Source organism: Nocardioides sp. NPDC054178, from assembly GCF_055585005.1.
In genome coordinates, this window is sequence record NZ_JBVJKY010000001.1 from 720,732 (window position 1) to 778,170 (window position 57,439).

The following is a 57,439-nucleotide window of genomic DNA, read 5'->3' on the forward strand; positions in this document are numbered from 1 at the left end:
TACCCCCGCCCCCCCCCCCCCCCCCCCCCGCGCCCCCCCCCCCCCCCCCGCGCCCCCCCCGCCCCCCCCCCGCCCCCCCCCCCCCCCCCCGCCCCCCCCCCCCCCCCCCCACGGGGGTGACGCCTCGGCTGGGGATTGTCACCAGCGGGAGTGGACGGCCTCGCGGAAGTGCGTGTCGTAGATCCGGCGTACGCCGGAGAGCAGCTCGTCCGAGAGCGGCGGGAGCGAGCCGGCGGCGGAGTTGGCGTGGGCCTGGGACGGGTTGCGGGCGCCGGGGATGACGGTGGTGACGCCGGGCTGCTGGGCCACCCAGGCGAGGGCGACCTGCGCCGGCGTCGCGCCCTCGGGGCCGTGCTCGGAGACCAGGGCGGCGAACTCCTGTGCGGCCGCGACCCCGGTGGCGAAGTCGACGCCTGAGAACGTCTCGCCGACGTCGAAGGCCTCGCCGTGACGGTTGTAGGAGCGGTGGTCGTCGGCGGCGAAGGTCGTCGACTCCGAGTAGCGGCCCGACAGCAGCCCGGAGGCCAGCGGCACCCGCGCGATGATCCCGACGCCGGCCTCCGCGGCAGCCGGAAGCACGAGATCCAGCGGCTTCAGCCGGAACGCGTTCAGGATGATCTGGACGGAGGCCACGTGGGGGCGGGCGATGGCGGCCAGCGCCTGGTCGCACGTCTCCACGCTGACGCCGTACGCAGCGATCACCCCTTCCGAGACCAGGGTGTCCAGGGCGTCATAGGTGGCCGAGGACTCGATCGTCTCCGACGGCGGGCAGTGCAGCTGCACCAGGTCGATCGTGTCGACCCCGAGATTGGTGCGCGAGCGGTCCAGCCACTCGCGGAAGGCCGCAAGCGTGTAGTTCGAGGGCACCTGCTCCACTCGGCGCCCCATCTTCGTCGCGACGAAGATGCCGTCCTGCGACCGCAGGAACCGCCCGATCACCTGCTCGCTCCGGCCGTCCCCGTAGACGTCGGCGGTGTCGAGGAAGGTCACCCCGTCGCCCACCGCGGCCTCGAGCACCGCCAGGGCATCCGACTCGCTGACCTCGCCCCAGTCGGCGCCGAGCTGCCAGGTGCCGAGGCCGATGACCGACGCCGAGCGTCCGATCCTTCCGAAGGTGTGGCTCTCCATGCCGCCCAACGTACTGGAGCCCGCCGATTTGGCGGCGCCCCGCGGCGTACGCATAATTGTTCTTCGAAACCAGAGACCGCCGGTTGTCAGGTGCGCATGCACCCGATCGAAGGAACCGCTGAGATGCGGACGGCCAGCGTAGGTAAGAGCAAGACGAGAACGTACGTCACGCCCTGAGCCTGCGCTCGGGGCGTTTGTCATTCAGGGCCCTCGTCGGTGGGATCGATTCCCGGAAGAAGGAGACCCATGGCGCGGGCTGACAAGCAGACTGCCGTTGCCGAGATCGCTGACGAGTTCAGCGCCTCGAGCGGTGTCGTGCTGACCGAGTACCGTGGTCTCACCGTCGGCGAGCTGAAGACTCTTCGTCGCTCGCTTGGTGAGAGCGCTAACTACGCCGTGGTCAAGAACACGCTGGCCAAGATCGCTGCCTCCCAGAGCGGCATCGAAGGCTTCGATGACCTGCTGACCGGCCCGACCGCGATCGCCTTCATCAAGGGTGACGTCGTCGAGGCGGCCAAGGGTCTGCGTGACTTTGCCAAGGCCAACCCCAACCTTGTCATCAAGGGCGGGTACCTCGACGGCAAGGCCATCGACGCTGCTGAGGTTGGCAAGCTTGCCGACCTCGAGTCGCGCGAGGTCCTGCTCGCCAAGCTTGCGGGCGCGTTCACCGCGTCGCTGTCGCAGGCTCTGTACGCCTTCAACGCTCTGCCCTCGAAGACCGCGCAGCTCGCTGCCGCTCTCGAGGCCAAGGCCGCGGAGGACCCCTCGATCCTCGCAGGTGGTGCCGCTGAGCCGGCTGCCGCCGAGGAGGCTCCGGCCGAGGCCTGATGGCCCCGGTCGTAACTAACCACCACCTGTAACCCGGTTCGCTGCGTACTCAACCAACAACGCAACGGGCCACCACGAAAGGAAATGCCATCATGGCGAAGCTCTCCACCGACGAGCTGCTCGACGCTTTCAAGGAGCTCACCCTCATCGAGCTCTCCGAGTTCGTCAAGGCCTTCGAGGACACCTTCGGTGTCACCGCTGCCGCTCCGGTCGCCGTTGCCGCCGCCGGCGCCCCGGGTGCCCCGGCCGCCGCCGCCGAGGAGGCCAAGGACGAGTTCGACGTCATCCTCGAGTCCGCTGGTGACAAGAAGATCAACGTCATCAAGGAGGTGCGCGCTCTGACCTCCCTCGGTCTGAAGGAGGCCAAGGAGCTCGTCGAGGGCGCCCCCAAGGCTGTCCTCGAGGCCGCCAACAAGGAGACCGCTGACAAGGCGAAGGAGGCCCTCGAGGCCGCCGGCGCCACGGTCACCGTCAAGTGATCTGAGGGCTTCGGCCCTTGAAACCGGGCTCGGCGGTCTCCGCCGGGCCCGGTTTCTGTCTACATCGCGGATACAGTTCCGCAACAGATCGGTCAGGCTGCAGCGCAGCACCGCGATCGTGCGAACCGCAGGTGGCTACTCCTGAGTAGCCACCTGCGGTTTGTTTCGTTATCTTGAACACACACCGGGCGTGAAAGGTCGCAATCCGACCGTCGACGTGTGGGCTGGGGGAGTTCGTCTCGGGTGGTGATCACCGTCATCGTTCGCAGGCCGCCATGGTTTACAAAAGTGTGACGCGTGTCGCGGGAAGTGCGTAACCTCCGTCACACTCTGCCGTTAGTCGGGCAGTGGGGGACTTGAGGGAGACCCTCGCGAACAGGAAGGGAGCCGGCCCGGATGGGTGTAGACGTAAAGATCGAAGGGCTGACCAAGAGCTTTGGTAAGCAGCTCATCTGGAAGGATGTCACGCTGACGCTGCCTGCGGGCGAGATCAGCGTGATGCTGGGGCCGTCCGGCACGGGTAAGTCGGTGCTCCTCAAGACCCTGATCGGTCTGATCAAGCCCGACACGGGCTCGGTGGTCATCGAGGGCGTCGACATCGCCAGCTGCTCGGAGCGGGATCTCTACGAGGTCCGCAAGCTGTTCGGTGTGCTGTTCCAGGACGGCGCCATGTTCGGGTCGATGGATCTGTTCGACAATGTCGCGTTCCCGCTTCGTGAGCACACGAAGAAGAGCGAGTCCGAGATCCGCAACATCGTCATGGAGAAGATGGACCTGGTCGGTCTGATCGGTGCGGAGAACAAGCTTCCCGGTGAGATCTCGGGTGGTATGCGCAAGCGTGCCGGACTGGCGCGTGCCCTGGTCCTGGACCCGGAGATCCTGCTGATCGACGAGCCCGACTCAGGTCTGGACCCGGTGCGCACCGCGTTCATCAACCAGCTCTTCATCGACCTGAACGCGCAGATCGACGCGACGTTCCTGATCGTGACCCACGACATCAACTCCACGCGTACGGTGCCGGACAACATCGGCCTGCTCTACCACAAGCACCTGGCGATGTACGGGCCCCGCGAGATGCTGCTCAGCTCCGAGGAGCCGGTGGTGCGGCAGTTCCTCAATGCCCAGACGATCGGCCCGATCGGTATGTCGGAGGAGAAGGACGCCGACGAGCTGGCTGCGGAGAAGGACATGGGTCTGCCGCCGCTGCCGCCGATCCCGATGCAGCTGGAGCCGTCCAACGGCATCCCGCGCAAGTACCAGCGCCCCCCGGGTGCCTGGTGCCGCGAGAACGGTGTCACCCCGCCGCCGGGATCGTTCCGGCCTGATGCCGCCATGGCTCCCGGCGGCGTGAAAGCAGACCCCACAGAGGCTCCTCACTGATGTCATCTCTGACCGCCGCCAGGGTCCTGAAGCCGATCGGGACCGCTGGCTCGCTCTTCGCGTTCGGACTGGACGTGGGGCGAGCCGTCTTCCGGCGCCCCTTCCAGTTCCGAGAGTTCATCCAGCAGGCGTGGTTCATCGCGTCGGTGACGATCGTCCCGACCGCGCTGGTCGCGATCCCCTTCGGTGCGGTCATCGCGCTGCAGGTCGGTGGGCTCGTCGTCCAGTTCGGCGCGCAGTCCTTCGTCGGGTCGGCCGCGGTCCTCGCGGTCGTCCAGCAGGCTGCCCCGATCGCGACCGCGCTGCTGGTCGCGGGTGCCGGTGGTTCGGCGATCGCCGCCGACCTCGGTGCCCGGAAGATCCGTGAAGAGCTCGACGCGATGATGGTTCTGGGCATCGACCCGATCCAGCGTCTGGTGGTCCCCCGCGTACTCGCCGCGATGATGATCGCGGTCTTCCTCAACGGCCTGGTCTCGATCGTCGGGGTCATGGGTGGGTACGTCTTCAACGTCATCATCCAGGGCGGCACCCCGGGTGCCTACCTGGCCAGCTTCACCGCACTGGCCCAGATGGCCGACCTGTGGCAGGGCCTGGCGAAGGCGCTCATCTTCGGTCTCATCGCGGCGATCGTGGCTTCGTACAAGGGCATGAACGCGGGTGGCGGTCCGAAGGGCGTCGGTGACGCCGTGAACGAGTCGGTCGTCATCACCTTCCTGCTGCTGTTCATCGTCAACTTCGTGATGTCTGCGATCTTCTTGCAGATCGTCCCGAGCAAGACCTGAGGAGGCGAGACGGATGGCGAACATCAAGGCGATCTACCAGAAGCCTGCCAAGAGCCTCGACCACCTCGGTGACGAGCTCGGCTTCTACCTGCGCGCGATCGCGTGGTCCCCACGCACCCTGACGCGCTACAAGAAGGAGATCCTCCGGATCCTCGCCGAGGTCACCCTCGGCTCCGGCGCGCTGGCCGTCATCGGCGGCACCGTCGGCGTGATCCTGGCGATGACCTTCTTCACCGGGGCCCAGGTCGGGCTCTCCGGCTACACCGCCCTCGACCAGCTCGGCACCTCGGCGTTCTCGGGCTTCGTCTCGGCCTACTTCAACACCCGTGAGATCGCGCCGCTGGTCGCCGGCATCGCGCTCGCCGCGACGGTCGGCTGCGGATTCACCGCCCAGCTCGGCGCGATGCGGATCTCGGAGGAGGTCGACGCGCTCGAGGTCATGGCGATCCCGTCGCTGCCGTTCCTGGTGACCACCCGGATCATCGGCGGCCTGATCGCGATCGTGCCGCTCTACGTGGTCGGTCTGCTCTCCTCCTACGTCGCCACCCGGTTCACGGTGACGCTCTTCTACGGGCAGAGCGCCGGCACGTACGACCACTACTTCAACACCTTCCTGCCGCCCGGCGACGTGCTGTGGTCCTTCGGCAAGGTGCTGATCTTCTCGGTCGTGGTGATCCTGATCCACTGCTACCACGGCTACAACGCCTCCGGCGGTCCCGCAGGGGTCGGCGTCGCGGTCGGTAAGGCGGTGCGTACGAGCATCGTCGCCGTGTCCGTGCTCGACCTGATGCTCTCGATGGCGATCTGGGGCAGCACGACGACGGTGAGGTTGGCGGGATGACTCAGACACTCACGCGCGACGAGATCCAGCACAACCTGCCCACGCCCCACAAGAGGAGCGCGGTGGCGCTCGCCTGGGGCCGGCAGAAGGGCAAGATCCTCGGGATCGTCTTCCTCGCGCTGGTGCTGGCTGCGCTCGTCCTGACCTGGGCGCAGTTCACCAACAGGTTCGCCCGCTACGAGGAGATCACCCTCAAGGCCGACCGCATCGGTCTGCAGCTCCCCGAGCGCGCCGACGTCAAGGTCCGTGGCCTGATCGTGGGCGAGGTCCTCGACATGAAGCCGACCGACGAGGGCGCCGAGCTGACCCTGGGGCTGTTCCCCGACGAGATCAGCAAGGTCCACCCGGACGTGACCGGCGCGATCCTCCCCAAGACCCTCTTCGGCCAGAAGTACGTCTCGCTGGTCCCGCCCGACACCGACTTCACCGAGCCGATCAAGGCCGGTGCCGTCATCGAGAAGACCAAGATGGCCACCGAGGTCCAGGCCGTGCTGCGTGACCTCTACCCGCTGCTGCGGACGATCCAGCCGGCCGACCTCAACAACACGCTCAACGCGCTGGCCACCGCGCTCGAGGGCCGCGGCGACAAGCTCGGGGAATCGCTGGACACCCTCGACTCCTACCTGAAGCGGCTGAACCCCGAGATCCCGGCGCTGATCGAGGACCTCGAGCTCGCCACCGAGGTCTCGGGCACCTACCAGGCCGTGCTCCCCGAGATCGGTCAGATCCTGCGCAACACCATCGTCACCGCGACCACGCTCGAGGACCGCGAGGTCGAGCTCAACAAGATGCTGACCGACGTCACCGCCTTCTCCAACACGGCCGACGACTTCCTCGACGACAACGGCGACACGCTGATCCAGGTCGGCGAGGTCGGCCGGCCGGTCACCCAGACGCTGGCCCGCTACTCCCCGATGTTCCCGTGCCTCATCGGCGGCATGGACATCCTGACCGACGAGTTCACCGAAGTGTTCCGCAACTACACCGTGCACATCACCCTGGAGACGCTGCCGCACCAGTCGCGTCCCTACTCGACCAAGGACAAGCCGCGCTTCGGCGAGGACAGCGGGCCCTACTGCGGTGAGATGCCGAACGCGTCCTGGAGCCAGAAGAAGCCGTTCGCGCCGTTCCCGAACAAGGACGACGGTGTCGACGAGCCCACCGGAAAGGGCGTCATGCGCTCCGCCACCGGGACGACCGGTTACTCGGCCCTGTCCTATGTCGGTACGTCGGCCGAGGCCGATGTCATCAACGAGCTGTTCGCCCCGGGGATGGGCATGAGCGCCGACGAGGTCCCCGACCTCGGCGCGCTGATGCTCGGTCCGGCCGCGCGTGGAGCGGAGGTGAGCTACGAATGAGCGCCGTGAAGCTCTTCGACGCCAAGACCTTCCAGGACTTCTGGAAGCTGGTGATCTTCGTGATCGTCACGACCCTGGCCACCGGCCTGCTCGCGATCACCATCGGCAATGTCACCTTCGGGCAGAGCGATGAGTACAAGGCGGTCTTCACCGACGTCACCGGTGTGAACAAGGGCGACGACGTACGCATCTCCGGGGTCAAGGTGGGCTCGGTCAAGGGCATCGAGATCTCCGACGACGCCCGCAGCGCGGTGGTCACCTTCACGGTCGACAGCGCGCAGCAGATCGCGACCACGACCGAGGCGACGATCAAGTACCGCAACCTGATCGGCCAGCGCTACCTCGCGCTGACCAACCAGCTGGTGGGCGACGCCTCCGCGATGCAGGAGGGCCAGACCATCCCGGTCGGGCAGACCCACCCGGCGCTCGACCTGACGGTGCTCTTCAACGGCTTCAAGCCGCTCTTCCAGGCGCTGTCGCCCAACGACGTCAACACTCTGTCCTACGAGATCGTCCAGGTCTTCCAGGGCGAGGGCGGCACGCTGGAGAGCCTGCTCTCCCACACGGCCTCGCTGACCTCGACGCTGGCCGAGAAGGACCAGGTCATCAACGCCCTGATCGACAACCTCACCGAGGTGCTCGAGCACGTGGGCGACCGCGAGAAGGAGCTCTCCAGCCTGATCGTGACGTTCCGTGACTTCGTCGGCGGTCTCAACAAGGACCGCGAGGCGATCCTCGGCTCCCTGGACCAGATCTCGGCGCTCTCCGTGGAGACGGCCGACCTGGTGCACGAGGCGAAGGACCCGCTGCTGGAGGACCTGCGGCAGGCCCGGAGGTTCTCCGACGAGGTGGCCAAGGACAAGCGCCAGCTCGACGACGCCCTCGAGCTCCAGCCGATCAAGCTGGACAAGATCGGTGCGACGGCCAGCTACGGCGGATGGTTCAACTTCTACCTGTGCGGCCTGCGGGGCACGATCCGCGACCCTGAGGGCAAGGACCTCGACATTCCGCTTTATCAGCCCGGTCAAGCGAGGTGCAACCTCGGATGATTCCCTTCCGCGAACGTAACCCGGTCAAGATCGGTGCCGTCTCGATCGCCGTCCTCATCATGATGTTGGTGATGGCGTTCAAGGCCGACAGCCTGCCGCTGATCGGTGGGGGCACCACCTACTACGCCAACTTCTCCGAGGCCGGTGGCCTCAAGACCGGCGACGAGGTCCGGGTGGCCGGTGTCCGGGTCGGCAAGGTCAACACGATCGAGCTGGACGGCAACCAGGTCAAGGTCGGCTTCAAGATCCGGGAGAAGGTCAACTTCGGTGAGAACTCCGGAGCCGGCGTACGCGTGAAGACGCTGCTCGGCGACATGTTCCTGGAGCTGCAGCCGGCCGGCGAGGGCCAGATGAAGGCGGGAGCCACCATCCCGGTGGACCGCACGGAGTCTCCCTACGACGTGGTCGAGGCCTTCGAGGGCCTGGCCGACACCTCCGCCAACATCGACAAGGACCAGCTCGCCGCAGCGCTCACCACGCTCGCCGACCTGACCCGGACGACGCCGGAGGAGTTCCAGGCCGCCCTCACCGGCGTCTCCGACCTCTCCCGCAACCTGGCCGCCAAGGACGAGCGCATCGACTCGCTGCTCACCCAGCTCGACCGGGTGACGAAGGTGCTCGACGAGCGCGACGAGGACCTGATCACGCTGATGAACGACGCCAACCAGCTCTTCGCGGCGCTGGTCGAGCGGCGCGAGGCGGTCCACAATCTGCTCATCTCCACCCAGCAGCTCTCCAAGGAGCTCTCCCAGCTGGTCGACGACAGCCGTGCCGACCTCAAGCCGGCGCTGGAGAGCCTCGACGTGATCCTCGACGTCTTCACGAAGAACGAGGAGAACCTCGAGAAGTCCCTGCGGCTGATGGCGCCGTTCTACAAGGTCTTCAACAACACCCTGGGCAACGGACCCTGGTGGGACACCTACATCCAGAACATGCCTCCCGTTCCTGCGCTTACCGGGAGGACCCCATGAGCGAGCGCCAGCGAGTGAACATGAAGATCAACACGGTGCCGCGCCCGTATTCTGGCGCTTGCGCTACGGGGGTGGCGGCGTGAACAAGTTCATCGTTCCCGTCATCATCGGTGCTCTCGTTCTCGGGGTCGGCGCCTGGGCGCTGGTCCGCGACACCGGCGAGAAGACGCTCGTGGCGCACTTCCCGCGCACCGTCTCGGTCTACGAGGGCAGCGACCTGCGCGTGCTCGGCGTCGCCGTGGGCAAGGTGACCGCGGTCGAGCCCAACGGCACCGACGTGAAGGTCACGCTGGAGTACAAGGGCGACGTCGACCTGCCCGCGGACGCCAAGGCCGTGATCATCTCGCCGTCGATCGTCGGCGACCGCTACGTCCAGGTCACCCCCGCCTACGACGGCGGCAAGAAGCTGGCCGACGGTGCGGTGCTGAGCACCGACAAGACCTCGGTCCCGGTCGAGCTCGACCAGATCTACTCCAGCGTCGACGACCTCGTGGTCGCGATCGGTCCCGACGGTGCCAACAAGAACGGCGCCCTCACCGACCTGCTGCAGCAGACCGCGAAGAACCTCGGCGGCCAGGGCGAGAAGATCAACTCGACGATCGGTGACCTCGGCAAGCTGACCAAGACGCTCGACAACCGCGACGAGCAGTTCTTCGACTCCGCCGAGCAGCTCGAAGGCTTCATCGGCACGCTCGCCGAGAACGACAAGACCGTACGCGACTTCGCCCAGGCGCTCGCCGAGGTCTCCTCGATGCTGGAGGGTGAGCGCGAAGAGCTCGCCGCGTCGATGAAGAACCTTTCCGTGGCGCTGAACAAGGTGACCCAGTTCGTCCGGGACAACAAGGCGATCCTGCGCGAGGACATCCAGAGCCTCAACCGGATCGGCAAGGTCCTCGTGCGGCAGCGCAAGGCCCTCGACGAGAGCCTGCGGACCGCTCCGCTGGCGCTGAACAACCTGGGCCTGGCGTACAACCCGGAGACCGCCACGCTCGACACCAACGCCAACATCACCATGGTGCTCGACGAGATCATCCAGAACCCGGCCTCGTTCCTGTGCAGCCTCGTGGACCAGGCGACCAACGGCAGCAGCGCCGAGATCTGCTCGCAGATCCGGCAGATGCCGGGCCTGAACCGCTCCGCGGCGATCGGCCTCGGCACGGGTTCGTCCTACGGAGTGCCCTATGACATGTCGCTCGGCGGCCTGGTGGAGGTGAAACGATGACCACGATGAAGCGCGCCGTCCAGGCGTTCGTCGGTGTGATCGCCGGCGCCCTGATGCTGACCGGCTGCGGCACCTTCTCCGTCTACGACCTGCCCCTCCCGGGCGGCGTGGACGCCGGTGACGACGCGATCTCGGTCACCGCCCAGTTCCAGGACACCCTCGACCTGGTGCCCCAGTCGACCGTGAAGCTCGAGGACATCGACGTCGGCAAGATCAACAAGATCTGGCTCGACGACGGCGTCGCCACGGTCGAGATGCTGCTGAAGAAGGACGTCAGCCTGCCGAGCAACGCCCGGGCGTCGATCCAGCAGACCTCCCTGCTGGGCGAGAAGTTCGTCTCGCTGGAGCGGCCCGCCGAGCCCGAGTCGACCAAGCTCACCGACGGCTCGACGATCCCGCTGTCGCAGACCGGCCGCAACCCGGAGATCGAAGAGGTCTTCAGCGCGCTGAGCCTGCTGCTCAACGGTGGTGGGGTCGCCCAGCTGAAGACGATCTCGACCGAGCTCAACAAGGCGCTCGCCGGCCGCGAGGACTCCGCCCGCTCCGTGCTCCACCAGGTGGAGAAGCTGGCGCGCGACCTCGACAACAACAAGGAGAAGATCGTCGCGGCCATCGAAGCGCTCGATGCGCTGGCGAAGGCCACCAACGCGCAGATGGGTTCCATCGACGCCGCCCTCGACGAGCTGCCTTCGGCGATCTCCAGCATCGACAAGCAGCGCGCCGACCTGGTCAAGATGCTCAAGGCCCTGGAGCGGCTCGGCGACACCGGCGTACGCGTCATCCGGGCGTCCAAGGACAACACCCTCGGCATCGTCAAGGACCTCAAGCCGCTCCTGACGAACCTCGCCGACTCCGGCGACGACTTCGTCCGGGCGATGAACACGATCCTGACCTACCCGTTCGTCGACCAGGCGGTCGGTGGCTCGCCGCAGGCCGCGCGCAACCTGCACATGGGTGACTTCGTCAACCTCGATGTCACCGTCGACCTCAACCTCGACACCCTGCTCCAGAACGCGCCCCGGGTGGGCGACACCGTCTGCTGGGGTCTCGAGGAGATCAACCGGAAGCTGAAGACCTATCCCGACGAGGAGACGGCCCTCGACTGGCTCAACAACCTCACCAACGTCTGCAAGGACGGCGGGCTGGCCAGCGCCATCGACACCTGCCAGGAGGCCCTGACCGGACAGTCCACGGCGCCTCAGGCCTGCGTGACGGGTGTGCTGGGTTCGATCGGGAAGACCCTCGACGGCCTGCTCGGGCTCGGGGCGCCCTCCACCAGCGGCGGGAGCACCACCGACGACGGCTCCGGGTGCGTGCTGCTCCTCTTCTGTCGTGCCGGGGCGACTCCGGGAACGCATGCGGTGACCTACGACGAGCTGAGCAAGGAGCTCGACCCCGGTCTGACCTCGCTGATGATCCCCGCGCTGAGCACCTCGGGCAACACCCACCAGGAGGGCGTCTCATGATCACCCGCCGTACGAAGATGCAGCTGATGATCTTCTTGCTGATCACCCTCGTCGGGGTCAGCTTCGTCGGTGCGCGCTACGCCCGCCTGGGGTCCCTGTTCGTCAAGGACCACTACGTCGTGATGGCCCACTTCGCGCAGTCCGGTGGCATCTACGAGGACGCCGAGGTCGACTACCGCGGCGTCAAGATCGGCCAGGTCGGTGAGCTGATCCTCAACCGCAGCGGCGTCGACGTGACCCTGAAGATCGACAAGGACTGGAAGGACAAGATCCCGGCCGACAGCCTCGCCGTGGTCGGCAACCGCTCCGCCGTCGGTGAGCAGTACGTCGAGCTGCAGCCGCAGTCGAAGGGCGGGCCCTACCTCCAGGAGGGCTCCGAGATCGCCCGCGCCGCGACGACCACGCCACTGCCGACCGAGAAGCTCCTCGAGGACGTCACCACGACGGTGAACTCGGTCGACCAGAAGGCGCTGACGACGACCATCGACGAGCTCGGCAAGGGTTTCGCCGGCACCGGTCAGGACCTGCAGACCATCATCGACACCGGCACCGCCTTCGTCGAGACGGCCGACCAGAACTTCGCCCTGACCACCCAGCTGATCCGGGACAGCAACACGGTCCTCCAGGGCCAGTTGGACAGCAGTTCGGCGATCAAGTCGTTCGCGAGCGACCTGGAGCTGTTCACCGGCACTCTGGCCGGCTCCAACAAGGACCTGATCCGGCTGATCGAGAGCGGCTCGGCCAGCTCGATCGAGCTGCGCCAGTTCCTCGAGCAGAACGGCGTGGACATCGGCGAGCTCCTCAACGAGGTGCTGGTGACCGGGAAGGTCGTCCGGAAGAACCTGCCCGGCGTCCGGCACCTGCTCTCGATCTTCCCGGTCGTCGTCGAGGGCAGCTTCGCGGTCGTCGACGTCGGCCACCCCGGCCTGGCGCAGGCCCACTTCGGGTTGGCGCTGACCAGCCAGGCGCCGTGCAAGCAGGGCTACGAGAGCACCAAGAAGCGCAGCCCGCTGGACCTGGAGAGCCGTCCGTTCAACACGCAGGTCTCCTGCACCGAGGACCCGAGCAAGTCGAACCCGCGTGGCTCCAGCCAGGTGCCGCGTGCCGCCGTCGGTGACACCGGCTCGATCGCCAGCTTCGACCCGGACACCGGCGAGCTGACCTGGGGCGAGGCCGAGGACACCACGGTGTCGACCGCCGCTCCCTCCTCCTACGGCGAGGACGCCTGGAAGTGGCTCTACCTCCAGCCGATGGAGACCGAGTAGCCCACTGACCACCACGCAGCCGACCCGGGGTCGGGGCCCCGGAAGTGCTGCCGCATCGACCGATCCGCCCGCGGCGTACGGTGTTGATGCTTGGAAATGGCTCCTGGAGCCGCTGACCACAGAGAGTGATCCGTCTTGAGCACCACGACCGACCCCGGACCCGACACGGAGACCGGCTCAGAGACCGACCAGACGACCGCGAAGCGGGGCGCACTGCTCCGCTGGGGTGTCCTGGCCCTGCTGATCGCCGTCATCCTGGCTGCGGTCGGCTACGTCGGCTGGCAGCTGACCCGCGGCGCCGACGAGTCGGTGGTGAGCCAGCGCGAGCAGGTGATGTCCGCGGCCGACAAGTTCGTCGGGCGGGTCAACACCTACGGTCCCGACGACGTCGGCAGCGACAAGAAGACGATGCCGAAGTATCGCGAGCGGGTGGGTGAGCTGCTGACCCCGAAGTTCGAGAAGAGCTTCCTGGGCAACGTCGCCTTCGCCGAGGCCACCGTCGTCCAGCAGGGCGTCGGTCGCACCACGAGCGTGCACAGCACGGGCGTCGCCGGCCTCGACGAGGACAGCGCCACCGTGCTCGTCGTCGCCGAGCTCGCGATCAGCTACCCCAAGGCCGAAGGCTCCGAGGAGCGCGTCGAGGCGGCGCGTCAGCTCGCCCGGACGGAGGTGGAGCTGGTGAAGCAGAACGGGAAGTGGCTGGTCGACGACTGGTACCCCGCCGAGGAGGCTCCTACATCGGAAAGCAGCGAGGGGGTGACACCATGAGTTCCACGATGACTAGTCCGACCTGGTACGACCTGCTCGACGTCGAGCCCGACGCCGCCACCGACGACATCCGTGCGGCGTGGAAGGCCGCGATCGCCGACCTGGACCCGACCGACCGCCGCTTCCGCACCCTCAACGAGGCCGCCGCGGTCCTGCTGGACGAGGAGAAGCGGGCTGCGTACGACGCGGAGCTGGCCGCTCTCGAGGAGGCCGCGGTCGAGGAGGACCTCGAGGACGAGGCCGACGTGGCCGATGAGGCCGAGGCGGCCGACGAGGCCTCTGACGACGACGAGCCGGCCGAGACGGAGCCAGCTGCCGAGGCGGCACCCGCCGCCGGGCGTACGCTGCCGCTGCTCCCGACGTGGGGGCTGGTCGCCGCCGGCGCGCTGGCCCTGGCCGCGGTCGTCGCGGCCGGCGTGGTCTTCTTCGGGCAGGAGAAGGTCACCACCGTCGCCAACAACAACGTCACGACCAGCACCGTCGAGGGTGCGGTGGGCAAGCAGATCACCCGCAACCACAAGCTCCTCGTCGAGGAGCAGGGCGCCGACGCGCTCGAGGCGGCCAAGAAGGCCGTCGTCCCGCTGCTCTCCTACGACTACAGCAAGATGGACGAGTCGAAGAGCAAGGCTCACGACGTGATGACGAAGGACTACCGCGAGGACTACGACCGGCTCTTCGCGGTGCTCGTCGACAACGTCCCCGAGACGAAGACCGTGGTGAAGACGCTCGCCCCGGTCGACGCCGGCGTCATCCGGGTCTCCGAGGACACCGTCCAGATCCTCGTGCTGGTCGACCGTCAGGTCACCAACGCCCAGCGCAGCACGCCGATCGGCTACCAGGAGTACGCGATGCTCACGATGACCAAGGTCGGCGACGAGTGGCTGGTGGACAAGGTCGAGACCCAGCCCAGCCAGGACTAAGCCCCGGTCGGGCCCGGGCTCCCAGGCCTCCGGGCTACCTGTCAAGTGATTGGAATAACTTTTCCGTGGGTCGGACCGATTGGCGCGGATGCTTGACCCGGGGTGCCGATGGGGCGCATGATCATCCGCGATGCTCGACGATGGCACAGCACGAACAACGCCGACGGTCGAGTGCCGCAGGTGTGAATGAAGGTACGCCGGACTTGTAAAGAGGCCCGGTGTTGTGAAGTGCGCTTTTGTGCCGTACTATGGCGCTTTGCGCATGCCTTCATATGCCCCTCAGCCTGCCCGGTGGCTGTTCGGTGGTCGGCAGCGCGAATCCACCTGCGAACCTTGTCGAAGGATTCCTCTTGGCCGCGCGCACCTCGTCGGGTGACTCCACCCCTCGCCGCATCTCTTTCGCTAAGATCTCAGAGCCTCTCGAGCTTCCCAAGCTCCTCGCCCTCCAGACCGACAGCTTCGACTGGCTGATCGGTAACGAGCGCTGGCAGGAGCAGGTCGCCGCCCGCGAAGCAGCGGGCGAGGACGTGTCTCACAAGTCCGGTCTACAGGAGATCTTCGAGGAGATCTCCCCGATCGAGGACTTCTCGGAGACGATGTCCCTCTCGTTCGAGAGTCCTGTCTTCTACGACCCCAAGTACACCGTCGAGGAGTGCAAGGAGAAGGACTTCACCTACTCCGCGCCTCTCTATGTCTCGGCGGAGTTCACCAACAACGACACCGGTGAGATCAAGGGCCAGACGGTCTTCATGGGCGACTTCCCGCTCATGACCGACCAGGGCACCTTCGTGATCAACGGCACCGAGCGTGTGGTCGTCTCGCAGCTCGTCCGGTCCCCGGGCGTCTACTTCGAGCGCACCGCCGACAAGACGTCCGACAAGGACATCTACACCGCCAAGCTGATCCCGAGCCGCGGCGCCTGGCTCGAGTTCGAGATCGACAAGCGCGACCTGGTCGGCGTCCGCCTCGACCGCAAGCGCAAGCAGAACGTCACGGTGCTGCTCAAGGCCCTCGGCTGGACCAACGAGCAGATCCGCGAGGAGTTCGGCGAGTACGAGTCGATGATGCTGACCCTCGAGAAGGACAGCACCACCGCTCAGGACGACGCGCTCCTCGACATCTACCGCAAGCTGCGCCCGGGCGAGCCCCCGACGCGTGAGGCCGCGCAGACGCTGCTGAACAACTACTACTTCAACCCGAAGCGCTACGACACCGCCAAGGTCGGTCGCTACAAGGTCAACAAGAAGCTCGGTCTGACCGAGGCCTTCGACCAGCAGACCCTGACCGTCGACGACATCGTCGCGACGATCAAGTACGTCGTGGCCCTCCACGACGGGCGTACGCAGCTCGACATGCCGCAGGGCACGATCGACATCGCCGCCGACGACATCGACCACTTCGGCAACCGCCGGATGCGGACGGTCGGCGAGCTGATCCAGAACCAGCTGCGTACGGGCCTGGCTCGTATGGAGCGCGTGGTGCGCGAGCGGATGACGACCCAGGACGTCGAGGCGATCACGCCGCAGTCCCTGATCAACATCCGTCCCGTGGTCGCTGCGCTGAAGGAGTTCTTCGGCACCTCGCAGCTGTCGCAGTTCATGGACCAGAACAACCCGCTCGCGGGCCTGACGCACAAGCGGCGTCTGTCGGCTCTCGGCCCGGGTGGTCTCTCCCGTGACCGCGCCGGCATGGAGGTCCGAGACGTCCACCCGTCGCACTACGGCCGGATGTGTCCGATCGAGACCCCTGAAGGTCCCAACATCGGTCTGATCGGTTCGCTGGCCTCCTTCGGCCGGATCAACCCGTTCGGCTTCGTCGAGACGCCCTACCGCAAGGTCGAGAACGGTGTCGTCACCGACAAGATCGACTACCTGACCGCCGACGACGAGGACCGCTTCGTCATCGCGCAGGCCAACGCGGCCGTCGACGAGAACATGAAGTTCGCGACCGAGCGCGTGCTGGTCCGCCAGCGCGACGGTGAGGTCTCCGAGCTCCTGGCCGACGAGGTCGACTACATCGACGTCTCGCCGCGCCAGATGGTGTCGGTCGCGACCGCGCTGATCCCGTTCCTCGAGCACGACGACGCCAACCGTGCGCTCATGGGCGCCAACATGCAGCGTCAGGCGGTGCCGCTGGTCCGCAGCGACTCGCCGCTGGTCGGCACGGGTATCGAGTACCGCGCGGCTGTCGACGCCGGTGACGTGCTCGTCGCGAAGAAGGCCGGTGTGGTCAAGGAGGTCTCCTCCGACCTGATCGAGACCCTCAACGACGACGGCACCTACACGTCGTACAAGCTCGCGAAGTTCGAGCGCTCCAACCAGGGCAACTGCGTCAACCAGCAGCCGCTGGTCGACGAGGGCGCCCGGGTCGAGGTCGGCTCCCCGCTGGCCGACGGTCCGGCGACCCAGGGTGCCGAGATGGCGCTGGGTGCCAACCTCCTGGTCGCCTTCCAGTCGTGGCAGGGCCACAACTACGAGGACGCGATCATCCTCTCCCAGCGTCTGGTGCAGCAGGACTACCTCACCTCGATCCACATCGAGGAGCACGAGGTCGACGCCCGCGACACCAAGCTGGGTCCGGAGGAGATCACCCGGGACATCCCGAACGTCTCCGAGGAGATGCTGGCCGACCTCGACGAGCGCGGCATCATCCGCATCGGCGCCGAGGTCACCACCGGTGACATCCTGGTCGGCAAGGTCACCCCGAAGGGCGAGACCGAGCTGACCCCGGAGGAGCGCCTGCTCCGCGCGATCTTCGGTGAGAAGGCGCGCGAGGTCCGCGACACCTCGATGAAGGTTCCGCACGGCGAGGAGGGCACCGTCATCGGTGTCCGCGTCTTCGACCGTGAGGAGGGCGACGAGCTGCCCCCGGGCGTGAACCAGCTGGTTCGGGTCTACGTGGCGCAGAAGCGCAAGATCTCCGTGGGTGACAAGCTCGCCGGCCGTCACGGCAACAAGGGCGTCATCGCGAAGATCCTGCCGGTCGAGGACATGCCGTTCATGGAGGACGGCACCCCGGTCGACGTGCTGCTCAACCCGCTCGGTGTTCCGCGTCGTATGAACATCGGACAGGTCCTGGAGCTCCACCTCGGTTGGCTCGCCAAGCAGGGCTGGGACCTCAACCTCTCCGAGGACCCCGAGGACAGCGCCTGGAAGCAGCGCCTCATCAAGATCCACGCCGACAAGGCCGAGCCGGGCACCAAGGTGGCCACCCCGGTCTTCGACGGTGCGCGTGAGGACGAGATCACCGGTCTGCTCAGCGCGACCCTCCCCAACCGGGACGGTCGGCGTGTGGTCGGCACCGACGGCAAGGCCCGCCTCTTCGACGGTCGCTCCGGCGAGCCGTTCCCGGAGCCGGTGGCCGTGGGCTACATGTACATCCTCAAGCTGCACCACCTGGTCGACGACAAGATCCACGCCCGTTCGACCGGTCCGTACTCGATGATCACCCAGCAGCCGCTCGGCGGTAAGGCCCAGTTCGGTGGCCAGCGCTTCGGTGAGATGGAGGTCTGGGCGATGGAGGCGTACGGCGCCGCCTACGCCCTGCAGGAGCTCCTGACCATCAAGTCGGACGACGTGCCCGGCCGCGTGAAGGTGTACGAGGCGATCGTCAAGGGCGAGAACATCCCCGACTCGGGTATCCCGGAGTCGTTCAAGGTTCTCGTCAAGGAGATGCAGTCGCTGTGCCTGAACGTCGAGGTGCTGAGCCAGGACGGTTCGGCGATCGAGCTCCGTGACGCGGAGGAAGACGTCTTCCGCGCCGCCGAGGAGCTCGGCATCGACCTCTCCCGTCGCGAGCCCTCTTCCGTAGAGGAAGTCTGACGAGCGGGAGGTGCGCCCCCGGGCGTACCTCCCTCCCTCAGTCCCCTTTAACTTTCCAAGAACTAACGAAGGAACTGGAAGCCACCGTGCTCGACGTCAACTTCTTCGATCAGCTCAAGATCGGCCTGGCCACCGCGGACGAGATCCGCGCGTGGAGCCACGGCGAGGTCAAGAAGCCTGAGACCATCAACTACCGCACGCTCAAGCCCGAGCGTGACGGCCTCTTCTGCGAGAAGATCTTCGGTCCCACCCGGGACTGGGAGTGCTACTGCGGCAAGTACAAGCGCGTGCGCTTCAAGGGCATCATCTGTGAGCGCTGTGGCGTCGAGGTCACCCGCTCGAAGGTACGCCGCGAGCGCATGGGCCACATCGAGCTCGCCGCTCCGGTGACCCACATCTGGTACTTCAAGGGCGTTCCGTCGCGGCTGGGCTACCTGCTCGACCTCGCCCCGAAGGACCTGGAGAAGGTCATCTACTTCGCTGCGTACATGATCACCTCGGTCGACGAGGACGCGCGTCACCGCGACCTGTCCTCGCTCGAGGCCAAGGTCGACCAGCAGCGCAAGATGCTGACCGGCCGGCTCGACGTGGCGATCAACGACCGCGCCAAGAAGCTCGAGACCGACCTGGCCGCGCTCGAGGCCGAGGGCGCCAAGTCCGACGCCAAGCGCAAGGTCAAGGACGGCGCCGAGCGCGAGATGAAGCAGCTGCGCGACCGCACCGAGCGTGAGGTCAACCGTCTCGACGAGGTCTGGGACACCTTCAAGAACCTGAAGGTCCAGGACCTCATGGGCGACGAGCTGCTCTACCGCGAGATGAAGACCTGGTTCGGCAAGTACTTCGAGGGCCACATGGGCGCCACGGCGATCCAGAAGCGCCTCGAGAACTTCGACATCGAGGCCGAGGTCGAGAACCTGCGCGAGACCATCGCCACCGGCAAGGGTCAGCGCAAGGTCCGCGCGCTCAAGCGCCTCAAGGTCGTCGACGCCTTCCGCAAGACCGGCAACCAGCCGACCGGCATGGTGCTCGACGCCGTCCCGGTCATCCCGCCGGACCTGCGCCCGATGGTGCAGCTCGACGGTGGCCGCTTCGCGACCTCCGACCTCAACGACCTCTACCGTCGTGTGATCAACCGCAACAACCGCCTCAAGCGTCTCCTCGACCTCGGTGCCCCCGAGATCATCGTGAACAACGAGAAGCGGATGCTGCAGGAGGCCGTCGACTCGCTCTTCGACAACGGTCGTCGTGGCCGCCCGGTCACCGGGCCGGGCAACCGTCCGCTGAAGTCGCTCTCCGACATGCTCAAGGGCAAGCAGGGTCGCTTCCGTCAGAACCTGCTCGGTAAGCGCGTCGACTACTCCGGCCGTTCGGTCATCGTGTCGGGTCCGCAGCTCAAGCTGCACCAGTGCGGTCTGCCCAAGCAGATGGCCCTGGAGCTGTTCAAGCCGTTCGTGATGAAGCGCCTGGTGGACCTGAGCCACGCTCAGAACATCAAGTCCGCCAAGCGGATGGTCGAGCGTGCTCGCCCGGTCGTGTGGGACGTCCTCGAAGAGGTCATCACCGAGCACCCGGTTCTGCTGAACCGTGCGCCCACCCTGCACCGCCTCGGCATCCAGGCCTTCGAGCCCCAGCTGATCGAGGGTAAGGCCATCCAGCTGCACCCGCTCGTCTGCACCGCGTTCAACGCGGACTTCGACGGTGACCAGATGGCTGTCCACCTGCCGCTGTCGGCAGAGGCCCAGGCCGAGGCTCGCATCCTGATGCTCTCGACCAACAACATCCTCAAGCCGTCCGACGGTCGTCCGGTCACCATGCCGACCCAGGACATGATCATCGGTCTCTACTTCATCACCTCCGACCGCGAGGGTGAGGTCGGCGAGGGCCGTGCCTTCTCGTCCCCGGCCGAGGCCATCATGGCCTTCGACCACCTCGAGATCACGCTGCAGTCGAAGATCAAGATCCGTCTCGACGACATCGTCCCGCCGATCGGCTACGACGTGCCGGAGGGCTGGACCGCGGGCGACCCGATCGTCCTGGAGACCACGCTGGGCCGGGTGATCTTCAACGACACCCTCCCCGCCGACTACCCCTTCGTGAACTACGAGGTCGGTAAGAAGCAGCTCGGCGCGATCATCAACGACCTCGCCGAGCGTTACACCAAGGTCGAGGTCGCGGCGTCGCTGGACGCGCTCAAGGACAACGGCTTCCACTGGGCCACCCGTTCGGGTGTCACGGTCTCCATCGACGACGTCACCACGCCGCCGAACAAGGCCGAGATCCTGGAGACGTTCGAGACGCAGGCTGCCAAGGTGCAGAAGCAGTTCGAGCGTGGTCTGGTCACCGACGAGGAGCGCCGTCAGGAGCTCGTCGAGATCTGGACCGAGGCCGCCAAGGTCGTCGGTGCCGCGATGGAGCAGGCGTTCGACCGCAAGAACCCGATCTTCATGCAGGTCACCTCGGGTGCTTCGGGTAACTTCAACCAGATCCGCCAGGTCGGCGCCATGCGAGGTCTGGTGGCGAACCCGAAGGGCGAGATCATCCCGCGGCCGATCAAGTCGAACTTCCGCGAGGGTCTCTCCGTCCTGGAGTACTTCATCTCCACCCACGGTGCTCGTAAGGGTCTGGCCGACACCGCGCTGCGTACCGCCGACTCGGGTTACCTGACCCGTCGTCTGGTGGACGTCTCGCAGGACGTCATCATCCGTGAGGACGACTGCGGCACCGAGCGCGGTCTGCCGAAGGTCATCGGCGTCGACCAGGGCGGCGTCGTCGTCAAGGACGACAACGCCGAGACCGCTGCGTACGCTCGCACGGCTGCCGTCGACATCGAGCACCCGTCGACCGGCGAGGTTCTCGCGGTCGCCGGTGAGGACCTGGGCGACGTCAAGATCGAGGAGCTGGTTCGCGCCGGCATCACCGAGGTCAAGGTCCGTTCGGTCCTCACCTGTGAGGCCCGCACGGGTACGTGTGCCAAGTGCTACGGCCGTTCGCTGGCCACCGGCAAGCTCGTCGACATCGGTGAGGCGGTCGGCATCATCGCCGCCCAGTCCATCGGTGAGCCCGGCACCCAGCTGACCATGCGTACGTTCCACACCGGTGGTGTGGCCTCGGCCGACGACATCACTCAGGGTCTGCCGCGTGTCGTCGAGCTCTTCGAGGCGCGTACGCCGAAGGGTGTCACGCCGATCTCCGAGGTCGCCGGACGCGTCGAGATCGAGGAGACCGACAAGGCCCGCAAGGTCCTGGTCACCCCGGACGACGGCTCCGAGGTCAAGGAGTACGTCGTGTCGCGCCGCTCGCGTCTGCGGGTTGCCGACGGCGACCACATCGAGGTCGGCCAGGCGCTGACCATCGGTACGCCGGACCCCAAGGAGGTCCTCCGTATCCTCGGTGTCCGCAAGACGCAGCAGCACCTCGTCGACGAGGTCCAGCAGGTCTACCGGAGCCAGGGTGTGTCGATCCACGACAAGCACATCGAGATCATCGTGCGGCAGATGCTGCGCCGGATCACGGTGCTCGAGTCCGGTGACACCAACCTGCTGCCGTCCGACCTGGCCGACCGCATCGACTTCGAGTCGGAGAACCGGCGCGTGGTCTCCGAGGGCGGCAAGCCGGCCTCGGGTCGTCCGGAGCTGATGGGCATCACCAAGGCCTCGCTGGCTACCGAGTCCTGGCTGTCGGCGGCCTCCTTCCAGGAGACCACCCGCGTCCTCACCGACGCTGCCATCAACGGCCGCTCCGACTCGCTGCGCGGTCTGAAGGAGAACGTCATCATCGGTAAGCTCATCCCGGCCGGCACCGGCCTGGAGCGCTACCGCAACATCAAGGTCGAGCCGACCGATGAGGCTCGCGCCGCGGCGTACTCCGTGACCGGTTACGACAACTACGACTACGAGTTCGGCAACACCGGCGGCCAGGCCGTCGCGCTGGACGACTTCGACTTCGGTTCGTACCAGAGCTGAAGCGTGTGGTCTCGAAGGCCCCGTCTCCTCAGGGAGGCGGGGCCTTCGCCCTTTCCGGGCACTGCTCAGGGGATCAGCAGCCAGCGGCCGTCCGACCCCGGCGCCGCATCCGCCTCCTGATAGGCCTCGGCGGCCTTGCTGAGCGGGCGGGTCGCGGCGATCCGGGTCGGCACGGTGCCGTCGGCCGCGAGCCTGAGGAGGTCGGCGAGGGTCGCCCCGTCGGGGTGGCTCATCACGGTCGCGACCTCGATGCCGCGCTCGGGCGCCGGCGCGCGGCCGGGCTTGACGCTGACGTAGCGGCCGCCGTCGCGTACGCCTGCCAAGGCCGGTTCGTTGAGCGCGGCCAGGTCGAGGACGGCGTCGTGCGCGTGCGGCGCGATCTCGGTGACGGCCCGGTCGGCGCCGGTGGCGAGATGCTCGGAGCCGGGGCGTACCAGGGCGTCGACCTTCCAACCGTCGGCTTTCGCGAGCGCCAGTGCCCACAGGCCGACCCCGCCGGCGGCACCGGTGATGAGGAGGCTGCCGCGTTCGGGGCCGAGCAGGTCGAGGGCCTGACGTGCCGTGAGCGCGTTGAGCGGAGCCGCCGCGGCCGCCTCGATGGAGAGTCCGTCGGGGAGCAGCGCTGCATCGGCCGCGGGGAGCACGACCTCGCTCGCGTGCGCCCGGGCACCTGCGGCCGGGTTGCCGTGGAAGCCGGCGACCCGGTCACCGACGGCGAACTCGGAGACCGCCTGGCCGACCTCGGTGACCACGCCGCTGAAGTCGAAGCCGAGGCCGATCACGTCGGGGAGCCCGATGGGTGCGTGGTCGGCGGCGACGAAGGCGTCGAAGAGGGTGAAGCCGGCGGCGGCGACCTCGACCCGGATCTCGTCGGCGCCGAGCGGCTGCGCCGGGAGCTCCTCGAGGTGCGGGGTCGGGTCGCCGGCGCGGGAGATGAGTGCGTACATGGTGTTCGTCCTTTGTGGTGGTCGACTGGTTGCACGTACTACTTTCGGTGCCCTACTCTCCTTTGGGAAGAAGGCACTTTGAAGTGGCGTACGCACCTGGAGGTCTGTCATGGCGACGACGACGGCCGAGCGGCCCGGCGGAATCGAGAACAGCGGATTCGACGCGTTCTCGGCGCTGTGTCCGAGTCGGCGACTGCTGGACACGATCGGCGACAAGTGGGTGAGCCTGGCGATCGTGGCGCTGGGGCTCCGCGGCCCGCTGCGGTATTCGGAGCTGGCCTCGCAGATCGAAGGGGTGAGCCAGAAGATGCTGACCCAGTCGCTGCGGAAGATGGAGCGCGACGGCCTGCTGATCCGGACGGTGACCCCGTCGGTGCCGGTGCGGACCGACTACGAGCTCACCCCGCTCGGGCAGACCCTGCTGCCGGTCATCGGCCACCTCAAGGCCTGGGCCGAGGAGCACATGCCCGAGGTGGACGCGGCGCGGACGGCGTACGACGGCAGGGCTTGAGATTTTCTCGAGGTCCGACGCAACGAAGCGTGCGGTCCGCGCGTCTCAGGGTTGGGACGATGAAACTGGCTGGATGTATCTGGCTGGCATCTGCTACTCGAGGAGCGAAGATGCGGCACCTACGACTGATGGTGGTCGGAATCGGGGTCCTCGGCGTGCTCGCGGTGGGAGGTTGTGGGTCGACGAAGGACGGGGCGGTCGACTCGTCACCATCTGCCTCCGGGACCGCGGATCCCGCCCAAGCGAGCAGCACACCATCGTCCCCGACTCAGTCCTCACCGGCGGCCACGGGGGGTTCGCCGGTGAGGACTGAGTCCTCTTCTCCTTCGGATCCTGCGTCGGCGGATCCGAAGACGCCGAAGTGCGCCGACGCCGACCTGAAGGCCGGCTATCGCGCGACCGATGCGGGCGCGGGCTCGCGGTTCGGCGAGATCACGCTGACCAACGTCTCCGACCGTGCCTGTGCCCTGGGTGGGTTCGGCGGGCTGTCGTACGTCGGCGGTGGCGACGGCACCCAGATCGGCGCGCCTGCGGCGCGTGAGGGCAAGTGGCGCACGGTGATCATGAAGCCGGGGCAGGTGGCGGTGAGCGAGGTCTCCGAGTCGACGGCGGAGAACTACCCGGCCTCGGACTGCAAGCCGACCGAGGTCGACGGCTTCCGGGTCTTCGTCCCGGACTCCTACGAGTCCCAGTTCGTCCGTCACGAGACCACCGGGTGTGCGGACAAGAACGTGTCGCTCCTGACCCACCACGCGTTCCACTAGAAGGCCGACGGCTGCTGGGCATATAGGCAGGTCGCCAGCGATAAATTCGTTTACCCTCTGGGGCATGGCAGCTGATCTGGACAGACACGTCCGCGGGATCGTCGACGGTGTCGCCTACCTGGTGCTGGCGACCACGGATCCTGACGGGCGGCCGCGCACCTCGCCGGTCTACTTCTCCCACGACGGCTACCGGGACCTCTACTGGGTCTCGGCACCCGACGCGCAGCACTCGCGCAACATCGTGCGTGACCCGCGCGTGGCCGGGGTCATCTTCGACTCCTCGGTGCCGCCGGGCTCGGGAGCGAGCGCTGCCTACGTCACCGGGATGGCGCGCCAGGTGCCCGACTTCGAGCTCGAGAAGCGCTGCGAGGTGGCGTTCCACCGGCTGGTCGGGACGGCCCGGGCGTTCAAGCCCGCCGAGCTGCGCGGCGAGGCGCCGCTGCGGCTCTATGTGATGGACGTCGAGCTCTGGGAGGCACACCTGCCCGGTGTCGACCCGGACGACGAGGCGGCACCGGAGACCCGGGTCGAGGCGGCACCGGAGCTCTGAGGGCTGCCTCAGGTCGCCGGGCGGAAGAGGAGATGGATCTCCTCGCGCAGCTCGAGCCGCTCGATGCCGATGTCGTAGACCGGCTCCAGGACCTCGGGGCGGAGCACCTCGTCGACGGTGCCGCGCGCCGCGACGCGGTGGCGGTCGAGCAGCACCAGGTCGTCGCAGTAGCGCGCCGCCAGGTTGAGGTCGTGGAGCACGATGATCGCCGTCGTCCCCAGCTTGCGCACCAGGGAGAGGATCTCGTGCTGGTAGCGGATGTCGAGGTGGTTGGTCGGCTCGTCGAGGAGCAGGTGGGTCGCCTCCTGCGCCAGCGCCCGGGCGATGAGCACCCGTTGCCGCTCGCCGCCGGAGAGCGCGGCGAAGGAGCGGGGACCGAGATGGGTGCCGCCGACGCGCTCGAGGCAGTCCGCGGCGATCTCCAGGTCGCGCTCACCGGCCCTGGCGAAGGCGGACAGGTGCGGCGTACGTCCCAGCAGCACCATCTCGCCGGCGGTGAGGGCAGTGTCGGTGCCGGACTCCTGGACGACGACGGCCAAGCGGCGGGCGACATGCTTGGCCGGGAGCCCGGTGAGGTCGTCGCCGTCGATCTCGACGGTGCCACCGCCGCGCAGGGCGCCGTAGAGGAGCCGGAGCAGGGTCGTCTTGCCGCTTCCGTTCGGGCCGATCAGGCCCAGCACCCGGCCCTCGTGGGAGGCGACGTCGACGTCCTCGAGGACGGTCGTGGTGCCGTACGTCCAGGACAGGCCGGCGGCCTCGATCACTGCGCGAACCTGTCGATGATCCGCTCCAGGCCGTCGACGGAGAGGGCCGAGGGCGGCTCGGTGAAGTTGAACAGCTGGGCCATCACGTCGCCGTTCCTGACCGCGGTGAGGTCCTCGGCGCCGGCGAGCCGGGTGATCGACTCCTCGACCTTCTTCGGGTCGCCGGCGTTGTGGAGCAGGATGATCACGTCGGGGTCGCGCTCGAGGAGATCCTCGGTCGAGACCTCGAAGACGCGCTCGTCGACGTCGGCGAAGACGTCCTCGAACCCGGCCGCCTCCAGCTGCGGATGGGCCATCGACCTGGTGCCGTAGGCGTAGGTCACGCCGCCGCCGACGGTCGGGTAGAGCACCGCCGCCGTACGTCCCTCGCCGACCTTCTTCTTCTCCAGCTCGGTCACACGTCTGCGCAGGTCAGCGACAGCCTGGGTGGCTTCGTCCTCGCGGTCGAAGACCTGGCCGTAGGTCTCCAGCTGGCTGTAGACGTCGTCGAAGCCGGGGTCGTCGACACCCTCGGGGCACATCGCCGGCTCCTCGAGGAGGTCGATGTCGACCGCGTCGAGGGTGTCCCGGGAGAGGTTGTCGACCTCGCCGAGGACCAGGTCGGGCTCCTCGGCGATCACGATCTCCTTGGAGATCTGCAGGTGGCCGCTGGTGTCCATCTCGTCGGTGAGCAGCGGGATGTCGTCGAGCTCGGCCTGCGTCTCGGCGTCGTAGTAGTCGGCGGGGTATTCGCCGGCCCTGGCCACGACCTGGTCCATCACGCCGAGGGCGTGCAGGTAGGGCACCGCAGAGCTCTTCAGCATCACGACACGCTCGGGTGAGGCATCGAAGGTGACCTCGGCGCCGCAGTTCTCGACGGTGACCGGGAAGCCGTCCGCGGACGCCCCGGTGACGGTGGCGTCGGCACCGCAGGCGGTGGTCGCGGCGAGCACGAGGGCGGCGGTGGCGATCGTGGGGCGGATCATTCGTGGCTCCTGAGGGGTCAGACGTCGCGCGCGGAGAAGCGCCGGATGAGGACGATGAGGAACGGGGCGCCCAGGAGCGCGGTGACGATCCCGATCGGGATCTCCTGGGGCTGGAGGAGCACGCGGGCGAGCACGTCGGCCCAGACCAGCAGGATGGCGCCCATGAGCGCGGCGGCCGGGACCGCGACGGAGTGGGCGGAGCCGACGGCACGCCGGGCCAGGTGTGGCACGACCAGGCCGACGAAGCCGATGCTGCCGGCGGCCGAGACGACCACGCCGACGGTCAGGGCCACGACGATCAGCAGCAGGGTGCGGAAGCGGTCGGGGGAGATGCCGAGGGTGTGGGCGGTCTCGTCGCCGATCGCGAGCGCGTCGAGCCCGCGACCGGACAGGGTCAGCAGGGCGATGGTGGCGAGCACGGCGACGGCGACGACGGCCAGCAGGCCGTCCCACTGGGCCAGGCCGAGCGAGCCGAGCAGCCAGAACATCACCGACCGGGCACCCTCGGCCGAGCCCGAGGCGAAGATCAGGAAGCTGGTCAGGCCGTAGAGCAGGTAGCCCACGGCGACGCCGGAGAGCAGCAGCCGCAGCGAGGTGACCCGGCCCCCGCTGCGGGCGAGGGCGAAGACCAGGAAGGACGCCGCGAGGGCGCCGAGGAATGCGGAGCCCGGCAGGGCGTACGCCCCCAGGCCCGTGCCCGCGCCGAAGAGGATCGCCGCCGCCGCGCCGCTGGAGGCGCCGGAGTTGATGCCGAGCAGGTAGGGGTCGGCGAGCATGTTGCGGACCATCGCCTGCAGCGCCATGCCGGTCACGGCCAGGCCCGCGCCGACCAGGGCGTCGAGGAGCACGCGGGGGAGGCGTACCTTCCACACGATCGCCTCCTCGGTGGCCTTCCAGCCGGCCTCGGGCAGGCCGAGGAGGTGGTGGCCGAGGATCTGGGCGACCGTCCCCGGTGAGACGTACGCAGCGCCCAGGCCGACCGCGACGACGGTCGTCGCGACGGCGGCCGCGAGGAGGCCCAGGAGCCAGCCGACGGCACGCCGCCGGCGGCGGCGTACGCCGAGAGGATCGTGCACGTGGGGGCCTTCCGAGACTGCTCCGAGGGTTAATGCGAAGAACTTGCAATAACCTAGCAGAGGGCCGTTTCGGCCGGAGGTGAGGGTTCTTTCGCGGGCCGCTGGCCGGTTCTGGGAAGATGTGCGCATGACCTCGTCCCTTCCGCAGTCAGCTGACGTGCTCGTCGTGGGGGCAGGGCCTGCGGGCTCGGCCGCGGCGGCCTGGCTGGCGCGTGCCGGGGTCGATGTGCTGCTGACCGACGCGGCCGTCTTCCCGCGTGACAAGACCTGCGGTGACGGGCTGACCCCGCGTGCGACCCACGAGCTGATCCGGCTCGGGCTGGAGGACTGGCTGCGCGCGCACCCGGTCTCGAAGGGTCTGCGGGCGCACGGTTTCGGGCAGACGCTGCATCTGCCGTGGCCCGGTGGGTCGCTGCCGTCCTGGGGATCCGCCGTGCCGCGCACGGAGCTCGACGACCATCTGCGCACCGTGGCGATCAAGTCCGGCGCGACGGCGGTCGACGGGGTGCGCGCGGTCGACGTGCGCCGGGACGGCGATCGGATCGCCGCGGTTGTCTTCGAAGGCGGCCACGAGGTCGCGTGCCGGTCGGTCGTGGTCGCCGACGGTGTGCGCTCGCCGCTGGGCAAGGTGCTCGGCCGCGAGTGGCACCGCGACACCGTCTACGGCGTCGCCGGGCGGGCCTACATCGCCTCCGACCAGGCCGACGACGAGTGGATCTCCTCCCACCTCGAGCTGCGCGACGAGTCCGGCGAGGCGCTGCCGGGATACGGCTGGATCTTCCCGCTGGGATCGGGCGAGGTGAACATCGGCGCCGGTGCGCTGGCCACCTCCAAGCGGCCCGCCGACGTCGCGATCAAGCCGCTGATGCGGCACTACACCGAGCAGTGCCGCGAGGAGTTCGGCCTCCGGGGCGAGCTGCGGGCCGAGAAGTCCGCGCTGCTGCCGATGGGCGGTGCGGTCTCCGGTGTCGCCGGCGCCAACTGGGCGCTGATCGGCGATGCCGCCGGGTGCGTGAACCCGCTCAACGGCGAGGGGATCGACTACGGCCTGGAGACCGGGCGGATGGTCGCCGATGCCCTGGTCGCGGGCGAGGACCTGGCCACCGCGTGGCCGGCGACCCTGCGTGAGCACTACGGGGAGGCCTTCTCCGTGGCCCGTCGTCTGGCCGGCATCGCGACCCGCCCGAAGCTCGTGTCCACCCTCGGACCTGCGGGGATGCGCTCCGACTGGCTGATGACGCTGGCCCTGCGGTGGATGGGCAACCTGGTCACCGAAGAGGACCGCGACCGGGCCGCCACGGTGTGGCGCTGGGCCGGTCGCCGCTCGTTGGCTCTCGACTCCCGACCCCCGTTCAGCTGATGGCGACGCGGAATCGGGGCCGCGGCGGGCGGCGACGCAAGCTTCCGAAGGTGCAGCGGGTGGGGGCGTACGCCGTCATCATCCGGGCCGGTGCGGCCGCCGAGCCGGAGATCCTGCTCAGCCGGCTCTCGGAGAAGGTCACCCCGGAGGAGCGGTGGACGCTGCCCGGCGGCGGGATCGACCACGGCGAGGACCCGCGCGACGCGGTCGTGCGCGAGGTATACGAGGAGGCCGGGGTGCCGGTCGAGGTCGGCGTCGAGGCACGGGTCTACTCCGTCCATCAGGCCAAGGCCTGGCGGCTGGGGCGGCGGGTCAACTCCCACGCGATCCGGATCGTCTACGACGGCTGGGTGCCCCACGACGCTCCCGAACCGCAGACGATGGAGGTCGACGGGTCCACCGCGGAGGCGGCCTGGCTGCCCCTGGCGGCGGTGACGAGCGGCGAGATCCCGACGTCTCCGCTGGTCACCGATGCCCTCGAGGTGCACAAGCCGGCGCGGATGCAGCGGTTGGCTGCGTACGCCTTCATCACCCGCCCCGCCGACGACGCGGTCCTGCTCACCCGGATCTCGCCGCTCGGCTACCACTCGGGCTCGTGGACGCTGCCCGGTGGCGGGGTCGACTTCGGTGAGCAGCCGCGCGAGGCGCTGGTGCGGGAGGTGGCCGAGGAGTGCGGCCTCACCTGCGAGGTCGGCGCCGTGCTCGATGTGCACGACGTGAACATCACCGGCACGGCCCCCAGCGGTCGGCACGAGGAGTTCCACGGCGTCCACCTGATCTTCGCCGCGACGGTCGCAGACGGCGAGGATCCGCGGGTGGTCGAGCAGAACGGCACCACCGACGCCGTCCGCTGGGTGACCCGCGCCGAGCTGGAGACGCTCCCCCTCCTGGACGTCGTGCAAGCAGCCCTAGCCGCCGAAACGTCGAAATCTGAAGCCGAGTAGTCGAAATCTGACGCTGAGGCGTCGATCTCTGACCGTGAGAGGTCAGTTCTTGTCGCTGATGTGACGTACGGAAAATCGACATATCGACGGCATAAATCGACATCTCGGTGCCGAGAACTGACTCTTCGGCGTCAGAATCCGACTTCTCGCGCGGGGGTCAGTCCAGGGTGGTTCGGGTGCCTACATCTTGGTCTTCGGCTGCAGCCAGGATGACCTCGGCTGCTGCTGCGTCCTGGACTCCTACGCCTACGGAGAGGTAGGTGGTGACGCTGTCGGCCGGGGTGCGGGTCGGTGAGGACACGCCGGCGAGCAGGGAGCCCAGGTCGGTGATCGTCTCCGGGGCGAGCGAGCCTGCAGAGAGCGCCTCGACGACGGGGCCGGAGTCGGTCAGTGCCGAGGGGCGGTGGTCGACCACGACCGTGGAGCGGGCTAGCAGCGACGGCGGCAGCTCGACGCGGTCGGGGGCGAAGGAGCCGACGCTGGCCACGGTGGTGCCGTCGGTGACCCAGGCGTCCTCGATCACCGGGGTGAGGGACGAGGTGCAGGTGACGACGATGTCGGCGCCGCGTACGGCCTGCTCCAGGTCTGCCTTCGCGGTGGCTCCGTGCTCGGCGGCGAGGTCGGTGGCGGCGGCCGGGTTCCGGCCGAAGACCTGGAGCTCGGCGTCGGGATGGGTCACCGCGAAGGCGTCGAGGTGGGCGCGGGCCTGGGCGCCGGAGCCGACGACGAGCACTGTCTCGGCGGACGGCGCGAGCTGCTGCATGGCGAGGGTGGTCGCCGCCGAGGTGCGTAGGCCGGTGACGCTGTCGCCGTTGATGATCGCGCGCGGTGCGCCGGTCTCGGGGTCGAGGACCGTGATGACCGAGTGCACGGCGCCGAGACCGCGGGCGGCGTTCGAAGGGTTCACGCTGCCGAACTTGCTCACCGCGGGAGCGTCGGGGGCGATCCGGGAGGAGTAGCAGAAGGAGACCGAGGAGTCCGGTCCCGGGACGAGCAGCCGGGGAGGCTGGACGGCCTCCCCGGTTCCCAGCCGGGTGAACGCCTCGCGCTGGGACTCCAGCGCGAGGCGGGGCGTGAAGATGCTGCGTACGTCGGTGGCGGAGAGGATCCTGACGGTCACCCCGCCCACCGTAGACCCGTCAGACGGTGGTCTTCTCCGGGGTCTCCTCGAGCGCCACGTCCTTGGTCTCCTTGCCGATCAGCAGCGCGATCAGGGTGATCACGGCCATCACGGAGAGGTAGACGCCGACCAGGACCGGCGACCCGTCGGCCTCCTTCCACAGCGCGACCGCGATGAACGGCGCCACCGCGGCACCGAGGATCGAGGCGACGTTGTAGGAGATGCCGGAGCCGGTGTAGCGCACGCTGGTCGGGAACAGCTCCGGCAGCAGCGCACCCATCGGGCCGAAGGTGAGGCCCATCAGGGAGAAGCCGAGAACCAGCCAGAGGATCACGCCGACGGTGCCGGCGTTGACCAGCGGCACCCAGGCCAGGCCGAAGACGATGATCCCGAGGGTGACCGCGATCAGCAGCCGCCGGCGGCCGAAGCGCTCGGCCAGCGGCCCGGAGACCATGGTGAAGATGCCGAAGAAGATCACGCCGAAGATCAGCATCAGCACGAAGCTCGTGTAGCCGTAGCCCAGGCCGGGCACGGGCAGGTCCTTGGAGGCGGTGCCGAACGACAGCGAGAACGCGGTCATCAGGTAGAAGAGGACGTACGTCGCCAGCATGAAGAAGGTGCCGAGGACCAGCTGCTTGCCCTGGTTGCGCACGACCGAGGCCAGCGGGACCTTGCGGACCAGGCCGGCGTCCTGGCTCTTGGTGAACACGTCGCTCTCCACCAGGCGCAGCCGGACCCACAGACCGACGATGACCATGACCGCGGAGAAGAGGAACGGCACCCGCCAGCCCCACGCCAGGAAGGCGTCGGAGGGCTTGGTCGGGTCGGCGCCCTCGGCGGAGAGCAGGGCCGCGATGGTCAGGAACAGGCCGTTGGAGAGGATGAAGCCCAGCGGCGCGCCGAGCTGCGGGAACGTACCGAAGATCGCGCGCTTGCCCTCGGGGGCGTTCTCGGTCGCGACCAGCGCGGCACCGCTCCACTCGCCGCCGAGCGCGAACCCCTGGGCCAGGCGCATCAGCACGAGCAGCGCGGTGGCGACCCAGCCGACGGTCTCGTACGTCGGGAGCGCGCCGATCAGGAAGGTCGCGATGCCCATGGTGAGCAGCGAGATCACCAGGGTCGTCTTGCGGCCGAGCCGGTCGCCGAGGTGTCCGAAGAAGATCGCGCCGACCGGGCGGGCGACCATCGCGGCGCCGAAGACCGCGAAGCTCGCCAGGAGCGCCGTGGTCGGGTCACCGGCCGGGAAGAAGAGGGCAGGGAAGACGAGGACGGCTGCGGTCGCGTACGCGTAGAAGTCGTAGAACTCGATCGTCGTCCCGATGAGACTGGCGACGAGCACGCGCGAGCGCGGGTTGGCCGGTGCGGGGGTGGCGGACATGGGTCTCTCTCCGAGGTGTGGAAGGGCCCGCCTCTGGCGGGTCGTCCCATTATATGAGAGTCGCATATCGCTCACTGAGACGGGTTCGGGTTGTGGTCGCCGACGGTGGGCGCTGGCCGGCGGCGCCGCCGGGGTCTGTGACAATGAGCGGGTGAATGCGACTGCCTCGGATCTGGTGAATGAGCTGCGCAACCAGGGGATCAGCCGGGTCGACGACTCGCCGCTGGCCCGGGCGCTCTACTCCAGCGACGCCAGCCTCTACCGAGTGGTGCCGTCGGTGGTCGTTCGGGTGCAGTCGCGCGACGAGCTGCTCGCCGTGCACGAGGTCGCCCGTTCGACCGGCGCGCCGGTGACGATGCGAGGCGCGGGCACCTCGATCGCCGGCAACGCCGTCGGTTCCGGGATCGTCGTGGACACCCGGGACCTGCGGACCATCTACGAGATCGACCCCGAGGCCCGCACGGCGCGGATCGACCCGGGCGTCGTGCACGCCGACCTGCAGCGCGCGGCCGCTCCCCATGGTCTGCGGTTCGGGCCCGACCCGTCCACCCACACCCGCTGCACCATCGGCGGGATGATCGGCAACAACGCCTGCGGCAACCGTGCGCTGGGCTACGGCCGCACCGTCGACAACATCGAGGCGCTGACCGTGCTCTTCGGCAACGGCGAGCAGGCGGTCTACGCCGACGGTGTCTCCTCCGGGGAGACGGCCGAGCGGCTCCAGGCGCTGGTGGGTTCACACCTGGCGCACGTGCGCACCGAGTTCGGCCGCTTCGGTCGTCAGGTCTCCGGCTACTCGCTCGAGCACCTGCTGCCCGAGAAGGGCGGTCGCGTCGACCGGTTCCTTGCCGGCACCGAGGGCACCCTGGCGACCATCCTGGAGACGACCGTCCGGCTCGTCGAGGACTCGCCCGGGCGGCTGCTGCTGGTGCTCGGCTACCCGACGATGGCCGACGCCGCCGACGCGGTGCCGTCGCTCCTGCAGGTGGCGCCGGGGCGGCTGATCGCGTGCGAGGGGATGGACGCCCGGATCGCCGATCTCGTGCGCGCCAAGGGCCGGGCGGTGCCCGACCTGCCCAAGGGAGCCGGCTGGCTGATGGTCGAGGTCGCCGGTCAGGACGCGCCTGACCTGGTGAAACGCCTTGCCGCCGAGTCGGGGGCGCTCGAGTCGCGGGTGGTCGTCGATCCCCTCGAGGCGGCCGCACTGTGGCGGATCCGCGAGGACGGTGCCGGGCTGGCCGGGGTCTCGCTGCCCACGCCGGCCCACTCCGGCTGGGAGGATGCCGCGGTCCCACCGGAGCACCTCGGCGCATGGCTCCGCGACTTCGAGGGGATCCTGTCGGACTTCGGCCTGCACGGCTATCCCTACGGCCACTTCGGCGACGGCTGCATCCACTGCCGCATCGACTTCCCGTTCGCCCCGGACTCGCCGGAGTCGGCGCAGGTCTTCCGGGAGTTCATGACCGCGTGCGCCACGAAGCTGGTCACCTACGGCGGCTCGCTGTCGGGCGAGCACGGCGACGGGCGGGTGCGCTCGGAGCTGCTGCCGCTCATGTACGACGCCACCTCCATCGATCTGTTCGAGCAGGTCAAGGGCATCTGCGACCCCTCGGACCTGCTCAACCCGGGCAACATCGTGCGGCCCGCCTCGATCACCGACGACCTGCGTCCGGTGCGGCCACGCGCGCTTCCGCGGACCGGGCTGCGGCTGATCCACGACTCCGGTGACCTGGGTGCCGCCGTGCACCGCTGCACCGGCGTCGGCAAGTGCGTGGCGCCGAAGACCGCGGGGGTGATGTGTCCCTCCTACCTCGCGACGCGCGAGGAGAAGGACGCCACTCGTGGCCGTGCGCGGGTGCTGCAGGAGGCGCTGGACGGCTCGCTCGTCGGTGGGCTCGGCGATCCCGCGGTGAGCGAGGCGCTCGACCTGTGCCTGGCCTGCAAGGGGTGTGCCTCCGACTGCCCCACGGGCATCGACATGGCGACGTACAAGTCCGAGGCGCTCTACCAGAAGCACGACGTCCTCGGGGAGCGACGGCCGCGCTCGCACGCGCTGCTCGGACAGCTGCCGAAGTGGGCACGGCTCGCGGGGCCGTTCACCCAGCTGGCCAACGCGTCCCTGAAGATCTCGCCGCTCGCCAAGATCGCCAAGAAGACCGCCGGCATCGACCAGCGGCGCTCGATCCCCTCGTTCGCGCCGAAGACGCTGAAGCGGTCGGCGCCGACCGCGAAGCTCCCCGAGACCCCGGACGTCTGGATCTGGGCCGACTCCTTCACCGACCACTTCTTCGCCCAGTCCGGTCACGGCGCGATCGCGTGGCTCGAGTCGCAGGGCCTGACCGTCCGCGTGATCGGCGAGAAGGCCTGCTGCGGGCTCACCTGGATCACCACCGGCCAGCTCGACGACGCTCGCAAGATCATGGAGAAGACGGTTCGTACGCTGGCGCCCTATGTCGCCTCCGGTGTCCCCGTCATCGGCCTGGAGCCGTCGTGCACCGCGACGCTGCGGTCGGACTCGGTGGAGCTCTCGGCGCTGCCCGAGGCCGAGGTCGTACGTGACGGGGTGCTCACCTTCGCCGAGCTGGTGAAGCGGCTGGTGGGCGAGGGGCGGGCGTCGCTGCCCGACCTGACCGGCGTCGAGGTCGTCGCGCAGCCGCACTGCCACCAGCACGCCGTCCTGGGCTGGGTCGACGACGAGGCGCTGCTGACCCAGGCCGGCGCGACGGTCACCCGGGTCTCGGGCTGCTGCGGCCTGGCCGGCAACTTCGGGGTCGAGGAGGGGCACTACGAGGTGTCGGTCGCGGTCGCCGAGACCCACCTGCTCCCGGCCGTCCGGTCCCACCCCGACGCCGTCGTCCTGGCCGACGGGATGTCGTGCCGCGTCCAGCTCGACGACCTCGCCTCGGTGCCCACCATGCACCTCGCCGAGCTCTTCGCCTCCCGCGTCTGATCCGCGGCCGGGGTCGGGGATGGCGTCGGGGATGGGTGTTGGTGCCCGGCCCGCGCCTAGACTGAAGCGGTGAACCCGCGTTACCGCCGAATGATCATTCCCGGCGCGCTGGTCGCCCTTCTGCTGGTGGTCGTCATTGCCGGGGTGCTGAATTGAGCAGGGAGTCCGAGCCGCTGCTGCGGGCGCTGAACCGGATGCGATCGGTGATCCTCGATCCCGAGCAGCTGGTCAAGGCGGTCGCCTCTGGCAAGCAGCGCGGCAGCGCACCGAAGTGGCGTCGCGCCGAGATCCGCTACGTCGACCTGAAGGCCGGGCGACACCTGCAGATCACGACGTACGACGCGACCCAGGCGTTCACCGCGAACCATCCCGTAGGAGATAGTTCGGCACTGGACGATCTTCTCGACGAACCGTTCGCCAACTGGATCGTCACGACCGCGACCGAGCAGACCCAGATCCAGGCGAAGACGCCGACGACGGCGCTCGTCTCGACCACGGAGCTGACCGCGCCGGTCGAGGTCGAACGCGGCCATGACCAGGCCAAGGAGCGGCTGCTGCCGGAATCCGACCCGGTCTTCCGGGTGCTCGGCCTCTCGGACAAGGACGGAAAGCTCAAGCCGTCGCGCCAGGCGAAGTACCGCCAGGTCGAGGAGTTCCTGCGCCAGCTCGACGCCGCCCTGACCGACGCGATGAAGTCCGGCAAGGTGCGCCGGCCGACCGCCGACGAGCCCCTGCGGATCATCGACCTGGGGGCCGGCAACGGCTACCTGACCTTCGCCGCCCAGCGCTACCTCACCGAGGTCCGCGAGCTGCCCGTCGTCGTCACCGGTGTCGACGTCAAGGAGCAGTCGCGGGAGCACAACGCGAAGATCGCCGCCGAGCTCGGAGTGAAGGCCGAGTTCGTGGCCGGGACGATCGACGGGGTCCAGCTCGACGAGAAGCCCGACGTGGTCCTCGCCCTGCACGCCTGCGACACCGCCACCGACGACGCCCTCGCCCGCGCGATCGAGTGGGAGGCACCGCTGGTGCTGGCCGCGCCGTGCTGCCACCACGACATCGCCGCCCAGCTTCGCAAGGCCCCGACGCCGGCGCCGTACGCGATGCTCACCCGCCACGGCATCCTCCGCGAGCGCTTCGCCGACACGTTGACCGACGCCCTGCGTGCGTCGCTGCTGCGCCTCGCGGGCTACCGCGTCGAGGTGGTGCAGTTCGTGGAGAGCCAGCACACCCCGCGCAACACCATGCTCCGCGCGATCCGCACCGGCTCGCCGGTCAAGGGCGGCTCGGTGAAGAAGGAGTACGACGAGCTCGTGGCCGAGTGGGGCGTACGTCCGAAGCTCGGCGAGCTGCTCTCGGGGCGATGAAGGCGATCGTCGCCGCCGCGGGCGCACTCGGGCTGCTGCTCATCTCGGCCGTGCCCGCGAACGCGGCCGGCGACGAGGTGCTCTTCGCCTTCACCGACCCGACGATCAGCGAGGCCAGCGCGCTGACGCCGTTCGGCAACGGTCTCTACGCCACCACCAACGACTCCGGGGACAGCGGACGCGTCTTCACCGTCGACTCGCGCGGTGACACGGTCGGAGTGACCCACTGGGCCGCGGACCCGGTCGACGTCGAGGGCCTCGCGCCCGCCGGTCGAAACCACGTCTGGGTCGGCGACATCGGCGACAACAACGGCGTCTGGGACTCGATCAGGATCGCGAAGGTGCGGGTCGGGCGGGGCGAGCGCACGGTCTCGCCGACCGTCTACGAGCTCGTCTATCCCGACGGACCGCACAACGCCGAGTCCCTGCTGGCCCACCCCGACGGCCGCGTCTTCGTCGCCACGAAGGACTGGGGAGGCGGACGGCTCTACGCCGTGCCGGAACGCCTCGACCCCGACGGCCCCAACCGGCTGAAGGAGGTCGCCCCGGTCATCCCGATGGCCACCGACGGCGCCTTTTTCCCCGACGGCAGGCATGTGGTCGTACGCGGCTACTACTCCGCCACGATCTACGACTGGCCGTCCATGGACCGGGTGGGCTCGTTCCGGACCCCCGACCAGGAGCAGGGCGAGGCCATCGGCGTCACCGCGAAGGGCGAGATCGTCGTGACCAGCGAAGGCATCCGCGCCGAGGTGATCCGCGTCGACCCCGAGCTGGTGGCCGAGGTGCTCGGCGAGGAGCCGTCCCCGACGGCTGATCCGACCCCGACCGACGAGGCCGAGAACAAGGACAGCGGCAAAGACAGCGGCAAGGACAGCGACCCCGACTCCGGCGGTTCGCTGGGACCAGCCGCGCTCGTGGCGCTCGCCGTCGCTGCGTACTTCATCTTCCGCAAACGCCCCTGACGCCGAGTCGGCTCGTCTTCACCGCAATCCTCGCCGAGTCGGCTCGTCATAACGAGCCGACTCGGCGTCGGATCGCGTCAAGATGAGCCGACTCGGCGGGTCAGAGGCGGTCGACTACCCAGTCGATGCAGGTTGTCAGGGCCTCGATGTCGGCGGCGTCGACGGAGGGGTACATCGCGATCCGGAGCTGGTTGGTGCCGATCCCGCGGTAGGCGTCGAGGTCGACGATGCCGTTCTCCGCCAGGACCGACCGGAGGAGATCCTTGTCGATGCCGGCGTCGAGCTCGACGGTGCCGACGACGAGGGAGCGGTGGGTGGGGTCCTCGACGAACGGGCGGACGTACGGCGCCTTCTCGGCCCACGCGTAGAGCGCGTCGGAGGAGGCGGTGGTGCGGGCGACCATCGCGTCCAGCCCGCCCGAGGAGTTCATCCAGTCGAGCTGCTCGGCCATCAGGAAGAGCGTCGCCACGGACGGGGTGTTGACGGTCTGCGCGCTGCGGGACTGCTTGATCGCCTCGGTCAGCGAGAAGAACGAGGGGATGTGCCGGCCGCTCGCCGCGATCTCCTTGGCGCGTGCGACCGCGGCGGGGGAGAGCAGAGCGAGCCACAGGCCGCCGTCGGAGGCGAAGGACTTCTGCGGCGCGAAGTAGTAGACGTCGCTCTGGGTCACCTCGAGCGGGAGCCCACCGGCGGCCGAGGTCGCGTCGACGATGGTGAGCTGGTCCGGCCCCGCGCCGACCGGACGGACGACCGGAGCCATCACACCGGTCGAGGTCTCGTTATGTGTCCAGGCGTAAACATCGACACCGTCCTCGTGCGCCGGCACCGCCAGCGATCCCGGCTCGGCCGAGATCACCGACGGGTCGGCCAGCCAGGGCGCCGCCTTGGCAGCGGAGAGGAACTTCTTGCCGAACGCCCCGAAGACGGCGTGCTGGCTGCGCTCGCGCACCAGGGCGTACGTCACCAGGTCGAAGAACGCCACCGAACCGCCGTTGCCGATGACGACCTCGTAGCCCTCCGGGAGGGAGAAGAGGTCGGCCAGCCCGGTCTGGACGCGGCGGACGAGATCCTTGACCGGCTGCTGCCGGTGAGAGGTCCCCATCACCGAGACCCCGGTCGCGGCGAGCGCCTCCAGGCGGCCGGTGGGCACCTTGGACGGCCCGGACCCGAAACGTCCGTCGGCGGGCAGGAGGTCGGCGGGGATCTGCAGCGTCATAAACCCATTCTCGCAAGTCGCGGGCATCGGCCAGAATACCGACGTGTCTGTTGAGATTCGCCGGGTCGCGTACGACCACCCGGATGCCCAGAAACTGGTCGGCCGGGTCCAGGAGTTCTACGTCGAGCGCTACGGCGAGCCCGACCACGACCCGACCGTGCCGGAGATGTTCGAGCCGCCCGCGGGCGCCTACTTCCTGGGCTACCTCGACGACGTCCCGGTCGCCTCCGGCGCCTGGCGACGCTCCGGCGAGCCCGCCCTCGACACCGTGGTGACCGCCGAGATCAAGCGGATGTACGTCGTGCCCGAGGCCCAGGGCCAAGGCCTCGCCAAACGCATGCTCGCCCACGTCGAGGCCTCGGCCCGCAGCGCCGGCTTCGAGGCCATGGTCCTCACCACCGGCGGCCTCCAGCACGAGGCCATCGGGCTCTACGCAGCCAACGGCTACGTCGACGTCGAGCCGTTCGGCTACTACAAGGACGACGACCTCGTGGTCTGCATGGCCAAGCGCCTCGTCTGAAGACGTACGCTCCTTGCCATGGCAGATGCTGAGCAGATCGTGATCACACTGTCGGCGCCTGAGGTCGAGACCATCCGTGAGCTCGTCGCCGATGGCACCGTCCACAGCGTGGCCGACTTCGTCCAGCGTGCCGTGGGGGCGTTGAGCCGAGGCTGAGCCGAGCCGTTCGGCCAGCCGCCACAGACGCAGGAACCGACCGGCACGAGCCGGTCGGTTCCTCGGGTCAGCGGGCGGTTACTTCGCCCAGTCGGCGTTCCAGCCCTCGACCGCGTCGGCGGGGCGGGGAGAGGGGCCGGTGTAGATGGCGCTCGGGCGGATCAGCCGCCCAGTCTTCTTCTGCTCCAGGATGTGGGCGGACCAGCCACCGGTGCGGGCGCAGGTGAACATCGAGGTGAACATGTTGGCCGGGATCTGGGCGAAGTCGAGGACGATCGCGGCCCAGAACTCGACGTTGGTCTCCAGGACGCGGTCGGGACGGCGGGCGCGAAGCTCCGCGAGCGCTGCCTTCTCCAGGGCCTCGGCGACCTCGTAGCGGGGCGCGTTGAGCTCACGGGCGGTGCGGCGCAGGACGCGCGCACGGGGGTCCTCGGCGCGGTAGACGCGGTGGCCGAAGCCCATCAGCCGCTCGCCGGAGTCGAGCAGCCCCTTCACATAGGCGTCGGCGTCGCCGGACTTCTCGACGTCCTCGATCATGCCGAGCACGCGCGAGGGGGCACCGCCGTGCAGCGGGCCGCTCATCGCGCCGATCGCGCCGGAGAAGGCCGCGGCCACGTCGGCGCCGGTGGAGGTGATCACCCGGGCGGTGAAGGTGGAGGCGTTCATGCCGTGCTCGGCGGCCGAGGACCAGTAGGCGTCGATGGCGTGCGCGTGGGCGGGGTCGGCCTCGCCCCGCCAGCGGATCAGGAACTTCTCGGCCAGGGTGCGGCCCTTGTCCACCTCGCGCTGCGGCACCACCGGGAGGTGGATGGAGCGCGCCGACTGACCGGCGTACGAGAGGACCATGACGGCCACGCGGGCGAGGTCCTCGCGGGCCTGCTCGTCGGAGATGTCGTAGGTCTGCCCGAACCCGAAGGCGGGGGCGAGCATGGGGATGGCGGCCTGGACGTCGACACGTACGTCACCGGTGTGCACCGGCAGGTTGTAGGCCTCGGCGGGCGGCAGCCCGGGGCCGTAGGAGCCGTCGATCAGCAGACCCCAGACGTTCTCGAACGGCACCCGCCCGACGATGTCCTCGATGTCGACCCCGCGGTAGCGGAGGGCCGAACCCTCTTTGTCGGGCTCTGCGATCTCGGTCTCGAAGGCCACGACGCCCTCGAGGCCGTGCTGTACCTGGCTCACTACCTTCTCCGTTCCTCTGTTGTCATGGGCATTGTGCCGCATCCTGGCTTCGACCCGGGCGTGGGGCGCGGTCGTGGTACGGCTCGCGACGCTAGTGTCATCGACCATGGACCTGGGGAAACTCGTCGGCGGCCTCAACGCGAAGGACATCGACAAGGTGATCACGCTGATCACCGAGAACAAGGACGTGCTGGCATCGGTCGAGCGGCTGCCCAAGCTGTTCGACTCCTTCGGCGAGGGTCTCGAGGCCGCCGGTGGGCGGGCCCGTGAGGCCGGCGCCGTGCTGATCGGGGACGGCACCGCCGGGATCAAGGGAACGCTGGGCGACGTCTCCACCTCGCTGGGTGGTATCTCCGCGGCGATCTCCAAGAGCGTCGACCGGCTCGCCGATGTCGCCGAGGGGCTCGGCCGGGTGCCGATGGCCGACGGTCCGGCCAAGTCGATCGCAAGCGCTGCGAAGGAGATCGGCGGCGCCGGCTCGGCGCTCGATGACCTCTCCGGCTCCCTCGAGACGATCGCAGAGCTCCTGGCGAAGGTCGGCTCGGCGCTGGAGCAGCTGGGCGACAAGCTCGACGAGTCGGGCGCGCAGGTCAAGGGCTTCATGGGCTGAGTCCGCGCGGGCTGAGTCCGGTGGCGCCGGGGGCGCCCTCGAGTCGTAGGTTGAGACCATGGATCTCTCAGCTGAGCTGGCGGCCGCGCGCGAGTCGTACACCCGCAGCGGTCTGACCGAGGGCGACCTCGCGGCAGACCCGTTCGAGCAGTTCGAGAAGTGGTACGCCGAGGCCCGGGACGCGGGCATCGTCGAGCCCAACGCGATGGTGGTCTCGACCGCCTCGGCCGACGGCGCGCCCTCCTCGCGGCTGGTGCTGCTGAAGGGGTTCTCGACCGAGGGCTTCACCTTCTTCACCAACACCGCCTCCCGCAAGGGCTCCGACCTCGAGGGCAACCCCCGTTGCGCGGTGCTCTTCCCATGGCACCCGCTGGAGCGGCAGGTACGCATCGACGGCGTCGCCCACCAGCTTCCCGCAGAAGACGTCGAGGCCTACTTCTCCCAGCGTCCGCGCGGGTCCCAGCTCGGCGCCCACGCCTCCCACCAGAGCCGGGTCGTCGCCGGGCGCGAGGAGCTGGAGGCGGCGTACGCCAGGGTCGAGGAGCAGTTCGAGGGGCAGCCGGTCCCGGTGCCCGAGGAGTGGGGCGGCTACCGGGTCGAGCCGGAGACGGTGGAATTCTGGCAGGGGCGGCCGGGGCGGATGCACGACCGGCTCGTCTACCGGCGTGAGGGCGAGCGGTGGTGCACGGAGAGGCTGGCCCCGTGACGGGGATGGAGCAGGTCACCAGGGCCCTGGGCGGGCGGATCGCCTACGGCGCCGACTACAACCCGGAGCAGTGGCCGGAGGAGGTCTGGGACGAGGACGTACGCCTCATGCAGGAGGCCGGGGTCAACCTGGTCAGCGTGGGGATCTTCTCCTGGGCGCTGCTGGAGCCCGAGCCGGGGACGTACGACTTCGGCTGGCTCGACCGGGTGCTCGACACGCTGCACGAGGGTGGGATCGCCGTGGACCTGGCGACCGCGACCGCCAGCCCGCCGCCGTGGTTCCTCGAGCGCCACCCGGAGGCGACGCTCGTCGACCAGATCGGCAACCCGCGCGCGTTCGGTGCGCGGCAGGCGTACTGTCCCTCGTCCGTCGCCTACCGCGACGCCGCCACGACCCTCATCACCGAGCTGGTCAAGCGCTACGACCACCACCCGGCGGTGGTGATGTGGCACGTCAACAACGAGTACGGCTGCCACAACGACCACTGCTTCTGCGATGCCAGCGCGGTGGCCTTCCGGCGCTGGCTGCAGGAGCGTCATGGCTCGGTCGAGAGGCTCAACGAGGCGTGGGCGACGGCCTTCTGGAGCCAGCGCTACACCAGCTGGGACCAGATCGGGCCGCCGCGGCAGGTCTCCTACGGCAACTTCGCCAACCCCGGTCAGCAGCTGGACTGGTGGCGGTTCTGCTCCGACGAGATCCGCGACATCTACCGGGTCGAGGCGGCGGCGGTGCGGGCGCACTCCGACAAGCCGCTGACCACCAACTTCATGGGGTTTCGCAAGTCGCTCGACTACCGGAGCTGGGTCGACGTCGGGGACCTCGTCTCCAACGACCACTACCTCACCGCCGCCGACGAGGACCGCACCCCGCAGCTCGCGATGACCGCCGACCTGACCCGGTCCTGGGCCCACGGTGAGCCGTGGCTGCTGATGGAGCATTCCACCTCCGCGGTCAACTGGCAGCCGCGCAACCTCGCCAAGACCGCCGGCGAGATGCGCCGCAACTCCTTCCAGCACGTCGCGCGCGGCGCGGACGGCGCCCTGTTCTTCCAGTGGCGGGCCTCGCGCGCCGGCGCGGAGAAGTTCCATTCGGCGATGGTCCCGCACGCCGGCACCGAGAGCCGGGTGTGGCGAGACGTCGTACGCCTCGGGGCAGATCTCTCCGCGATCGCGGAGGTCGCCGGCACCCGGGTGGAGCAGGCCGGCGTCGCGATCTGCTTCGACTGGGACGCGTGGTGGGCGGCGACGTTCGACTCGCACCCGTCGGTCGACGTCGACCCGATGGCGACCGCCCGGGCCTGGCACAAGGCCTGCTGGGCCCGCAACCTCGGCGTCGACATCGTCGGGGTCACCGACCCGCTCGACGGCTACGACGTCGTCGTGCTGCCCGTGCAGTACCTGCTCTCGGATGCGACCGTCGACCGGCTCACCGCCTTCGTCGAGGCCGGCGGCACCCTGGTCGCCACCTACTTCACCGGGATCGTCGACGAGCGCGACCACATCCGGCTGGGCGGCTACCCGGGCGCGCTGTCCGATCTTCTCGGGGTGCGGATCGAGGAGTTCTGCCCGCTCCCCGAGGGCGAGGAGATACCGCTGACCGCCTACGGCTCCGGCACGATCTGGAGCGAGCGCGGCCGCGCCGTCGGGGCCGATGTCGTGGCTGCGTACGCCACCGGCGACTGCGCCGGCGACCCGGCCGTGACGCGACGGCGCGTCGGCAAGGGCACCGCCTGGTACGTCGGCACCGAGCTCACCCCCGACGCCCTCGACACCCTGGCCACCCAGGTCTTCACCGCGACCAAGCCGGTCGTCGGCGGCCTCCCCGAGGGCGTCGAGGCGATCCGCCGGGTCGGTGAGCAGGGGACGTACGTCTTCGTCATCAACCACACCCACGAGGCGGTCATCGTCCCCGTCCACGGCACCGACCTGCTCTCGGACAGCGAGGGCGGCCCTCACCTGGTCCGCGCGGGGCAGGTCGCGGTCATCCGGGAGGGGTGATCCTTCGGCAGGCTCAGGACGCCGCCTTGACGAAGGGACCGATAGCGGCGGGGCTTGCCCTCGCCCAGGTCGGCGAGGGTCTCGACGCGGCGGACGGTGACGTCGCGGGCGAGCATGGTGCCCAGACGCGCGGCGACCACGTCGGCGTCGCCGCCGGCGATGGTCGCGACGACGGTGCCGTCGGTGGCCTGCTCGACCGACCAGCCGCGCGCGCCCGCGTCCTGGAGGTGCTGGGTGAGGTCGACGCAGGGGACCGGGGCGCCGGTCGGGGTGGTGAAGACCGTGGCCTCGCGCCCTTCGAGAGCGTCGATCGCGATCCTGCCGTCGACGCGGACCAGGCGGCCGGTGTCGCCGGTGCGGTAGCGGACGAGCGGCAGAAAGGCGTTCTCACCTGCGGTGACGACGATCTCGCCGATCTCGCCCTCAGGGAGCGCGGAGCCGTCGGGTCCGAGGATCTCGACGTGCACCCGGCGGTCGGCGACGACGAACGGGCCACCGTCGGTGCTGACCGCCACCGGACGGGTCTCGTGCAGCCCGTAGACGTCGATCACCGGGCACTCGAAGGTCCGCTCCAGCTCCGCGCGCAGCGTCGCGCTCAACGCCATCGCGGAGGAGATGATCGCGACCGGGCGGACGACGTCGCGGAGGTCGAGGAGATGCTCGAGCGACGTGGGATGACCGGAGATCACCTGCGGGTCGGCGTACCGCAGGAACGCCCGCTGGTCGGCCCTCGCCCACTCGCCGGGGTGCAGGTTCACCCGGGCGACGAGGCTCTCGCCGAAGCCGGGGGCGACCGAGACGTACGTGAACGCCTGGCGCTGCCACACGACCTGCACCACGGCGAAGCGAGCCGGATCGGGCGTCCAGCCGCCGGTCAGGCCGGCGACCAGGTCGCGGAGCCAGTGGAACCCGCGGGCCAGCTCGTCGGGGTCGTCGGGCATGACCAGCGCCGCCCCGGTGCTCCCCGAGGAGGTGCCGTGCAGCATCCGCCCGTAGTCGGCGCCCAGCGGCACGAACCCGCCGATGTCGTCGACCAGGTTCTGCCGGGTGATCAGCGGAAAGTCGCCGAGCGTCTCGAGCGGCCCACGATGACGACGGTACGCAGGCAGTGACCGCGCCACGGCCAGGTGCTGCTCCAGCCAGCCGGTGAGCGGAAGCTGGGCCCGGGCCGCCTCCTGCTCGGCGAGCGTGAGCCGGTGGCCGACCCGGTGTCGCCATCGTGGCGCTGCGGAGTGACTGTCCGCTGCGGCCAGCCGAGCTCGTCCGGCAGTCGAGAGACCGGGCCAGCGCTCGGCGTCGGTGAGGGCGGCCGAGGCCATCGGGGTGTATTCGGCCAGGTCGAGCGGGTCCTTCGGAGAGTCGCTCAACGTCTCACTCCGGGCTGTAACGGCTCGCGGCCTCACGCGCTCGCGCGTCCTCCAGTCGTCGCCGGATCTCGGCGCGGTGCTCCCGGTCGCGCCGGGCCCGCTCGAGCGCCTCGGCGCGGGCCGCGGAGTCGAGGCGGGACAGCAGGGCCCGGGCGTTGCGCTCGTCCTCGCGGGCGGGCAGCTGCCCGTTCCACAGCAGGAAGGTCCGCGCCGCCTCCTCGCGCCGCTCGGCCTCCTCGACCCACCGTGACGGGTCGACGACCGCGGCCAGGCGCATCGACAGGGTCACCAGCGCCCGGTCGAAGCGGTCCTCGCGCAGCGCGGTCGAGAACGGTCCGGCCAGCTCCTGCGAGGCGACCAGCCACAGGACGACCCCGGCTCCCTGACGCGCCACCGTCTTCCCGGTCGCGGCCACCCGACGGGTGGCCGCGAGGAACCGTCCCTCGGAGGTGTCGAGCACGTCCCCGGCCAGCGCGACGATGTCGACGGCGTCGTCGAGGAACCACGACGGGGTCGTCGAGATCCGGGCCATCACCTCGTCGACCGACGGCCCGGGGGCCAACCCGCTCCAGGCGTCGTCGAGCTCCTCGTCGAGCCAGGCCTCGAACAGCTCCTCGTCAGCCACGGGTCGCTCCTTGGGGGTTGTAGGTGGCGATCCGGGCGGCGAGCGCCGCGCACGCCGCGGGCGCCTGAGCCACGTCCGGGATCTCGGCGACGTCGTAGCCGAGCCGCTCGGCCTGCTCGCGCGACTGCCCGCGCCAGTGTCCGATGATCATCAGCGACCCGGTGTCGATCACGCGCCGCACCGCGGGGGCGACGTCGGCGTACTCCTCCTGGCCGCGGCCCAGGAACGTGTCGAGCCCGGCGTCGGAGAGGACGACGAGGTGCCGCTGCCCGTCCTTCGGCCGTGGGACATCGGGGTAGCGGGCACGCAGGAGGTCCAGGGGAAAGGTCGTGCCGCCGCCGAAGAAGGTGGTCAGCTGGCGCATGATCTCGACCCGGTCGCGGGTGTAGGTGCTGTCGCCGGCGACCTGGCCGGCCGAGCTCCACGAGGTGACCCGCACGCGTCCGCCGCCGCGCAGCACCGAGAGGGACAGGATCGTCCCGGCGACGATCGCGGCCGAACCGCGCTGCGGGTGCGTCATGGAACCCGAGGAGTCGAGGTAGAGGTCGAGCAGCACCGGCTCGACCGCGGTCTCGGGCTCGTCCGCGATGAACGTACGCCGCCGGGTGGTCACTCCCGGCACGAACACCGCACCCGTGGTGAGCGTCGCCGGCCAGTCCAGCTCGGCCAGGTCGTCGCCGAGCTCCCACTCCTCGAGCGGACCGGGGATCGCCGGGCCGGCGGGAGCGAGCCCGCGCTGCACCAGGGGAGCGACGTGCGGACGGGCCTCGGCCTCGTACCAGGCCGCCATCACCGCGTTCGGGTCGGCGCCGGCCATCAGCTCCAGCGTCCGGGCCAGCCCGAGGGCCTGCCCGCTGCCGTCGGAACCGCCGCTGGCGTCGCCTTCGGCGACGACCACCTCGGCGTCATCCGGGTGGACCAGCGGCTTCTGCAGCCGCGGGTCGCCGATCGCCCCGGCGAGCTCGGCCGCGCTGGGCGCGCCCGGTGAGTCCTCGTGACATCCGGTCCCCTGGAAGCCGAGCAGCAGGTAGGGCACCATCACCATCGCCCACGGCACCGCGCCACTGACCGGGTCGGCGGCGAGCGTACGCACCACGTCGGCCACCGTCGTCGCGTCATGAGCCGGGTCGAGCCCTGCTCGCGGGTCGTACTCGAGGTCGGCGAGATCACGCGCCCGCTGCTCCACCTCGCGCTGAGCTCGCCACCGGTCCGCGCGCTCCTTGGGCAAGCGCTTGCGACGTTGGTTCTGGACCTGCTGCCGGAGGCGGTGGATCTCCTGCTCGTAGGCCGCTCTCCATCCCATCGGCGGCTCGGGCCACGCGAGCGAGCCCTCGGGGAGCCGCCAGAGCAGCTCGTAGGCCCGCTGCACCACCCACCACAGCACGTTGTCGTCGGCGCCGCGCAGCCCCTTGGCCAGCGCGGGTGCGGCGAGGGCCCGAGTGAGCAGCACCATGTCGGGGGTGTCGTCCGGAGCGAGCCGGGCGCGCTGCAGCTGCACCACCCGGTCGTTGATCAGCATGTCGGACCACAGGTTGGCGCAGAACCCGCTCGCGGCGGCCAGGTCGAGGCGGTGCTGCCGGTCGTAGAGATCGATCACCCGCGCCATCTGCTGACGGATCTTCAGGGAGTCGACCCGGGTGCTCGGGGAGAGCACGTGGTGGCCGATCTCGTGGGCGAAGACGCTGGTCAGATGGCCTTCTCCGCCGTGGCGGGCGAGCTCGCCGGGATCGACGTTGACCTCCGGCGGAAACCCGAACCAGGCGAAGCTGCCCTCGTCGGAGCGGGTGTGCACGACCGGGTCGTGAAGGTCCACGCCCCACAGGTCCAGGGCCTCGTCCCAGGCCTCGCGCTCGGCCGCGGTCGGCGCTCTCATGCGGCCTCCCGCACGACCTCGAGCAGGTAGGACGTGGACACGCTGACCACCCGGACCCCGGCGGTGCCGGTGCCGGAATCCGCAGGCTCCTCGCCGGCCAGGGAGACCGAGTGGCCGAACAGGTCGGCGTCGACCTGCCACAGCTCCTCGCCGACCTCGACCAGCCACCGCCCCTCACCCGCCGTGATCACGTCACCCGGGTGCGCCAGCCACGGCCCGCCGAGCCCCGCGAACCCACCGATCCTGGCCAGGAGATAGGCCCTCCCGAGGTTCTGCCAGGCGGGCCAGAAGAACCGGTCCGTACGCTGCCCCTCGACGAACCCGGCCACCTCGGTGCCCGGCATCCCGAGCGTCGCGCCGACCGCGTCGGTCAGCCCGGCGTCCGCGAGGTCGGCGACCGCGCGGAGCGCGTCCGTACGCAGCCCGATCACGCCTGCTCGCCACGCCGCGACTGCGGCGAGATCCTGGAGGGTCGCCGGATCGTTCACCGAGGTAGCTCGGTGAGCATTCGCAGATGGAGCCGCCAGCCCGGCGGCCAGGAAGGCGGCGTACAGGCCCTGATCTCCGCCCCAGCGAGCGACGTTCGCGGCAGCGAGATCGAGATCGAGACCTGGCACGGCCGGCAACGACGCCGCACCGAGCCGGACCGAGGCGTTCACCGAGTGTCCAGGACGTCGGATCATGAGCCCTCCAGCCAGTGGAGGTAGTTGGAGTAGCGCTGGTGGAGATACTTCAGCGCGACCAGGTCGTCGTAGTCGCGACCGTAGATCTTGCCGACCTTGGAGATCCGGCCGACCTCCGACTCGATCCGGGTCAGCCGCTGCGAGACGGTCAGCCGGTCGAGCCCGTCCAGGCCGCCGCCGAGCTCGGCGAGCAGGTCGCCGACCGGGTCGGAGCCGTCGAGGCCGAGCGCGACGAACTGCTTCATCGCGGTGTCGAAGAGGTCGAGGAGCCAGGATGCCGGGTCGTGGGCGAGCTCCTTGTCGCCGGCCTCGAAGCGCGGGTGCTGCGGGTTGGGCAGCAGCTTCCCGCGGAGCACGAACGGCACCATCGCGCGCACGTCGTCGAGCCCGACGGTCGAGGCGCCGCGGAACCACGCCGACGCCTTGGCGTACAGGATCAGGGTCTGCAGGGCCCGCACGGAGAGGCCGTTGAGCGTCTGGGCGCCCAGGTCGACGACCAGGTCGGCGCCGGAGTTGGCGTCGATGACCGCGCTCACGTCGCCGCCGGCGGTGGCCACGACGTCCTTGGTGCGGTACTCGAAGCGGCGCCCGCCGTGCTGGACGAACTCGAACTGCCCCGTGAAGTACTCCAGCCTCCGGCGTACGTCCGCGGGCAGCGGCACCGCCCGGATCGCGGCCAGCATCGTGGTCTGCTCGTCGGCGGAGAAGACCAGCGAGGACGGCACGTGCTCCTCCGGCCGCTCACCGGCCTCGACCCGGGTGACCAGCTCGTCGAAGAAGCGGCCGTTGAAGCCGAAGGCCTGCACGGTGATGTCGAGCCGGTCCTTGAGGGCCTGGATGACCTGGAAGGTGCCACCGCCGGCGTCGTCGTTGGCGGTGAAGAACCAGCTCTCCACGCCCGCCTCCGGCGCGGTCCGGCGCAGCTGGTCGTGGCTCTCCACATAGCCCTCGGCGACCATCGTGAGCAGCGCGGACTGGGTCTTGGTGGGGATGCGGTTGTACTCGTCGACGATCTTGACGCACCTGGTCAGCCACGACTTCCAGGCGATCGTGATCTCCGCCAGCGAGCCCGCGGCGACGAGGTCGCGCGGCAGCGGCAGCCCGACCAGGTCCGAGACGGTCAGCTGCGGCTGCCCCTGCTGCAGGTGGCGGCGTACGTCCTGCGGGGTCTCCCCGGACAGCACCCCCATCAGCACCGCGAGCGTCGTCTTCCCGCGCCCCGGCCCACCGACCATCAGACACTTCCCGCCGACCGCGAAGGTGAGCAGCGGCAGCAGCACGTTGGAGGAGTAGGCCGGCTGGGTCGGCAGCGTGATCTCCGCGCCGGCGTCGCCGAGCGGGAACCGGTTGGCCTTCGCGGCATCGAACTCGACGTCGTAGAACGGCGAGATCACCGCCTTGTTGACCAGCCAGAAGTACGTCCGCCGCAGCTTCTCGTCCAGCGCCACGGTCTCGTCCGGGGACCGGAAGAGGTCGGCGGCGGTGAGCCCGTCGCGCGGCCCGCCGTGCTGGACGTGAGGCACGGTCGGCGAGGCCGACGTCTTCTGCCATCGATCGCTGTGACGCTCGCTCATCTACCCAGCTCCTCCAGTGACGGGCCGATCCGGTTGCCTCGCCCCAGGAGCGGCTCGAGGAAGTCCTTGGTCGTGGCGAGCCGCTCGGCCACGCTGCCGCGGACCTCGACCCACGGCACCGGCTGCTCGACCAGCACCTCGCGGAACCGCTCCTGCATCCGGTGCCGGACGTGCTCACCGTCGCGCATCCCATCCTGCACGAACGGGATCTCGTCGCCGGTCAGGACATAGGCGACCGGCCGGTGCTGCGCGGCGCGGTCGACCAGGTGGGCAGGGGTCGGGCCGACGTAGCGCTCGTGCCACAGCGTCGTCGCCAGCACGTCGGTGTCGCAGACCAGGACCGGCCTCGGCACTCGGCGCCGGGCGGCGTCCTCCCAGCCGATCTGCCGGTCCACGATCAGGTCGAACTCGTCGCTGCGCCACGGGGTGAACAGGCCGCCGGGGCGGAGCTCCGACCAGAGCCTTCCGTATTCCGGGACGCAGTGAGTGCCCAGCTCGACCGCCAGTTTCGAAGCCAGCGTCGTGGTGCCGGTCGACTCCGCGCCGAGCACCACGACCCGCTCGGTGAGCCAGGCGCGGACCGGCGCCGGCAGCTCGGCCCAGTGGGCGGTCGGGTCGCGACGGATCGCCGTCCCGGACACGGAGTTGAACGCTCGCCCAGGGTCGACCTGGACCCAGGTCGCGTCCAGCCGCCGGGCGAGCTCCTCGCCGTAGGCGTCGGCGGAAAAGACCGCGTCGACCGGCGCCGGGAGCAGGTCCGAGATCACGACCATGTGCTCGTCCCAGGCGGCCGGGTCGTCGAAGTCGACCCGGGCCTCGTCCATCGCGGCCACCACGTGCGCGGTCGGGTGCTCCTCGCGCAGCCACTCCGCGCGCACCTCGAGCGGGATGGTCTCCACCTGCGAGCCGAGGAGCTCGACGGTGACCCGGTCGCACGCCCGCAGGGCCGCGCGGATGAGCGCCTGGTGGCCGGCGTGGAACGGGTAGAACTTCCCGAGCACCAGACCGTGCCGGTAGATCTTGTCAGACACCGACGACCTCCGGCTCACGCGGCGCGACCAGCACCCGGCGCCAGTCCCGCAGCGCGACCAGGACGATCCCGCAGAAGCCGAGATAGAGCACCGCGGTCGGCCACAGCCCCTTGGAGGCGTACAGGCCGACGGAGACGACATCGACGGCCAGCCAGACCAGCCAGCTCTGCCACCAGCGCCGGTTGAGCATGATCTGCGCGATCACGCTGCCCGCGGTCACCGAGGCGTCGGGCAGCTCGGTCGTGGAGTCGGTGAAGGCGTGCAGGACGTACGCGATCGCCGCCAGCGCCACCACGAACCCCAGCGCCAGGAGCAGCAGCGTACGGGCCGAGGCGGTCCCGACGAACGCCTCGTCGCGGCGCAGCAGCGCCTCCGACTCGCGTCGCCGGGCCAGCGACCAGTCGACCCAGCCGGTCACCGAGAGCACCATGAACATGATCTGCAGCGCCGCGTCGGCGTAGAGCGCGCTCTCGGCGAAGACGACCAGGTAGAGCGCGGTGTTCGCGATCCCGACCGGATAGGTCCACATGCTCCGCCGCGCCGCCAGGATCACGCACGCCGCCCCGGTGACGACCCCCGCGATCTCGACCCAGTGCGCCACCCACCAACTCTGCATGGCCGAACCTTAAAGGACGGGAAGGGCCCGGATGCTCGGGTTGAGCATCCGGGCCCCTCGCAGGTGGGACGAGGTCAGCGACCGACCGCCGCCTTGGCGTTCACGATGCCGCTGCCGTAGAAGCCGTTCGGCGCGTCGCCACCCTCACAGGTGTGGGTGGAGGTGGCCGTCGTGCCGTTGGGCAGGTGGCGTACGTAGGTGAAGTCGGCCGGCACCGGGCAGGCCTTGTCGGTGGCCGACTTGCGCAGGATCTTCTCGACCGTACGCGGCGAGAGGGTCTTGCCGGAGCGGTCGTGGTGTCCGTACTTGCCGACGATCAGCGCGGCCACACCAGCGGCGTGCGGGGAGGCCATCGAGGTGCCCTGCAGGTACTGGTAGTAGGAGCACTCGCCGCTGGAGCAGTCCGCGACCGCCCACGGCACCAGGACCTCGCCGGTCGCCGGGTCGATCGCACCCTCGGCCACGCCCAGGTCGTAGGGGTAGGCGGCCAGGATGGTGGCGGCGTAGTCGCGCGTGCCGTCGGCCGTGTCGTACGCATCCCCACCAGGCGCCGCGACGTCGACGAAGCCGTTGCCGTAGCTGGAGTAGTAGGACTTGCGCTCGGACGGACCGGTGGCGCTGACCGCGATGACCCCGTTGCCCTCGGTGGGCATCGAGACGCACGACTCCGGGTCGAGCAGGTCACGGACGTAGGCGGCCTCGCCGGGCTCGCTGGCGTAGTCGGGGCTGCTCGCGTCGGTCTGCGGCTTGGTGTAGTCGATCGCCTGGTTGCCGGCGGCGGCGACCAGGGTCACGCCGTGGCCGCGGGCGTAGTCGAGGGCACGCTGCATCGCGGTGATGATCGTGACCTGCTCGGCCTGGTCCGCGGGGGAGTCGGCCGGGTGGTTGGTGCAGTTGAACAGCCACGGGTCGACGTAGTAGCTCATGTTGACCACGTCGATGCCGTTGCGGCCGGCGTAGGTCAGCGCGTCGACGGACGGCTGCAGGAAGAAGTAGCCGGAGTCCTGGCCGGCGCGCAGGTTGACGATGTCGGCCTGCGGGGCGACACCGGAGATGCCGATGCCGTTGACCGGCGAGGCGATGGTCGAGGCGACGTGGGTGCCGTGGCCGTTCTCGTCGACGTCGGCCGCGTCCTCACAGGAGGCGTCGGGCTCGTCCTCGCACGGACCGTCGACCGTGGCGCCGTTGGCGTCGACCGGGATGTCGGTGGTGAAGTTGCGGCTCAGCCTCGCGTCGAAGTTGGGCGCGATGTCGGGGTGCGACCCGTCGACACCGGTGTCCAGGATGCCGACGCGGACACCCTTGCCGCGCTCGGTCTTGTTGGCCGCCGCGGCGTCGATCTGGTCCATGTCCCACTGCAGACCGGAGAGCGGCTCGGTCTTGCCCTTGGGCTTCGGCGCCTTGGGCGCGGTGCCCTTGCTGCCGCGGAACTCGGTCTCGACCTTCGACACGTCCTGCTTGCGGGCCTTGCTCGCCGCGTCAGGGGTCGTGGCGCCCACGATCCTGTCCTGGGCCGCGCCGACGAGGGCACTCGAGGCGTTGGCCGCCTCGGCGAAGTCCTCACCTGCGGTGACCGTCGCGACTCCGATGTCACTGTTCTCCGAGACGATCTCGCCCCCCGCGGCCTTCACCGCGGCACGGGCGCTGGCGGCCGAGGATCCCTCGGCATATGCCACGACATAGCGGACCTCCTGGTCGGAGGTGGCGTTGCCCGAGTTCGCCATGACGAGGGTGCCGGTGACCCCCAGCGCGACGGCGGCCGCGCCTGTCAACAACCTACGCATGCTGTCTCCATTCCCGATTCGGTGGTCGAGATTGTCGGGACCACCCCTGCCGTGGCCCTTGTCGGCTCGACAGTGCGCCCCAGCATGCCCTAGTCGGCATCTGGTCGAACAGGGTTTGGGAGCAGCATCCACCCATAATTAGGTTTGTGAGTGAGTGCTCACTCACTTACACTGACCGACGTGGACGAACGACGCACCCGGGCCAAGCCGATTCCCGCAGCCGACCGGCGCGCCGCGATCATCGCGGCGACCGAGACGCTGCTGATCGAGCACGGCACGGCGACGACGACCAGGCTCATCGCCGAGGCGGCCGGAGTCGCCGAAGGCACGATCTTCCGGCACTTCCGCGACAAGCGGGAGCTCTACCGGGCCGTGGCCGAGAACGTCTTCGACCCGGCCAGGGGCGGCGACTCCATGGCGGAGGTGGTCGAGGGCAAGGCCGACATCGAGGACAAGCTCCGTGCCGTCATCGACCTGCTCGCCGCGACGTCGCAGCGCGGCCTCCTCGTGATGATGGCGGTGCGCTCGGCCGTGATGGAGGAGCCGGACCCCGAGGGCGTACGTCATCCGCCCGGTCCGCCGACGTTCCTGGTCGAGGCCAACAAGGCCCTCATCGACAACCTGACGAGGCTCGTCTTCGAGCCGCACGAGAACGAGCTGCGGCTGCCGCCGCGCAAGGCCGCGCAGGTGCTGCGCAGCCTCACGATCGGGGCCTGGCTCCCCGGTCTGAACCGAACGAACCAGCCGTTGAGCAGCGAGGACGTCATCGACGTGCTGCTCGGCGGGATTCTTGTCGAGCACAGCCCCATCGAGCACAGCCTGACCAGAGGGAATGACTGAATGCTTCTCCGACTCCTGCGGGACTACCTGCTCCCGTACAAGAGATTCCTGGTCGTCATCGCGATCCTGCAGCTCTTCTCGACCTCGGCCTTCATGCTGCTGCCCAGCCTGAACGCCGACATCATCGACAAGGGCGTGGCCGAGGGCGACACCGCTTACATCCTCAAGATCGGCGCGATCATGCTCGGTGTCGCGCTCGTGCAGATCCTCGCCTCGATCGTCAGCGTCTACTTCGCCGCCCGCAGCTCGATGAGCTTCGGCCGCGACCTGCGGGCGGCGATCTTCGCGAAGGTCGGCTCCTTCAGCGCTCGCGAGGTCGGCCGCTTCGGCGCCCCGTCGCTGATCACCCGGACCACGAACGACGTCCAGCAGGTCCAGATGCTCGCCGTGCTCACCTGCACCCTCGCGGTGATGGTGCCGATGATGATGGTCGGCGGTGTCGCGATGGCGATCCGCGTGGACGCCGGGCTCTCCTGGCTGCTCGCGGTCGTCATCCCGGTGCTGCTCATCTCCATGACCGTGGTCGTGCGCGGCATGGTCCCCAACTTCCGCAAGGTGCAGGAGCGGATCGACGCGGTCAACCGCATCCTGCGCGAGCAGATCACCGGCATCCGGGTGATCCGCGCGTTCGTCCGCGAGCGTCAGGAGACCGAGCGCTTCGCGCAGGCCAACGACGAGCTCACCGACGTCGCGCTGCGGGCCGGGCGCTGGATGTCGACGATGTTCCCGCTGATGATGCTGGTCATCAACGTCGCCAGCGTCGCGGTGATCTGGTTCGGCGGCATCCGGGTCGACGACGGGTTGATGCAGGTCGGCCCGCTGACCGCCTTCCTGCAGTACCTGATGCAGATCCTGATGTCGATCATGATGGGCACCTTCATGCTGATGCAGGTGCCGCGCGCCGCCGTCTGCGCCGACCGGATCGCCGAGGTCCTCGACACCGAGACCAGCGTGATCCCACCGGCGGCGGGGGTCACCGAGATCTCCCGGCACGGGTACGTCGACCTGACCGGCGCCGGCTTCACCTACCCCGGCGCGGACCACCCCGTCCTCCACGACCTCACCTTCGAGGCCCGGCCCGGGCAGACCGTCGCCATCATCGGCTCCACCGGCGCCGGCAAGACGACCCTCCTGGGTCTCATCCCGCGGCTCTTCGACGCGACGGCCGGCGTCGTCCGCGTCGGTGGGATCGACGTACGCGACCTCGACCCCGCCACCCTGCGCAGCTCTCTCGGGCTGGTCCCGCAGAAGGCCTTCCTCTTCACCGGCACCATCCGCTCCAACCTGCTCCACGGCAAGCCGGACGCCACCGACGAGGAGCTCTGGCACGCGCTGGACGTCGCCCAGGCAAGGGACTTCGTGGAGCGGATGGCCCCGGAGGACGGCACCGGCCTCGACGCCGAGATCGACCAGGGCGGCACCAACGTCTCCGGTGGCCAGCGGCAACGCCTCGCGATCGCCCGCGCGCTGGTGCGTCGTCCTGACATCTACCTGTTCGACGACTCCTTCTCGGCGCTCGACGTCGCCACCGACGCCCGGCTCCGCGCCGCGCTCGCCCCCGAGACCCGCAACGCCACGGTCATCGTGGTCGCCCAGCGCGTCTCCACCATCCGCGACGCCGACAAGATCCTCGTGCTCGAGGACGGCGCCATCGTCGGCGAGGGCACCCACGAGGAGCTCCTCGCCGGCAACGCGACCTACCAGGAGATCGTCTCCTCCCAGCTCAGCGCAGAGGAGGCCGCGGCATGAGCGACCAGAAGGCCGGCCAGAACGGCCAGATGAAGAAGACCGAGCGGATCGTACGTCCCCAGGGCGGCCCCGGCCCGATGGGCGCGGGCGGCGCGGTGGGGGACAAGGCGATGAACTTCGTCCCCTCGGCGAAACGTCTCCTGAGGAGGATGGCGCCCTACCGGATCCACGCCTTCGCCACGATCGGCCTGGCCGCGATCAGCGTCACCCTGATGTCGCTGGGACCGTGGCTGCTGGGCAAGGCGACCAACATCATCTTCGGTGGTGTCTTCTCCCGGCAGCTGCCGGCGGGGGTCACCCAGGAGGAGGCCGTCGAGGGCCTGCGCGCCCAGGGTGACGACAAGCTCGCCGACATGCTCTCCGGGATGGACTACGTCACCCCGGGCCAGGGGGTCGACTTCGACGCCCTGCGCAGCGCGCTGCTCGTCGTGCTCGTGGTCTATCTGGTCGCCTCGCTGCTCTCGTTCGTCCAGGGCTGGATCCTCAACTCCGTCGTCCAGGGCACCGTGAAGGGCCTGCGCGAGGATGTCGAGAAGAAGGTCCACAGCGTCCCGCTGTCCTACTTCGACAAGCAGCCGCGAGGCGAGCTGCTCAGCCGGGTCACCAACGACATCGACAACATCAGCCAGACCCTGCAGCAGACCTTCAGCCAGGTGCTGACCGCTCTGTTCACGCTGGTCACCGTCTTGTTCATGATGTTCTGGATCAGCCCGGTGCTGGCCCTGATCGCGCTGCTCGCGGTGCCGGTCTCGCTGGTGGTGACCAGCGCGGTGATGAAGCGGTCGCAGGGCCAGTTCGTGGCCCAGTGGCGTCACACCGGCAAGCTCAACGGTCACATCGAGGAGACCTTCTCCGGTCATGACCTGGTCAAGGTCTTCGGGCGTCAGGAGGAGGTCGAGAAGACCTTCGCGGAGGAGAACGACAAGCTCTTCGCGGCGTCCTTCAAGGCCCAGTTCATCAGCGGGATCCTGATGCCGCTGATGATGTTCGTGGGCAACCTGATGTTCGTGGT

The 57,439-nt window shown here is 69.3% G+C and carries 48 protein-coding genes (1 of these 48 running past the window's edge); 31 read left to right on the plus strand and 17 right to left on the minus strand.

Annotation, left to right across the window (positions count from 1 at the left end; all coding sequences use genetic code 11):
- Positions 1–138 precede the first annotated feature (138 nt).
- Complete coding sequence (locus ACZ6WN_RS03540) at positions 139–1,128, minus strand: aldo/keto reductase (RefSeq protein WP_465862737.1); 990 nt, start codon at positions 1,126–1,128, stop codon at positions 139–141.
- Between the two features lie 246 nt (positions 1,129–1,374).
- Here ACZ6WN_RS03540 and rplJ point away from each other — a divergent pair, with 246 nt between their 5' ends.
- From rplJ to ACZ6WN_RS03615, 15 genes are all read left to right on the plus strand, one after another.
- Positions 1,375–1,956 carry a 50S ribosomal protein L10 gene (gene rplJ, locus ACZ6WN_RS03545; RefSeq protein WP_336736151.1) on the plus strand — a complete coding sequence of 194 codons (582 nt, stop codon included), beginning with the start codon at positions 1,375–1,377 and terminating at the stop codon, positions 1,954–1,956.
- A gap of 92 nt (positions 1,957–2,048) precedes the next feature.
- Positions 2,049–2,435, plus strand: coding sequence for a 50S ribosomal protein L7/L12 (gene rplL, locus ACZ6WN_RS03550; RefSeq protein WP_357339959.1), 387 nt, complete (start codon positions 2,049–2,051; stop codon positions 2,433–2,435).
- Positions 2,436–2,831: 396 nt separating this feature from the next.
- Complete coding sequence (locus ACZ6WN_RS03555) at positions 2,832–3,815, plus strand: ABC transporter ATP-binding protein (protein ID WP_465862739.1); 984 nt, start codon at positions 2,832–2,834, stop codon at positions 3,813–3,815.
- Positions 3,815–4,597 (plus strand): MlaE family ABC transporter permease, encoded by a 783-nt coding sequence (locus tag ACZ6WN_RS03560; protein WP_378729197.1) that lies wholly within the window; start codon positions 3,815–3,817, stop codon positions 4,595–4,597. The genes ACZ6WN_RS03555 and ACZ6WN_RS03560 overlap by 1 nt, the downstream gene beginning before the upstream one ends.
- Positions 4,598–4,610: 13 nt before the next feature.
- Positions 4,611–5,438, plus strand: a complete 828-nt coding sequence (locus tag ACZ6WN_RS03565) for an MlaE family ABC transporter permease (protein WP_378729196.1) — start codon at positions 4,611–4,613, stop codon at positions 5,436–5,438.
- On the plus strand, positions 5,435–6,796 hold the full coding sequence (locus ACZ6WN_RS03570) for an MCE family protein (protein ID WP_465862740.1): 1,362 nt from the start codon (positions 5,435–5,437) through the stop codon (positions 6,794–6,796). The genes ACZ6WN_RS03565 and ACZ6WN_RS03570 overlap by 4 nt, the downstream gene beginning before the upstream one ends.
- Positions 6,793–7,845: an MCE family protein gene (locus ACZ6WN_RS03575; RefSeq protein ID WP_465862741.1), complete on the plus strand. Its 1,053-nt coding sequence runs from the start codon at positions 6,793–6,795 to the stop codon at positions 7,843–7,845. The genes ACZ6WN_RS03570 and ACZ6WN_RS03575 overlap by 4 nt, the downstream gene beginning before the upstream one ends.
- Positions 7,842–8,816: an MCE family protein gene (locus tag ACZ6WN_RS03580; protein WP_465862742.1), complete on the plus strand. Its 975-nt coding sequence runs from the start codon at positions 7,842–7,844 to the stop codon at positions 8,814–8,816. The genes ACZ6WN_RS03575 and ACZ6WN_RS03580 overlap by 4 nt, the downstream gene beginning before the upstream one ends.
- 79 nt (positions 8,817–8,895) lie before the next feature.
- Positions 8,896–10,038, plus strand: coding sequence for an MCE family protein (locus tag ACZ6WN_RS03585; protein WP_465862744.1), 1,143 nt, complete (start codon positions 8,896–8,898; stop codon positions 10,036–10,038).
- A complete protein-coding gene (locus ACZ6WN_RS03590; protein WP_465862745.1) occupies positions 10,035–11,504 on the plus strand; it encodes an MCE family protein in 1,470 nt (489 codons plus the stop codon). The genes ACZ6WN_RS03585 and ACZ6WN_RS03590 overlap by 4 nt, the downstream gene beginning before the upstream one ends.
- The gene (locus tag ACZ6WN_RS03595; protein WP_465862746.1) at positions 11,501–12,769 is read left to right on the plus strand and encodes an MCE family protein; all 1,269 of its coding nucleotides are present in this window, start codon (positions 11,501–11,503) and stop codon (positions 12,767–12,769) included. The genes ACZ6WN_RS03590 and ACZ6WN_RS03595 overlap by 4 nt, the downstream gene beginning before the upstream one ends.
- A gap of 135 nt (positions 12,770–12,904) precedes the next feature.
- The gene (locus tag ACZ6WN_RS03600) at positions 12,905–13,537 is read left to right on the plus strand and encodes a hypothetical protein (RefSeq protein WP_465862747.1); all 633 of its coding nucleotides are present in this window, start codon (positions 12,905–12,907) and stop codon (positions 13,535–13,537) included.
- The gene (locus ACZ6WN_RS03605; protein ID WP_465862749.1) at positions 13,534–14,457 is read left to right on the plus strand and encodes a J domain-containing protein; all 924 of its coding nucleotides are present in this window, start codon (positions 13,534–13,536) and stop codon (positions 14,455–14,457) included. Before ACZ6WN_RS03600 ends, ACZ6WN_RS03605 begins: the two co-directional genes overlap by 4 nt.
- 350 nt (positions 14,458–14,807) lie before the next feature.
- Complete coding sequence (gene rpoB, locus ACZ6WN_RS03610) at positions 14,808–18,278, plus strand: DNA-directed RNA polymerase subunit beta (RefSeq protein ID WP_465862750.1); 3,471 nt, start codon at positions 14,808–14,810, stop codon at positions 18,276–18,278.
- An 86-nt stretch (positions 18,279–18,364) separates the two neighbouring features.
- The gene (locus ACZ6WN_RS03615) at positions 18,365–22,240 is read left to right on the plus strand and encodes a DNA-directed RNA polymerase subunit beta' (RefSeq protein ID WP_465862751.1); all 3,876 of its coding nucleotides are present in this window, start codon (positions 18,365–18,367) and stop codon (positions 22,238–22,240) included.
- Positions 22,241–22,305: 65 nt separating this feature from the next.
- On the opposite strand, the gene ACZ6WN_RS03620 is transcribed toward ACZ6WN_RS03615, so the two are convergent.
- Positions 22,306–23,187 carry an alcohol dehydrogenase catalytic domain-containing protein gene (locus ACZ6WN_RS03620; protein WP_465862752.1) on the minus strand — a complete coding sequence of 294 codons (882 nt, stop codon included), beginning with the start codon at positions 23,185–23,187 and terminating at the stop codon, positions 22,306–22,308.
- Between the two features lie 109 nt (positions 23,188–23,296).
- On the opposite strand from ACZ6WN_RS03620, the gene ACZ6WN_RS03625 reads away from it, so the two are divergent.
- The 3 genes from ACZ6WN_RS03625 to ACZ6WN_RS03635 all read left to right on the plus strand — a co-directional run bounded on the left by ACZ6WN_RS03625 (position 23,297) and on the right by ACZ6WN_RS03635 (position 25,012).
- The gene (locus ACZ6WN_RS03625; protein WP_465862754.1) at positions 23,297–23,698 is read left to right on the plus strand and encodes a winged helix-turn-helix transcriptional regulator; all 402 of its coding nucleotides are present in this window, start codon (positions 23,297–23,299) and stop codon (positions 23,696–23,698) included.
- A 302-nt stretch (positions 23,699–24,000) separates the two neighbouring features.
- A complete protein-coding gene (locus tag ACZ6WN_RS03630; RefSeq protein ID WP_465862756.1) occupies positions 24,001–24,462 on the plus strand; it encodes a DUF4232 domain-containing protein in 462 nt (153 codons plus the stop codon).
- 64 nt (positions 24,463–24,526) lie between these two features.
- Entirely contained in the window at positions 24,527–25,012 is a 486-nt protein-coding gene (locus ACZ6WN_RS03635; RefSeq protein ID WP_465862758.1) for a pyridoxamine 5'-phosphate oxidase family protein, read from the plus strand.
- Between the two features lie 8 nt (positions 25,013–25,020).
- Here ACZ6WN_RS03635 and ACZ6WN_RS03640 read toward each other — a convergent pair whose 3' ends face one another.
- Genes ACZ6WN_RS03640 through ACZ6WN_RS03650 form a run of 3 tightly spaced genes read right to left on the minus strand, consistent with a single transcriptional unit; the run spans position 25,021 to position 27,817 of the window.
- Positions 25,021–25,776: an ABC transporter ATP-binding protein gene (locus ACZ6WN_RS03640; RefSeq protein WP_465862759.1), complete on the minus strand. Its 756-nt coding sequence runs from the start codon at positions 25,774–25,776 to the stop codon at positions 25,021–25,023.
- The gene (locus ACZ6WN_RS03645) at positions 25,773–26,741 is read right to left on the minus strand and encodes an ABC transporter substrate-binding protein (protein WP_465862760.1); all 969 of its coding nucleotides are present in this window, start codon (positions 26,739–26,741) and stop codon (positions 25,773–25,775) included. Before ACZ6WN_RS03645 ends, ACZ6WN_RS03640 begins: the two co-directional genes overlap by 4 nt.
- Before the next feature lie 17 nt (positions 26,742–26,758).
- Positions 26,759–27,817, minus strand: a complete 1,059-nt coding sequence (locus ACZ6WN_RS03650) for a FecCD family ABC transporter permease (RefSeq protein ID WP_465862762.1) — start codon at positions 27,815–27,817, stop codon at positions 26,759–26,761.
- A 127-nt stretch (positions 27,818–27,944) separates the two neighbouring features.
- Between ACZ6WN_RS03650 and ACZ6WN_RS03655 the strand changes: the two genes are divergently transcribed.
- Both ACZ6WN_RS03655 and ACZ6WN_RS03660 read left to right on the plus strand, forming a co-directional pair.
- Positions 27,945–29,177 (plus strand): geranylgeranyl reductase family protein, encoded by a 1,233-nt coding sequence (locus ACZ6WN_RS03655; RefSeq protein ID WP_465862763.1) that lies wholly within the window; start codon positions 27,945–27,947, stop codon positions 29,175–29,177.
- Positions 29,177–30,121 (plus strand): NUDIX domain-containing protein, encoded by a 945-nt coding sequence (locus ACZ6WN_RS03660; protein ID WP_465862764.1) that lies wholly within the window; start codon positions 29,177–29,179, stop codon positions 30,119–30,121. Before ACZ6WN_RS03655 ends, ACZ6WN_RS03660 begins: the two co-directional genes overlap by 1 nt.
- 157 nt (positions 30,122–30,278) lie before the next feature.
- Here ACZ6WN_RS03660 and ACZ6WN_RS03665 read toward each other — a convergent pair whose 3' ends face one another.
- On the minus strand, positions 30,279–31,241 hold the full coding sequence (locus tag ACZ6WN_RS03665; protein ID WP_465862765.1) for an ornithine cyclodeaminase family protein: 963 nt from the start codon (positions 31,239–31,241) through the stop codon (positions 30,279–30,281).
- Between the two features lie 19 nt (positions 31,242–31,260).
- Entirely contained in the window at positions 31,261–32,619 is a 1,359-nt protein-coding gene (locus tag ACZ6WN_RS03670; RefSeq protein WP_465862766.1) for an MFS transporter, read from the minus strand.
- A gap of 151 nt (positions 32,620–32,770) precedes the next feature.
- On the opposite strand from ACZ6WN_RS03670, the gene ACZ6WN_RS03675 reads away from it, so the two are divergent.
- The 3 genes from ACZ6WN_RS03675 to ACZ6WN_RS03685 all read left to right on the plus strand — a co-directional run bounded on the left by ACZ6WN_RS03675 (position 32,771) and on the right by ACZ6WN_RS03685 (position 37,898).
- Positions 32,771–35,569 carry an FAD-binding and (Fe-S)-binding domain-containing protein gene (locus ACZ6WN_RS03675; protein WP_465862768.1) on the plus strand — a complete coding sequence of 933 codons (2,799 nt, stop codon included), beginning with the start codon at positions 32,771–32,773 and terminating at the stop codon, positions 35,567–35,569.
- Positions 35,570–35,721: 152 nt separating this feature from the next.
- Entirely contained in the window at positions 35,722–36,933 is a 1,212-nt protein-coding gene (locus tag ACZ6WN_RS03680; RefSeq protein WP_465862769.1) for a class I SAM-dependent methyltransferase, read from the plus strand.
- Complete coding sequence (locus ACZ6WN_RS03685; protein WP_465862770.1) at positions 36,930–37,898, plus strand: SMP-30/gluconolactonase/LRE family protein; 969 nt, start codon at positions 36,930–36,932, stop codon at positions 37,896–37,898. Before ACZ6WN_RS03680 ends, ACZ6WN_RS03685 begins: the two co-directional genes overlap by 4 nt.
- A 100-nt stretch (positions 37,899–37,998) precedes the next feature.
- Here ACZ6WN_RS03685 and serC read toward each other — a convergent pair whose 3' ends face one another.
- Positions 37,999–39,114 carry a phosphoserine transaminase gene (gene serC / locus ACZ6WN_RS03690; protein ID WP_465862771.1) on the minus strand — a complete coding sequence of 372 codons (1,116 nt, stop codon included), beginning with the start codon at positions 39,112–39,114 and terminating at the stop codon, positions 37,999–38,001.
- Positions 39,115–39,157: 43 nt separating this feature from the next.
- Between serC and ACZ6WN_RS03695 the strand changes: the two genes are divergently transcribed.
- Both ACZ6WN_RS03695 and ACZ6WN_RS03700 read left to right on the plus strand, forming a co-directional pair.
- Positions 39,158–39,634 (plus strand): GNAT family N-acetyltransferase, encoded by a 477-nt coding sequence (locus ACZ6WN_RS03695; RefSeq protein WP_465862772.1) that lies wholly within the window; start codon positions 39,158–39,160, stop codon positions 39,632–39,634.
- An 18-nt stretch (positions 39,635–39,652) separates the two neighbouring features.
- Positions 39,653–39,790 (plus strand): hypothetical protein, encoded by a 138-nt coding sequence (locus ACZ6WN_RS03700; protein WP_465862773.1) that lies wholly within the window; start codon positions 39,653–39,655, stop codon positions 39,788–39,790.
- A 78-nt stretch (positions 39,791–39,868) separates the two neighbouring features.
- Here the strand turns inward: ACZ6WN_RS03700 and ACZ6WN_RS03705 are convergent, their stop codons facing one another.
- On the minus strand, positions 39,869–40,972 hold the full coding sequence (locus ACZ6WN_RS03705) for a citrate synthase 2 (protein ID WP_465862774.1): 1,104 nt from the start codon (positions 40,970–40,972) through the stop codon (positions 39,869–39,871).
- A gap of 106 nt (positions 40,973–41,078) precedes the next feature.
- On the opposite strand from ACZ6WN_RS03705, the gene ACZ6WN_RS03710 reads away from it, so the two are divergent.
- From ACZ6WN_RS03710 to ACZ6WN_RS03720, 3 genes are read left to right on the plus strand one after another with little or no spacing between them, the layout of a single operon-like run.
- Complete coding sequence (locus tag ACZ6WN_RS03710; protein WP_465862775.1) at positions 41,079–41,582, plus strand: hypothetical protein; 504 nt, start codon at positions 41,079–41,081, stop codon at positions 41,580–41,582.
- Between the two features lie 58 nt (positions 41,583–41,640).
- On the plus strand, positions 41,641–42,288 hold the full coding sequence (pdxH, locus tag ACZ6WN_RS03715; protein WP_465862777.1) for a pyridoxamine 5'-phosphate oxidase: 648 nt from the start codon (positions 41,641–41,643) through the stop codon (positions 42,286–42,288).
- Between the two features lie 5 nt (positions 42,289–42,293).
- Positions 42,294–44,285, plus strand: a complete 1,992-nt coding sequence (locus ACZ6WN_RS03720; protein ID WP_465863511.1) for a beta-galactosidase — start codon at positions 42,294–42,296, stop codon at positions 44,283–44,285.
- On the opposite strand, the gene ACZ6WN_RS03725 is transcribed toward ACZ6WN_RS03720, so the two are convergent.
- The 8 genes from ACZ6WN_RS03725 to ACZ6WN_RS03760 form a co-directional block, all read right to left on the minus strand.
- Positions 44,240–45,652, minus strand: a complete 1,413-nt coding sequence (locus tag ACZ6WN_RS03725) for an AMP-binding protein (protein ID WP_465862778.1) — start codon at positions 45,650–45,652, stop codon at positions 44,240–44,242. The genes ACZ6WN_RS03720 and ACZ6WN_RS03725 overlap by 46 nt on opposite strands.
- 4 nt (positions 45,653–45,656) lie before the next feature.
- Positions 45,657–46,277, minus strand: coding sequence for a hypothetical protein (locus tag ACZ6WN_RS03730; RefSeq protein ID WP_465862779.1), 621 nt, complete (start codon positions 46,275–46,277; stop codon positions 45,657–45,659).
- Positions 46,270–48,150 (minus strand): hypothetical protein, encoded by a 1,881-nt coding sequence (locus ACZ6WN_RS03735; RefSeq protein WP_465862780.1) that lies wholly within the window; start codon positions 48,148–48,150, stop codon positions 46,270–46,272. Before ACZ6WN_RS03735 ends, ACZ6WN_RS03730 begins: the two co-directional genes overlap by 8 nt.
- Positions 48,147–48,833, minus strand: coding sequence for a hypothetical protein (locus ACZ6WN_RS03740; RefSeq protein WP_465862781.1), 687 nt, complete (start codon positions 48,831–48,833; stop codon positions 48,147–48,149). The genes ACZ6WN_RS03735 and ACZ6WN_RS03740 overlap by 4 nt, the downstream gene beginning before the upstream one ends.
- Positions 48,830–50,407 carry a MoxR family ATPase gene (locus tag ACZ6WN_RS03745; RefSeq protein WP_465862782.1) on the minus strand — a complete coding sequence of 526 codons (1,578 nt, stop codon included), beginning with the start codon at positions 50,405–50,407 and terminating at the stop codon, positions 48,830–48,832. Before ACZ6WN_RS03745 ends, ACZ6WN_RS03740 begins: the two co-directional genes overlap by 4 nt.
- Complete coding sequence (locus ACZ6WN_RS03750) at positions 50,404–51,438, minus strand: AAA family ATPase (RefSeq protein WP_465862783.1); 1,035 nt, start codon at positions 51,436–51,438, stop codon at positions 50,404–50,406. The genes ACZ6WN_RS03745 and ACZ6WN_RS03750 overlap by 4 nt, the downstream gene beginning before the upstream one ends.
- Entirely contained in the window at positions 51,431–52,054 is a 624-nt protein-coding gene (gene pnuC, locus ACZ6WN_RS03755) for a nicotinamide riboside transporter PnuC (RefSeq protein WP_465862784.1), read from the minus strand. The genes ACZ6WN_RS03750 and pnuC overlap by 8 nt, the downstream gene beginning before the upstream one ends.
- Positions 52,055–52,128: 74 nt before the next feature.
- Positions 52,129–53,838, minus strand: coding sequence for a S8 family peptidase (locus tag ACZ6WN_RS03760; protein ID WP_465862785.1), 1,710 nt, complete (start codon positions 53,836–53,838; stop codon positions 52,129–52,131).
- 180 nt (positions 53,839–54,018) lie between these two features.
- Between ACZ6WN_RS03760 and ACZ6WN_RS03765 the strand changes: the two genes are divergently transcribed.
- The 3 genes in view from ACZ6WN_RS03765 to ACZ6WN_RS03775 are tightly spaced (each overlapping or abutting the next) and all read left to right on the plus strand, a layout consistent with a single transcriptional unit that may run on beyond the window.
- Complete coding sequence (locus tag ACZ6WN_RS03765) at positions 54,019–54,678, plus strand: TetR/AcrR family transcriptional regulator (protein WP_465862786.1); 660 nt, start codon at positions 54,019–54,021, stop codon at positions 54,676–54,678.
- Positions 54,679–56,427 carry an ABC transporter ATP-binding protein gene (locus tag ACZ6WN_RS03770; RefSeq protein ID WP_465862787.1) on the plus strand — a complete coding sequence of 583 codons (1,749 nt, stop codon included), beginning with the start codon at positions 54,679–54,681 and terminating at the stop codon, positions 56,425–56,427.
- Positions 56,424–57,439 carry the 5' portion of an ABC transporter ATP-binding protein gene (locus ACZ6WN_RS03775; RefSeq protein WP_465862789.1) on the plus strand. It continues 985 nt past the right edge of the window, so only the first 1,016 of its 2,001 coding nucleotides appear in the window; its start codon is at positions 56,424–56,426; the stop codon falls past the right edge of the window. Before ACZ6WN_RS03770 ends, ACZ6WN_RS03775 begins: the two co-directional genes overlap by 4 nt.

What these genes read in the sequence shown, in the direction of transcription:
- ACZ6WN_RS03670 (WP_465862766.1), bottom strand. Translation starts at nt 32,619, where the DNA reads ATGTCCGCCACCCCCGCACCGGCCAACCCGCGCTCGCGCGTGCTCGTC.
- rplL (WP_357339959.1), top strand. Translation starts at nt 2,049, where the DNA reads ATGGCGAAGCTCTCCACCGACGAGCTGCTCGACGCTTTCAAGGAGCTC.
- ACZ6WN_RS03625 (WP_465862754.1), top strand. Translation starts at nt 23,297, where the DNA reads ATGGCGACGACGACGGCCGAGCGGCCCGGCGGAATCGAGAACAGCGGA.
- ACZ6WN_RS03685 (WP_465862770.1), top strand. Translation starts at nt 36,930, where the DNA reads ATGAAGGCGATCGTCGCCGCCGCGGGCGCACTCGGGCTGCTGCTCATC.
- ACZ6WN_RS03710 (WP_465862775.1), top strand. Translation starts at nt 41,079, where the DNA reads ATGGACCTGGGGAAACTCGTCGGCGGCCTCAACGCGAAGGACATCGAC.
- ACZ6WN_RS03570 (WP_465862740.1), top strand. Translation starts at nt 5,435, where the DNA reads ATGACTCAGACACTCACGCGCGACGAGATCCAGCACAACCTGCCCACG.
- ACZ6WN_RS03700 (WP_465862773.1), top strand. Translation starts at nt 39,653, where the DNA reads ATGGCAGATGCTGAGCAGATCGTGATCACACTGTCGGCGCCTGAGGTC.
- ACZ6WN_RS03590 (WP_465862745.1), top strand. Translation starts at nt 10,035, where the DNA reads ATGACCACGATGAAGCGCGCCGTCCAGGCGTTCGTCGGTGTGATCGCC.
- ACZ6WN_RS03605 (WP_465862749.1), top strand. Translation starts at nt 13,534, where the DNA reads ATGAGTTCCACGATGACTAGTCCGACCTGGTACGACCTGCTCGACGTC.
- ACZ6WN_RS03720 (WP_465863511.1), top strand. Translation starts at nt 42,294, where the DNA reads ATGGAGCAGGTCACCAGGGCCCTGGGCGGGCGGATCGCCTACGGCGCC.
- ACZ6WN_RS03770 (WP_465862787.1), top strand. Translation starts at nt 54,679, where the DNA reads ATGCTTCTCCGACTCCTGCGGGACTACCTGCTCCCGTACAAGAGATTC.
- ACZ6WN_RS03620 (WP_465862752.1), bottom strand. Translation starts at nt 23,187, where the DNA reads ATGTACGCACTCATCTCCCGCGCCGGCGACCCGACCCCGCACCTCGAG.
- ACZ6WN_RS03540 (WP_465862737.1), bottom strand. Translation starts at nt 1,128, where the DNA reads ATGGAGAGCCACACCTTCGGAAGGATCGGACGCTCGGCGTCGGTCATC.
- serC (WP_465862771.1), bottom strand. Translation starts at nt 39,114, where the DNA reads ATGACGCTGCAGATCCCCGCCGACCTCCTGCCCGCCGACGGACGTTTC.
- ACZ6WN_RS03740 (WP_465862781.1), bottom strand. Translation starts at nt 48,833, where the DNA reads ATGATCCGACGTCCTGGACACTCGGTGAACGCCTCGGTCCGGCTCGGT.
- rplJ (WP_336736151.1), top strand. Translation starts at nt 1,375, where the DNA reads ATGGCGCGGGCTGACAAGCAGACTGCCGTTGCCGAGATCGCTGACGAG.
- ACZ6WN_RS03580 (WP_465862742.1), top strand. Translation starts at nt 7,842, where the DNA reads ATGATTCCCTTCCGCGAACGTAACCCGGTCAAGATCGGTGCCGTCTCG.
- ACZ6WN_RS03575 (WP_465862741.1), top strand. Translation starts at nt 6,793, where the DNA reads ATGAGCGCCGTGAAGCTCTTCGACGCCAAGACCTTCCAGGACTTCTGG.
- ACZ6WN_RS03595 (WP_465862746.1), top strand. Translation starts at nt 11,501, where the DNA reads ATGATCACCCGCCGTACGAAGATGCAGCTGATGATCTTCTTGCTGATC.
- ACZ6WN_RS03645 (WP_465862760.1), bottom strand. Translation starts at nt 26,741, where the DNA reads ATGATCCGCCCCACGATCGCCACCGCCGCCCTCGTGCTCGCCGCGACC.
- pdxH (WP_465862777.1), top strand. Translation starts at nt 41,641, where the DNA reads ATGGATCTCTCAGCTGAGCTGGCGGCCGCGCGCGAGTCGTACACCCGC.
- ACZ6WN_RS03735 (WP_465862780.1), bottom strand. Translation starts at nt 48,150, where the DNA reads ATGAGAGCGCCGACCGCGGCCGAGCGCGAGGCCTGGGACGAGGCCCTG.
- pnuC (WP_465862784.1), bottom strand. Translation starts at nt 52,054, where the DNA reads ATGCAGAGTTGGTGGGTGGCGCACTGGGTCGAGATCGCGGGGGTCGTC.
- ACZ6WN_RS03635 (WP_465862758.1), top strand. Translation starts at nt 24,527, where the DNA reads ATGGCAGCTGATCTGGACAGACACGTCCGCGGGATCGTCGACGGTGTC.
- ACZ6WN_RS03565 (WP_378729196.1), top strand. Translation starts at nt 4,611, where the DNA reads ATGGCGAACATCAAGGCGATCTACCAGAAGCCTGCCAAGAGCCTCGAC.
- ACZ6WN_RS03760 (WP_465862785.1), bottom strand. Translation starts at nt 53,838, where the DNA reads ATGCGTAGGTTGTTGACAGGCGCGGCCGCCGTCGCGCTGGGGGTCACC.
- ACZ6WN_RS03660 (WP_465862764.1), top strand. Translation starts at nt 29,177, where the DNA reads ATGGCGACGCGGAATCGGGGCCGCGGCGGGCGGCGACGCAAGCTTCCG.
- ACZ6WN_RS03745 (WP_465862782.1), bottom strand. Translation starts at nt 50,407, where the DNA reads ATGAGCGAGCGTCACAGCGATCGATGGCAGAAGACGTCGGCCTCGCCG.
- ACZ6WN_RS03560 (WP_378729197.1), top strand. Translation starts at nt 3,815, where the DNA reads ATGTCATCTCTGACCGCCGCCAGGGTCCTGAAGCCGATCGGGACCGCT.
- ACZ6WN_RS03555 (WP_465862739.1), top strand. Translation starts at nt 2,832, where the DNA reads ATGGGTGTAGACGTAAAGATCGAAGGGCTGACCAAGAGCTTTGGTAAG.
- ACZ6WN_RS03655 (WP_465862763.1), top strand. Translation starts at nt 27,945, where the DNA reads ATGACCTCGTCCCTTCCGCAGTCAGCTGACGTGCTCGTCGTGGGGGCA.